Annotated in this window: 45 protein-coding genes (2 of these 45 only partly in view); 26 read left to right on the top strand and 19 right to left on the bottom strand. The window is 47.2% G+C overall.

Annotation, left to right across the window (positions count from 1 at the left end; genetic code table 11):
• Window positions 1-705, bottom strand: partial view of a radical SAM protein gene (locus tag PKOR_RS03750; RefSeq protein ID WP_046309197.1) — the 5' portion only. It extends 273 nt beyond the left edge of the window; 705 of the gene's 978 nt are visible here — the first part of the coding sequence; the start codon lies at window positions 703-705; the stop codon falls past the left edge of the window.
• A gap of 401 nt (window positions 706-1,106) precedes the next feature.
• Between PKOR_RS03750 and PKOR_RS03755 the strand changes: the two genes are divergently transcribed.
• Entirely contained in the window at window positions 1,107-1,715 is a 609-nt protein-coding gene (locus PKOR_RS03755) for a porin family protein (RefSeq protein ID WP_046309198.1), read from the top strand.
• Between the two features lie 76 nt (window positions 1,716-1,791).
• Here the strand turns inward: PKOR_RS03755 and PKOR_RS03760 are convergent, their stop codons facing one another.
• On the bottom strand, window positions 1,792-3,318 hold the full coding sequence (locus tag PKOR_RS03760; protein ID WP_046309199.1) for an AbgT family transporter: 1,527 nt from the start codon (window positions 3,316-3,318) through the stop codon (window positions 1,792-1,794).
• Window positions 3,319-3,502: 184 nt separating this feature from the next.
• Between PKOR_RS03760 and PKOR_RS03765 the strand changes: the two genes are divergently transcribed.
• Complete coding sequence (locus PKOR_RS03765; protein WP_046309201.1) at window positions 3,503-4,396, top strand: S66 peptidase family protein; 894 nt, start codon at window positions 3,503-3,505, stop codon at window positions 4,394-4,396.
• 684 nt (window positions 4,397-5,080) lie between these two features.
• Here the strand turns inward: PKOR_RS03765 and PKOR_RS03780 are convergent.
• On the bottom strand, window positions 5,081-5,788 hold the full coding sequence (locus tag PKOR_RS03780) for an endonuclease III domain-containing protein (RefSeq protein WP_046309205.1): 708 nt from the start codon (window positions 5,786-5,788) through the stop codon (window positions 5,081-5,083).
• Window positions 5,789-5,999: 211 nt separating this feature from the next.
• On the opposite strand from PKOR_RS03780, the gene PKOR_RS03785 reads away from it, so the two are divergent.
• Window positions 6,000-6,692: an MBL fold metallo-hydrolase gene (locus PKOR_RS03785; RefSeq protein WP_046309206.1), complete on the top strand. Its 693-nt coding sequence runs from the start codon at window positions 6,000-6,002 to the stop codon at window positions 6,690-6,692.
• A 115-nt stretch (window positions 6,693-6,807) separates the two neighbouring features.
• A complete protein-coding gene (locus PKOR_RS03790) occupies window positions 6,808-7,464 on the top strand; it encodes a DUF2238 domain-containing protein (RefSeq protein ID WP_046309208.1) in 657 nt (218 codons plus the stop codon).
• Window positions 7,465-7,706: 242 nt separating this feature from the next.
• On the opposite strand, the gene PKOR_RS03795 is transcribed toward PKOR_RS03790, so the two are convergent.
• The 6 genes from PKOR_RS03795 to PKOR_RS03820 form a co-directional block, all read right to left on the bottom strand.
• Entirely contained in the window at window positions 7,707-8,390 is a 684-nt protein-coding gene (locus PKOR_RS03795; RefSeq protein ID WP_200897423.1) for a YiaD family glycine zipper/OmpA-like lipoprotein, read from the bottom strand.
• 287 nt (window positions 8,391-8,677) lie between these two features.
• Window positions 8,678-9,388, bottom strand: a complete 711-nt coding sequence (locus tag PKOR_RS03800; protein ID WP_046314054.1) for a YiaD family glycine zipper/OmpA-like lipoprotein — start codon at window positions 9,386-9,388, stop codon at window positions 8,678-8,680.
• A gap of 252 nt (window positions 9,389-9,640) precedes the next feature.
• Window positions 9,641-10,537 carry an acetyl-CoA carboxylase, carboxyltransferase subunit beta gene (gene accD / locus PKOR_RS03805; protein ID WP_046314055.1) on the bottom strand — a complete coding sequence of 299 codons (897 nt, stop codon included), beginning with the start codon at window positions 10,535-10,537 and terminating at the stop codon, window positions 9,641-9,643.
• Window positions 10,538-10,691: 154 nt separating this feature from the next.
• Window positions 10,692-11,750, bottom strand: coding sequence for a class I fructose-bisphosphate aldolase (locus tag PKOR_RS03810; protein WP_046309212.1), 1,059 nt, complete (start codon window positions 11,748-11,750; stop codon window positions 10,692-10,694).
• Window positions 11,751-12,095: 345 nt separating this feature from the next.
• Complete coding sequence (locus PKOR_RS03815) at window positions 12,096-13,307, bottom strand: amidohydrolase family protein (protein ID WP_148561628.1); 1,212 nt, start codon at window positions 13,305-13,307, stop codon at window positions 12,096-12,098.
• A gap of 119 nt (window positions 13,308-13,426) precedes the next feature.
• Entirely contained in the window at window positions 13,427-14,728 is a 1,302-nt protein-coding gene (locus PKOR_RS03820; protein WP_046309215.1) for an amidohydrolase family protein, read from the bottom strand.
• A gap of 166 nt (window positions 14,729-14,894) precedes the next feature.
• On the opposite strand from PKOR_RS03820, the gene PKOR_RS03825 reads away from it, so the two are divergent.
• On the top strand, window positions 14,895-15,560 hold the full coding sequence (locus tag PKOR_RS03825) for a DUF4136 domain-containing protein (protein ID WP_046309217.1): 666 nt from the start codon (window positions 14,895-14,897) through the stop codon (window positions 15,558-15,560).
• A gap of 71 nt (window positions 15,561-15,631) precedes the next feature.
• Here PKOR_RS03825 and PKOR_RS03830 read toward each other — a convergent pair whose 3' ends face one another.
• From PKOR_RS03830 to PKOR_RS03840, 3 genes are all read right to left on the bottom strand, one after another.
• On the bottom strand, window positions 15,632-16,645 hold the full coding sequence (locus tag PKOR_RS03830) for a M28 family peptidase (protein WP_046309218.1): 1,014 nt from the start codon (window positions 16,643-16,645) through the stop codon (window positions 15,632-15,634).
• Window positions 16,635-18,131 (bottom strand): cysteine--tRNA ligase, encoded by a 1,497-nt coding sequence (cysS, locus tag PKOR_RS03835; RefSeq protein WP_046309220.1) that lies wholly within the window; start codon window positions 18,129-18,131, stop codon window positions 16,635-16,637. Before cysS ends, PKOR_RS03830 begins: the two co-directional genes overlap by 11 nt.
• 110 nt (window positions 18,132-18,241) lie before the next feature.
• A complete protein-coding gene (locus tag PKOR_RS03840) occupies window positions 18,242-19,375 on the bottom strand; it encodes an endonuclease/exonuclease/phosphatase family protein (protein WP_046309222.1) in 1,134 nt (377 codons plus the stop codon).
• A gap of 345 nt (window positions 19,376-19,720) precedes the next feature.
• Here PKOR_RS03840 and PKOR_RS03845 point away from each other — a divergent pair, with 345 nt between their 5' ends.
• From PKOR_RS03845 to infB, 3 genes are all read left to right on the top strand, one after another.
• Entirely contained in the window at window positions 19,721-20,194 is a 474-nt protein-coding gene (locus PKOR_RS03845) for a ribosome maturation factor RimP (protein WP_235337223.1), read from the top strand.
• Window positions 20,195-20,201: 7 nt separating this feature from the next.
• Window positions 20,202-21,455, top strand: a complete 1,254-nt coding sequence (gene nusA, locus PKOR_RS03850) for a transcription termination factor NusA (protein WP_046309224.1) — start codon at window positions 20,202-20,204, stop codon at window positions 21,453-21,455.
• A gap of 119 nt (window positions 21,456-21,574) precedes the next feature.
• Window positions 21,575-24,673, top strand: a complete 3,099-nt coding sequence (infB, locus tag PKOR_RS03855; RefSeq protein WP_046309225.1) for a translation initiation factor IF-2 — start codon at window positions 21,575-21,577, stop codon at window positions 24,671-24,673.
• Between the two features lie 364 nt (window positions 24,674-25,037).
• Here the strand turns inward: infB and PKOR_RS03860 are convergent, their stop codons facing one another.
• The 3 genes from PKOR_RS03860 to mscL form a co-directional block, all read right to left on the bottom strand.
• Window positions 25,038-25,388, bottom strand: coding sequence for a hypothetical protein (locus tag PKOR_RS03860; protein ID WP_046309227.1), 351 nt, complete (start codon window positions 25,386-25,388; stop codon window positions 25,038-25,040).
• A gap of 92 nt (window positions 25,389-25,480) precedes the next feature.
• Window positions 25,481-26,440: a DUF3078 domain-containing protein gene (locus tag PKOR_RS03865; RefSeq protein WP_046309228.1), complete on the bottom strand. Its 960-nt coding sequence runs from the start codon at window positions 26,438-26,440 to the stop codon at window positions 25,481-25,483.
• Window positions 26,441-26,455: 15 nt separating this feature from the next.
• Entirely contained in the window at window positions 26,456-26,905 is a 450-nt protein-coding gene (gene mscL, locus PKOR_RS03870; RefSeq protein ID WP_046309230.1) for a large-conductance mechanosensitive channel protein MscL, read from the bottom strand.
• Window positions 26,906-27,079: 174 nt separating this feature from the next.
• Here mscL and PKOR_RS03875 point away from each other — a divergent pair, with 174 nt between their 5' ends.
• The 17 genes from PKOR_RS03875 (at window position 27,080) to PKOR_RS03955 (ending at window position 51,546) form a co-directional block, all read left to right on the top strand.
• Window positions 27,080-27,862, top strand: a complete 783-nt coding sequence (locus PKOR_RS03875) for an enoyl-CoA hydratase/isomerase family protein (RefSeq protein WP_046309231.1) — start codon at window positions 27,080-27,082, stop codon at window positions 27,860-27,862.
• 34 nt (window positions 27,863-27,896) lie between these two features.
• Window positions 27,897-29,390, top strand: a complete 1,494-nt coding sequence (locus tag PKOR_RS03880) for an oligosaccharide flippase family protein (protein WP_046309232.1) — start codon at window positions 27,897-27,899, stop codon at window positions 29,388-29,390.
• A gap of 18 nt (window positions 29,391-29,408) precedes the next feature.
• The gene (gene dut / locus PKOR_RS03885; RefSeq protein ID WP_046314060.1) at window positions 29,409-29,858 is read left to right on the top strand and encodes a dUTP diphosphatase; all 450 of its coding nucleotides are present in this window, start codon (window positions 29,409-29,411) and stop codon (window positions 29,856-29,858) included.
• Window positions 29,859-29,986: 128 nt separating this feature from the next.
• The gene (locus tag PKOR_RS03890) at window positions 29,987-30,994 is read left to right on the top strand and encodes a sugar phosphate nucleotidyltransferase (RefSeq protein WP_046309233.1); all 1,008 of its coding nucleotides are present in this window, start codon (window positions 29,987-29,989) and stop codon (window positions 30,992-30,994) included.
• A 3-nt stretch (window positions 30,995-30,997) separates the two neighbouring features.
• On the top strand, window positions 30,998-32,755 hold the full coding sequence (locus tag PKOR_RS03895) for a tetratricopeptide repeat protein (protein ID WP_046309234.1): 1,758 nt from the start codon (window positions 30,998-31,000) through the stop codon (window positions 32,753-32,755).
• Window positions 32,748-33,500 carry a lipoprotein insertase outer membrane protein LolB1 gene (gene lolB1, locus PKOR_RS03900; protein ID WP_046309235.1) on the top strand — a complete coding sequence of 251 codons (753 nt, stop codon included), beginning with the start codon at window positions 32,748-32,750 and terminating at the stop codon, window positions 33,498-33,500. Before PKOR_RS03895 ends, lolB1 begins: the two co-directional genes overlap by 8 nt.
• A 76-nt stretch (window positions 33,501-33,576) precedes the next feature.
• Complete coding sequence (locus PKOR_RS03905) at window positions 33,577-34,809, top strand: murein hydrolase activator EnvC family protein (RefSeq protein WP_046309236.1); 1,233 nt, start codon at window positions 33,577-33,579, stop codon at window positions 34,807-34,809.
• A 792-nt stretch (window positions 34,810-35,601) separates the two neighbouring features.
• Complete coding sequence (locus PKOR_RS03910) at window positions 35,602-35,817, top strand: Sec-independent protein translocase subunit TatA/TatB (RefSeq protein ID WP_046309237.1); 216 nt, start codon at window positions 35,602-35,604, stop codon at window positions 35,815-35,817.
• Window positions 35,818-35,854: 37 nt separating this feature from the next.
• A complete protein-coding gene (locus PKOR_RS03915; protein ID WP_046309239.1) occupies window positions 35,855-36,073 on the top strand; it encodes a Sec-independent protein translocase subunit TatA/TatB in 219 nt (72 codons plus the stop codon).
• Window positions 36,070-37,506: an Asp-tRNA(Asn)/Glu-tRNA(Gln) amidotransferase subunit GatA gene (gene gatA, locus PKOR_RS03920; protein WP_046309241.1), complete on the top strand. Its 1,437-nt coding sequence runs from the start codon at window positions 36,070-36,072 to the stop codon at window positions 37,504-37,506. Before PKOR_RS03915 ends, gatA begins: the two co-directional genes overlap by 4 nt.
• A gap of 8 nt (window positions 37,507-37,514) precedes the next feature.
• Window positions 37,515-39,038, top strand: a complete 1,524-nt coding sequence (locus PKOR_RS03925; protein WP_046309243.1) for a lytic transglycosylase domain-containing protein — start codon at window positions 37,515-37,517, stop codon at window positions 39,036-39,038.
• A 255-nt stretch (window positions 39,039-39,293) separates the two neighbouring features.
• Window positions 39,294-41,567 (top strand): NADP-dependent malic enzyme, encoded by a 2,274-nt coding sequence (locus PKOR_RS03930; RefSeq protein WP_200897424.1) that lies wholly within the window; start codon window positions 39,294-39,296, stop codon window positions 41,565-41,567.
• The gene (gene ruvA, locus PKOR_RS03935) at window positions 41,568-42,158 is read left to right on the top strand and encodes a Holliday junction branch migration protein RuvA (RefSeq protein ID WP_046309244.1); all 591 of its coding nucleotides are present in this window, start codon (window positions 41,568-41,570) and stop codon (window positions 42,156-42,158) included.
• Window positions 42,159-42,174: 16 nt separating this feature from the next.
• A complete protein-coding gene (gene sov / locus PKOR_RS03940; protein ID WP_235337231.1) occupies window positions 42,175-49,353 on the top strand; it encodes a T9SS outer membrane translocon Sov/SprA in 7,179 nt (2,392 codons plus the stop codon).
• 59 nt (window positions 49,354-49,412) lie between these two features.
• A complete protein-coding gene (gene gcvH, locus PKOR_RS03945; protein WP_046309246.1) occupies window positions 49,413-49,793 on the top strand; it encodes a glycine cleavage system protein GcvH in 381 nt (126 codons plus the stop codon).
• A 25-nt stretch (window positions 49,794-49,818) separates the two neighbouring features.
• The gene (locus PKOR_RS03950) at window positions 49,819-50,196 is read left to right on the top strand and encodes a VanZ family protein (RefSeq protein WP_046309247.1); all 378 of its coding nucleotides are present in this window, start codon (window positions 49,819-49,821) and stop codon (window positions 50,194-50,196) included.
• A gap of 60 nt (window positions 50,197-50,256) precedes the next feature.
• Window positions 50,257-51,546, top strand: a complete 1,290-nt coding sequence (locus PKOR_RS03955) for a M28 family metallopeptidase (protein ID WP_084694720.1) — start codon at window positions 50,257-50,259, stop codon at window positions 51,544-51,546.
• Between the two features lie 73 nt (window positions 51,547-51,619).
• Here PKOR_RS03955 and PKOR_RS03960 read toward each other — a convergent pair whose 3' ends face one another.
• Window positions 51,620-52,501 (bottom strand): YicC/YloC family endoribonuclease, encoded by an 882-nt coding sequence (locus tag PKOR_RS03960; RefSeq protein WP_046309250.1) that lies wholly within the window; start codon window positions 52,499-52,501, stop codon window positions 51,620-51,622.
• 715 nt (window positions 52,502-53,216) lie between these two features.
• On the opposite strand from PKOR_RS03960, the gene PKOR_RS03965 reads away from it, so the two are divergent.
• Window positions 53,217-54,758: a SulP family inorganic anion transporter gene (locus PKOR_RS03965; RefSeq protein WP_046309252.1), complete on the top strand. Its 1,542-nt coding sequence runs from the start codon at window positions 53,217-53,219 to the stop codon at window positions 54,756-54,758.
• 125 nt (window positions 54,759-54,883) lie between these two features.
• Here the strand turns inward: PKOR_RS03965 and PKOR_RS03970 are convergent, their stop codons facing one another.
• The 3 genes from PKOR_RS03970 to PKOR_RS03980 all read right to left on the bottom strand — a co-directional run.
• Window positions 54,884-55,297, bottom strand: a complete 414-nt coding sequence (locus PKOR_RS03970) for a hypothetical protein (RefSeq protein WP_046309253.1) — start codon at window positions 55,295-55,297, stop codon at window positions 54,884-54,886.
• 76 nt (window positions 55,298-55,373) lie between these two features.
• Window positions 55,374-56,525: a serine hydrolase domain-containing protein gene (locus tag PKOR_RS03975; protein ID WP_046309254.1), complete on the bottom strand. Its 1,152-nt coding sequence runs from the start codon at window positions 56,523-56,525 to the stop codon at window positions 55,374-55,376.
• Window positions 56,526-56,538: 13 nt separating this feature from the next.
• Window positions 56,539-57,671: the 3' end of a PD40 domain-containing protein gene (locus tag PKOR_RS03980; RefSeq protein WP_046309256.1), read on the bottom strand. Its footprint extends 2,071 nt past the window's final position; only the last 1,133 of its 3,204 coding nucleotides appear in the window; its start codon lies off the right edge, out of view; its stop codon occupies window positions 56,539-56,541.

Consider the following 57,671-nt stretch of genomic DNA (forward strand, 5'->3'; position numbering starts at 1 on the left):
CAACGTAGTGCTGGCGGCCTTACATACCGGCTTTTGAGTTTTATTGCCTCCATCCAAGCGCAACTGTACAAAGCCCTCGTTTAGGTATACTTGCTTGCGCTTTCCGAACTCGCTCAGGTAGCGAAGCTCCTCCTCTGTCAGTTGCTTGCCTGTTTCTACATTGTTGTACTCAAAGGCCGGGTTCAGTATCAGTACCAGCTTGTTTGGCAGGATAACTTTCTCGTACACTTCCTCTAGTTGGTCCAGGTTATGCCTGAACACTGTAAATAGTATATCAGGCCGCTCACCCAAGCTCCGTGCTATCTTGATTGAGTCCATTACAAAGTCATAACAGGCTACGCCCCGGCCTCTGTCATGCTCCTCTTTATGGGCGGAGTCGAGAGAGAAGTGCAGCATGTCTACTTTACCTTTCAGCCTTTCGGCTAGCTTGGGGTAAAGCATGGCATTGGTGGTAAGCGTTGTTATAAAGCCCATATCATGAGCCATACCCAACATCTGGTCTATTTGCCGGTGCAGCAGCGGCTCGCCTCCTGTAAAGTCTACCACCTCCACCCCCAGTCGCTTCAGGTCGTGTAGGTTTCGGGCCACATCTTCCATCGTAATGTATGGCGATGGTCGCTCCCAAATATCACAGAACGAACACTTTGCGTTACATCGGTATGTAACGTAGTAATTGCAAAGTACTGGTTTTGACCTTAGGCGCATGGGGTTCTTCGGTTTAGTTGTACAAAAGTAGGAATATTGCGGCAAGTATATACCCCTTACCATTGCCGTAATTTGGCTAACGGTTTCCATAGCGGTGGGTAAGCATTTTGTCAGCACTTCGTGGGCATTTGTCTAGAAAATACCGCGGATTACATAATAATGATAAGTGTTGGTATAAATTAACTTAAGGGTATGTTTATTGTTAGTAACTTTGAAGCATAAAGCCAATGGGAATATTTGTTTAAGGTGAGATGTAAATAAAGTTCCGAAACTATTTCTTGATAGTAAAGATATTGGCAAAAGCCGCTCTCTTCGGGGAGTGGCTTTTTTTATGCACTAACGTATACTAATCGTTCGTTAGAACATTCGTCAGCACTCCAACCCTAACACTTTATTTTGCGATGAAAAAACTGATTTTAACTCTTATGACCGTGCTGGCTATAAACGTAGCTGTCCAGTCACAAACTTTTCAGGCCGGGGTAAAAGCCGGCGTCAGCTCTTCTAATGTAAGATTGAGTGACATACAGAACGACCCAATGCAGTACGCTAAGGCCGATAATATAACGGGTTACCATGTAGGTGCTTTTACACGGCTTCAGATACTGGGGCTACTGCTGCAGCCAGAGGCTATACTTTCCACCTCCGGAGGAAAGGTAGAGGTAACAGACAATTCCAGCAGCACTAGTGTACATGTTGAAAAATTCCGTTTTAACCGGCTCGACGTACCACTACTGGTAGGTTTAAACTTTCTAAAAGTAGCCAGGGTACAGGCCGGACCAGTTGCCTCCACTCTTCTCACAGCTAAGCAGGAAGGGCGTAGCATAAAGGATTATTATGATAGCTCCGATTGGGGTTACCAGGCTGGCTTAGGCGTAGATATTGGCACCCTGACACTGGATGTACGCTATGAGCGCATTAACCGCGATTTTACCAACACCTCGCAGCAGACCAGCGGCAAGGTAAAAAACGAACAGTTTCTGGTAAGCCTTGGTCTGAAACTGATTAAATAGTTTAATACTAAAAGAGAAGCCTCAGCAACACAAGTTGCTAAGGCTTCTCTTTTTTGACCAATCGGCTTTTATAGCATTATGGCATATACATTTGTGCTCCTGGCCCAATTGGCAGGTCCAGCAGAATCCAGATTATGAGCAGAAGTACCCACCCTACAAAGAAAGCCACAGTATAAGGCAGCATGGTAGAGATAACCGTACCTATACCCGCTTTCTTGTCATAGCGTTGGATAAAGGCCACGATCAAGGCAAAGTATGACATCATAGGCGAAATAATGTTTGTTACGCTGTCGCCAACGCGGTAAGCTACCTGCGTAAACTCCGGTGTATAGCCCAATAACATAAACATTGGGATAAAAACAGGTGCCATAATAGCCCACTTGGCCGAGGCTGAACCCATTACCAAGTTAATCAATGCAGCTACGACGATAAAAGTGATCATGAGCGGAATATCGCTCAGGCCAAGCGTCTTCAGTAAATCAGCACCATTGATAGCAAGTATAAGCCCAAGGTTAGTCCAGTTAAAGTACGCTACAAATTGCGCCGCAAAGAATACCAGCACAATGTAAGAGCCCAGCGTTTCCATTGATTTAGACATGCCGCGCATTACATCGCTGTCGTTTTTGATGGTTTTAGCTCCTATACCGTAAGCAATGCCTGCTATACCTGCCAGCAAGAAGATAAAGGCCACAATACCCGACATAAATGGCGAGTGTAGGATCTCATTTGTCTCCGGGTCGCGCAGGTATCCGTAGTCCGGTATAAGGCCGCCAAGTATAAAAGCTATCATCAGCAGTATAGCAATGGTAGCATATAACAAGCCCCGCTTTTCCTGCAAGTTCAGTCGATCTATACTTTGCGGCTTCTCGTCTCCCTCATACTCTCCAAGGCGCGGTATCACCACTTTTTCTGTCACCCAGGTACCAAGTGCCGCAATCAGGAAAGTAGAAACAAACATGAAGTAGTAATTGGCAGCCGGGTTTACTGCATAGTTAGGATCAATGATATTGGCTGCCTCAGTAGATAAACCAGCCAATAGTGGATCCACCGTACCCAGTAGTAAGTTTGCACTGTAGCCCCCAGACACACCAGCAAAGGCAGCCGCCAAACCAGCCAACGGATGACGACCCGCCGCCAGGAAGATTACCGCCGCCAGTGGCACAAGTAGTACATATCCAACCTCCGAGGCGGTGTTGGAAATAACTCCCGCAAACACAATAACAAAAGTTAGCAGGCGCTTCGGTGATGACAGCACCACCAGACGCAGCACCGCACCTATTAACCCTGTTCCCTCGGCTATACCTATACCCAGCAAAGACACCAGCACTGTACCCAAAGGGGCAAAGTCGGTAAAGTTGGTAACCATGCGGGTAAGGATCATGTGGAGCCCTTCGGTAGAGAGCAGGTTAAACGGTGTTACTGTTTGACCTGTACCGGGGTGCACCACTGCCAATTCAAACTGGCTGGCCACCCACGACAGGATAACTACCAGCAGAGCGAAGCCGGCAAAAAGTGTTGCAGGGTGAGGCAGGGCATTACCAATGCGCTCTACCACCGACAGAAACCTGTCTACACCGGACTTTTTCTTTTGTATTTGTGTCATAAAAGGTTGAGTTGATTAGCTGTACACAGCTCCAGCTGCGCTTCCCGGCCTGACAGGCATCTGCATCATGAGATGCTTGAGTTTAATCCTACCAAACCGTGTCCGAATTTGGCTAAAAATAGGCGTGTTCGCAAATCTTGGCTAAAAGCCCTAACTTAGCCCAAAGCCAAAGCAAGTATAAAGTATGATTCCAAGCCTGCGACCTGGCGATAAAATCGCCATTATTGCTACTGCCCGTAAAATTTCATTACCAGAAATAGAATTGGCTATCCAGACCTTTGAGGGTTGGGGGCTGCAGGTAGTAGTAGGGAAAACCATAGGCGCCAGCTACAACTACTTTGCCGGCGATGATGCCCTGCGCCTGCAGGAACTACAGCAGATGCTGGATGATGAAAGTATAAAAGCCATTATCTGCGCACGCGGTGGTTACGGTACTACACGCATCATAGACCAGGTAGATTTTACCAAATTCCAGCAGCAACCTAAGTGGCTCGTAGGTTTCAGCGATGTAACCGCGCTGCATAGCCACATTCATACCCTTGGCTTAGAAAGCTTACATGCCATTATGCCGCTCCTCTTCCCGAAAGAAGGAGCTAAAGATTCTATTGAGACATTGCGCCGTGCACTGTTTGGAGAGGAGCTACAGTATACAGCTGCTCCTCATGCTTTTAATCGCACAGGTTCTGCCACAGGACAACTTGTGGGTGGCAACTTGTCGATGCTGCACACGCTTACCGGCACCCGCTCCGACATCAGCACCGAAGGCAAGATTTTATTCCTGGAAGACCTGTGTGAGTACCTTTACCATCTGGACCGTATGATGGTGCACCTCGACCGTAGCGGCAAGCTGGCTAAACTCTCTGGGTTAATTATCGGCGATATGAGCGATATGAATGATACACCTGTGTCATTCAACAAGTCAGCTTACGAGATCATACTAGAGCACACGGGCAAGTATAACTATCCTGTTTGCTATGGTTTTCCGGTGGGCCATGAGCCGCTGAACCTCGCAATGATATGTGGCCGCCAGGCAAAACTGGAGGTCAATGAGGCTGGAACTACGCTGGTATACTGCTAAAAACTGGCACTTACGTAAGTATGAGAACAGGAAAGCTAAGCAGTTATGATAAGAGTAAAGTAAAGCAGGAGATAAAACAGGTTGTTGTCGGTTACTTAACGGTAAGTATGATAGCACTAATAGCCACTTCTGCCTTACTCGTTTTCCTGCAAAAAAAGAAGCGGTTTCTGAAAGAAACGAAATTGTTACTTTCACCATACTTGCTATAGTTACCGCTGCATTAATTGTATCCTTTTACTTCTCAATTAAAGATTATTTGTATGATCTGAGAAGCGATTCTAAAGCAATCTATTCAGGACAAATTACAACTAAAGTCAAAAGCACAAACTGGGGGTGGCACTTAAATCCAGCAGCAGCCTCTGCTTCGCAGCCGAAGCTTGACGAATATCTGATAACTATAAATGAGCGTCAAGTAGTCATTAGAGAGGATGATAATAAATATGAGATTGGCGACGAAGTTTGTCTACACTTTTCACCCAAAAGCAACCTTCTCTTATCAATAGCAAAGGAGTAACTCCTGCTTTAGCTATACAACACAAAAAGTAATTTACATTCACATTCTGGAAGTACCCTTCTATGCATACTTTGGATGAAATAGTTGCGTAGGGTGAGGAGGTGAATACAAAAGCAATACGAGCAGGCATATGTACTAGTTCTGATCCATAGCACCGCTATTACTCGTTTCTATGCTGCCTTGTCTATACCTTTCTCACGCACATCCTGGTAATAGTTGCAGATGCCGTTTAGCACACATTTCTCGCATTTAGGGCTGTAGAAAGTACAGATGCGCTGGCCGTGGCGCAGCATGTGTATGTGAAAATTATATAGCTCCACAGGCTCTGATGGCAGCATTTTAAGGAGCAGGTCATGTGCTTTGTTAGCTGTTACTTTGGCTCCAATCAGCCCCACCCGCTGGCTTATCCGGAACACATGCGTGTCTACGGGCATAACAGGTTTCTTAAAATTAAAGAGCAGCAGCAGGGTAGCTGTTTTCAAGCCTACACCGGGCAGCTTCGTCAGCCAGTTCATTGCCTCTTCTACAGGCATATCAGCCAGAAAATCAATGTTAATCTTGCCCCGCTCCTCCTTTATCATGCGCAATGTTTGCTGTATCTGAGGCGCCTTCTGCTCTGGATACCGAGTAGTTTTTATGGCGTCTGCCAACTCCTCAAGCGGCGCATTCATCACCCCTTCCCAATCCCCGAAACGCTCCAGCATAGTATAAAATGCTGTCTCCTCATCCTTATGGGTGGTCCTATGAGAGAGCATAGTAGATATGAGCTCGTGCATAGGCGTTCTTCGGCTCTCTAACTTAAGGCGTTTATATTCCTGGTTCAGCAGTTCATGTGCTAGCAAGGTTTTCTCATCTGCGGGAAGTTCGTGGGCATCCATAAGTTAAAGTTCGTTTTCAGCAACCTTCTTTACGAATCCAGCTAAGCTTCCGTTAAGGCTGCTGTCTTACTACCTTTGTACCTTAACTACTCTTGATTAACACATCATACAGCTAAAGACATAGCAGTATGGCTTTTCTCACAACTATTTTTTCTGCTTAACGCTATACTTGTTGGCAATTAGCTCCACATTACCACTGCTACACAAATTTATGGATATCAAGTTTTTAGGAACAGGAGGCGCCTTCGACACCGACTACCTTAATTCTGCTGCCTTACTAGAGTTCAGAGGTATGAACTTACTTATTGATTGCGGCTTTACAGTTTTTCCGGCACTTGTTCGGAAAAACCTGATACAAAAAGTCAATCATATCATACTCACCCATCTGCACAATGACCACTGTGGCAGCCTGGCAAACTTACTGCTGTACAAGAGCATAGTAGAGAAGTCACCTAAACCTGTTATTATTTATCCTTCGGAGCAGTTTAAGCAGCAGCTGTGCGTTTTTTTGGAGATACAGGTAAAAGATCCTGATAAGTATGCAGACTTTGTACCCCTGGAGCAGTTTGATGGTATTACCTGTGTAGATACGTACGGTAAGCATTCGGAGGGAATGCAGACTTATTCTTATATTTTTGAGGATGAGGAAAAGCGTATTGCCTACTCCGGCGACCTTTCCCGGCCAGAAGTGCTTTTTGATAGGCTACATAAAATGCCTGATATAAAAACCTGTGTGTTCCATGATATAACGTTCACCCCAGACAATGTGGGCCACACTTACTATAAGAAGCTGCTTCCTTACATGAATGGTGTAGAGATGTATGGCTACCACTGCGACCCTACCAAGAACCCCTCTGATAACCCTATCCGCCTGGTGTTTTACCAACAGGAGCTAATGGCTTAACAGTTAATACCCCAGAAGTACAAGCAATTGTAAGTTTCCTCCGAAACACAAGCACTGGTTTGGGAGTTAAATGGCAGACAATTAACGCTCTACCCTGAGCACCTCAAATGTAACTATGTCTGCCACACTTACCCCCACCTTACGCTACAAGCAGCAGCCTCTCCATATTATACTTACACTGCTGTTTCTTGCATTCTGGATTTATACTGGCATTACCACTGTAGACTTGAAGAACTGGATACTGGAGAACACCCTCACGATGTCCCTTATTATCTTTCTAGTAGCCTTCTACAACATCTTCCGTTTCTCTGATACCAGCTACGTTTTACTGTTCCTGTTTTTGCTGCTGCACGTGTATGGTAGCCAATACCAATATGCTGATAATCCTTTTGGAGAGTGGCTAAAGGGACAGTACAATTTCAGCCGCAACCACTACGACCGCCTAGTGCATCTGGGCTATGGACTCTTGCTAACCTTTCCGATATATGAGGTGCTGGCTTACGGCTTTAAGGTAAGGCGCTGGGTGAGCTATCTTTTACCCTTAGACCTTATTCTTTCTAGCAGCATGGTGTATGAACTAGTAGAGTGGATGGTAGCTGATTGGGTGTATGGCGGTGGCGACCAGGGTATGGACTTTCTGGGCATGCAAGGCGATATATGGGATGCGCAGAAGGATGTAGGCATGGCTTTTTCCGGCAGCCTGGTTGCCATGGCTCTGACATTTATCTTTGCCCCAAGAAAAAGAAAAGGCAATAACAGCAGTCAAAATTAAGAGGTTGTTACAAAACAGCAGAGGGCGAAGAGAAGAATAAAGCGACGGGATACGCCCTTGACCCTTTCCTGTTCCAACCCGCTTTTCTAATGTCCACAAAAGGGCAATTATAGACTTCTATATAGATAGGACATAACAGCTAGGCTTCATCAACTTTAAGATCAGGCATAAAAAAAACCAGCCGCACCCCCGTGCGGCTGGTAATCACCAATTATCCAATCAATCTACTACTACTTAATTTCTTATAGCTCTCCGCGCTCAGCGGCCTTTTTCATTTTCTCGTTGGCGTAGATGGCAATCTCTACGCGGCGGTTCTGTCTGCGGCCAGCTTCTGTGCTGTTATCAGCAACTGGCTGATCGTCTGCATAACCTGTTGTTGTCATACGGCTGCGATCTACACCCATTGATGCCAGATAATTAGCCACAGACTGTGCACGACGCTCTGAAAGAGGCTGGTTGATCTGACGAGTACCGGTATTATCTGTATGCCCCTCGATCAGGATGTTTGTATCCGGATACTTCTTTAGAGTCTCAGCAAGTTGTGCGATCTCTGTTTTAGCACCAGGCTGCAGCTCAGCAGAGTTTACAGGGTAAAGAATACCAGATTCAAACGTAATCTTAATACCTTCTCCTACACGCTCTACATTAGCGCCCTCAAGGTCACGACGCAGCTCTTCTGCCTGCTTGTCCATTCTTCTACCGATCAAGGCACCAGCTGTACCCCCCACGGCTGCACCAATAATAGCACCAGCTGCTGTGTTACCAGCCACTTTACCAACCACACCACCTACTACTGCACCAGAACCAGCACCAATAATGCCGCCCTTGGTTGTTTTGTTCATTCCGCCGCCACCAGAAGAGGCACACGACGAAAGTATGATAGCTATAATAGCTAGTATGGATAAGTTTATTCTAAAGTTTTTCATAGTTCTCATTTTATTCACTTATTCTCAGAATCCGAAGATCCTGCCTGTTTTACTTCATATATACTCAAAATGTTATATAAACTTATATAAAACATTTTGTACTAACTTTACTAAAACAGTTGCCTCAGACAAACTGCTCAGGAAGCAGCATTCAGGTATAAACTTATAACGTCTTTCAAACTAGGGAGTTTTGGAAACAGCTATAAGACGCCATGTGGTACATAAAACGACAATGCCTGCCTCTTTACAGGGGCAGGCATTGTTTTATACTAATAAAGATATGCAGCTTATTTTACATCACCGCTCTCTGCAGCTTTCTTCAGCTCCTCATTTGCCACAATGATGATCTCTACGCGGCGGTTCTGCTGGCGTCCTTCTGCAGTGGTGTTCTCAGCAATCGGTTGATCATAGCTATATCCTTTCGCCTGCAGTCGCTTACCATCTACACCCAGGCTACGGGCATATGCAGCCACAGCCTCAGCACGTCTCTCGGACAGGCGCTGGTTCAGTTCATAAGAACCAGTATTGTCGGTGTGACCTTCAATGATAACGTCGGTACCCTGATACTCCTGCAGCGTTTTAGCCAGCTTCTGAATGTCTTGCTTAGCAGTGGCACTTAGTTCGGCAGAGTTTACCGCGAAAAGAATACCTGAATCAAAGTTAACACGGATGGCCTCACCAACACGCTCCACGTTTGCATTCTCCATGCTTTTCTCCAGCTCCTCAGCCTGCTTATCCATACGGCGACCAATAACGGCACCAGTCGCACCACCAACTGCGGCACCCACAATAGCCCCGGCAGCTGTATTTCCTAGTCTATTACCAATAAGGCCACCAATTACTGCACCGCCACCGGCACCAATGATACCGCCCTTGGTTGTTTTATTCATCCCCTGCTTTTCTTCTGTTTTAGCCTGGGTAGTGGTCTCTGTATTTTCTGAGCCAGCCACAGGAGCAGTAGATTTGCATGAAGAAAACAGCAACGTTACAGCGAGCATAGAGCTCAGGGATAATTTTACAAATCTCATAGTAGTAGAATTTGGTAAATGTTTGTTGTCTAAAAGTTAAAGTACCGTTGAAATGTTTAAGTTGTACTTACCCCTGCAAACGCAAGTCCTGTGCCAAAACGTATTTTGCACATCGTAAAATATTTTGCCAAACATATATTTACACGGGCTTTATCTTCTAAGTTGCTATAAAAAAACCTGTTAGCTTTTGACTAACAGGTTTTTTTATAGCTTATTTTTTGCTTAGGATGCCTTTGCAGCTTTCTTGGTTTTGCTTGCCGTAGTTACATCCTCTGGCAGCAACACCATGCTGAGCAGTTCGCTCAACCTGTTCTTTAGCTCCTTACGGTCAATAATGAAGTCCAGGAAGCCGTGCTCCAGCACAAACTCTGCACTCTGGAAGCCTTTAGGCAAATCCTTACCGATTGTTTCTTTGATTACTCTTGGGCCGGCAAAACCGATTAAGGCGCCTGGCTCAGCAATGTTGAAGTCTCCCAGCATAGCGTAAGAGGCTGTTACACCACCCGTAGTTGGGTCCGTTAGCAGCGATATGTAAGGCAGCTTTTCTTCTGACAACAGCGCCAGCTTAGCTGAGGTTTTGGCCATCTGCATCAGCGAGAAGCCAGCTTCCATCATACGTGCACCACCTGACTTAGAAATCATCAGGAAAGGAGAACGTGTTTTACGGGCATGGTCTATGGCACGGGCAATCTTCTCACCTACCACAGATCCCATTGACCCGCCGATAAAAGCGAAGTCCATACAGGCGATGGTGATGTTCTGACTGTTTACTTTACCATAAGCTGTGCGTACAGCATCCTTCAGGCCGGTAGACTTTTGCGTGGAGGCAATACGCTGCGGGTAAGGCTTTGAGTCAACAAAGCTAAGCGGGTCACCTGAAGTCAGGTTCTCGTCCAGCTCTGTGAACTCGTTATCATCAAATAAGATGGCGAAGTACTCTTTAGAACCGATGCGGTCGTGGTGGCTGCACTGCACGCAAGTGTTCAGATTCTTGCGGTGCTCGGCCATACTTGTCACGGTTTTGCAGTTCGGGCACTTGTACCACAATCCGTCCGGAGTTTCCTTCTTCTGCTCTGTTGGCGTCTGGATTCCTTTATCTGCTCTTTTAAACCAAGGCATCATAGTTAACAGCGTGCGTTCTGCACATTAAAGTTATGGGTATACTTTACAGCAAAGTATAAAATCAAAAGTGGCCTGCCCCAGCGCACCTTTTGCACAGGTACCGCAATGGCAGGCCACAAAAATATGTAATAATCAGCAGTTCTGCTACAAATTACGCTAGTGTAATCTCATTTGCCAGGTACACGTCCTGAATAGCATGCAGCAGCTCTACTCCTACCTTCATGTCTTTCTGGAAAGCTTTACGCCCGGAAATCAATCCCATACCTCCTGCGCGTTTGTTGATAACGGCTGTACGAACCGCATCCACCAAGTCAGATTCGCCTTTGGACTCACCTCCGGAGTTGATCAGGCCGGCACGACCCATATAGCAGTTTGCCACTTGGTAGCGGCACAGGTCTATTGGATTGTCCGAGGAAAGTTCAGAGTACATCTTATCGTGCGTTTTACCAAACCCGATAGCTTTGAAGCCACCGTTGTTTACTGGCAACTTCTGCTTGATAATATCGGCTTGGATGGTTACACCCAGGTGGTTTGCCTGGCCAGTAAGGTCAGCAGCTACGTGGTAGTCGGTGCCATCTTTCTTGAAGCCGTTGTTGCGGGTATAGCACCACAGGATGGTTGCCATGCCCAACTGGTGTGCTCTCTCAAAAGCTTCCGCCACCTCAATTATCTGTCGGTTCGATTCTTCTGAGCCAAAGTATACTGTGGCTCCTACTGCTGTAGCGCCCAGGTTCCAAGCCTCATCCACAGAGCCAAACATGATCTGGTCATACTTATTCGGGTAGGTCATCAGCTCGTTATGGTTAATCTTTACTACAAACGGAATCTTGTGCGCATACTTGCGCGACATCATCGCCAGGTTACCAAAGGTAGTAGCCACTGCATTGCAGCCACCTTCTATGGCTAGCTTTATAATATTCTCAGGATCGAAGTATAGCGGGTTTGGTGCAAAAGAGGCTCCGGCTGTATGCTCAATGCCCTGGTCTACCGGCAGGATTGACAAATAACCTGTGCCACCCAAGCGGCCGTGGTTAAATAACTGCTGCAGGCTACGTAGTACCTGCGTGGAGCGGTTAGACTTAGCAAAAATCCTGTCTACAAAATCAGGGCCTGGTATGTGTAACTGATCTTTGGAAATGGTTTGGCTCTGGTACTGCAGCAGGCCCTCTGCTTCGGCGCCAAGCAAGGAAACGATGTTGTCGTAAGTCATTAGTTTTGACAGTTTTTAGGTAGAAGGCAAAATGAAGTAACTTATAATGATCGAAGCTTTAACTCAGATTATAGTTATCTACCAAAGCGGCCAAGCCTGGAACAGGCTCATAGCCGCGGTGTTTTCTATAGCATGGCAGGCACCTGTATTAGGTGATGCAAGCTTTTGGCTTGCCCCAAACTATACTTTAACTACCTGAAAAGGTTGTGCCGATAATTGGGAATTCTCCTCCTACCGCGCTTCCATGCTTCTTCAATCATCAACAGCTACTTCATACACATTCCTGCCAAAACAAAAGCGCCTAAAGTATACTACCTATACTTTAGGCGCTCTAATACCTGCCAGTTATTTACACTCTTCGCTCACTATTTTGCCATCTATCACCACTGCGCATACATGAGAGGTATACTCAAAGGGATCTCCATCAAACAGAACCAAGTCGGCATCTTTGCCTTTTTCCAGAGTACCCACCCGGTCGTCCAGCCCTATGATTTTTGCAGGCGTGGAGGTGATGGCAGCTAGTGCCTGATCGGTGGTCATGCCATTGGCAACAGCCACGCTTGCTTCAAAAAGAATTACACGCGCACGTGGTACATACTGCTCAAAGCCGCTTTGTATGGCCACCGGCACACCAGCCCGGGCAAGCGCACCTGCCGTTTCAAAAGACATGTTCTTGCTGTCTCCGGTGGCTCGTGCCATGGTAGGATGCACTATTACAGGCACACCGGCAGCTTTGATCTCATCTATCAGCAGGTATGCCTCAGCGGCACCATCCAGCACCAGGTCCAGGTTAAACTCCTTTGCCAGGCGTAGTGCCGCCATAATATCCTGCGATTGGTTAGCTGTTATCAGTGCCTTATACTTTCTGTTCAGCGCATCCACCAGGTAGTCCATCTTCAGATTGCGGTCAGGGCGTTTACTGGCATCAGTGTTCGCCATTTTTTTTGCGTAGGCCTGTGCAGCCTGCAGCTCTGCCCGAAGCATGGCCATGCCTTTAGCTGATGTCTTAGGAGAGTTGTAGTTCTGCCCTACTGTTGCGCCCATCGTAAAGGCCACCATGTTGGTGGTATCCATAAGAGTAGCAAAGCCTTCCGGAGCCGTTTTAATGGTCATGGTCTGGCCACTGATTAGGGCGCCGGGGCCATGACCAGTGTTGATAGTAGTTACACCATAGCTACGCACCCACTCAATAAGTTCTTCGTTGGGGTTGTAAGAATCCAGTGCGCGCAGCTCTGGTTGTATAGGAGCCGTTGTTTCGAGTTGCTGTTGATCGAAAGGCACATTGTAAACACCTGCCAACCCTACAGAAGTATGGGCGTCTACCAAGCCCGGCGTTACTACTTTGGCTGAGTATACTTGGTAGTGCTGCGGCACCTGCAGGTTGGTACCTACAGCCTCAATTTTACCATCCTTCAGCAGCACCACACCATTTTTTATTGGCTCCCCAGCCATGGTATAAACTGTTTCCCCCTTTACGGCTATTTGTGCCACAGCCTGCTGCACGCTAAGTAAGGCAGCACCTGCAAGTATGGCGGCTAATTGTATATGTCTTTTCATGTTGTTATTTATTCGGGACTCAAGACACAGGATATAAGGTTTTTTTATTGAGTGAAATGTATTGTTCTCCCAGATGTGCTGAAAGAGTCCTGTGTCTTATGTATATAACCTTGTGTCTCTTAATGTGCGTGGTAGTGTAGCACACCATCATAGGCCCTGAAGCCGCCAGTGGCATACGCTTTATCCTCAGGATTGCTTAAGTCAAAGCGCTTCTGCCCCTCTACCCAAGTTTGCTCAACTTTGGTATGCACGCTAAAAGGCTCTCCGCTCAGCACAATAAAGTCTGCATCTTTGCCCTTCTCTAAGGAGCCCACGCGGTTGTCCAGCTCCAGCATTTTGGCACCGGCAATCGTAATGCCTTCAATAGCCTTTTCGCGGCTCATGCCCGCCCGCACTGCCAGTGACACATTGCGCATAAACAAGCGTGAGTCGGTGATGCCATCGTCAGTATGAAAGGCGGTGAGCACACCTGCTTCTTCCAGCACTGCACCATTGGCATTGCTTACTTCTACTGCTTCGGCTTTGCCACCTGGAGAATCCAGGGTAATGATAGAGGCTGGCACCCCTGCTTTGGCAATTTCATCGGCGGCTTTCCATGCCTCACTCACGTGGTGCAGCACCAGTTTAAAACCAAACTCTTTCTGCAGGCGCAGTGCCGTTAGTACATCGTCGTAGCGGTGTGTATGGAAGTGCACAATGCGCTTCCCGTCCAATATCTCTACCAGCGGCTCCAGGTTAGGCTTGCGCTCCGGCATTTTATCAGCTTTTCCTTTGGCCGCCTGTACCTTTTTGTTGTAAGCCTGTGCATCCAGAAACAGCTGCCGCACCATGGCTGCCGATTTAGCACGCGTACCCGGAAATGGAGCCGACTTCATGGGATTGGTACCATTAGCCATCTTCATACCGCCGCAGATGCCGTTTACCACGTCATCACAGAAGGTAAGGTCGCCAATAGTCTTTCCCTCCCGCATCTTCAAGTATACCGTCTGCCCACTCATCAGGTGGCCAGAGCCAGGCATCACGTTAACAGTTGTTATGCCTCCCGCCAAAGCACGTTTAAAGGTATCGCTAAGCGGGTTAATGGCATCAACAATACGTACGTCAGGGTGCAATGGGGCAGAGCTATCGCCACCAGAGCCCTCTCCAATGTGCGAGTGCGTATCTACTAGGCCAGGCATGAGTACTTTGCCTGTTACGTCAAACTCTTTGGCATTTTTAGGGGTGCGCACCTTATCGGCAGTGCCTACGGCAGTGATTTTGCCGTTTTGTACAACCAGCACACCATTTTCAATTGGTTGGCCTACTACCGGGATAATTTTGGCGCCTTTGAACACATGAGGCTGCTCCTGCGCCAGCAGAGAGCCAGTGCTCAGCATAAAAGCCAGTCCCAGCGAGTGCAGGAACTTTTGGTTAGAAATCATAAATGAGAGGTAAGGGTGATAATGTATAGTTAGTTTAGCCCATTAACTTAAGCATTTCTCTATATAAACAAAACCCACTACCTGCTCCGCCTCTTCGGGGCAAGTATCCTTAACGGGCAGGCAACGTTACTAATATACTGAGTATTAGCAGCAACACAGAACCACTATGAGAACAAACCTAAGCAAATCAGCATACAAGCTTTTTCACTTTCTAGCATGCTTTGCAATTGTCGTAGCTGTACATGGCTGTGCCTCCTCTACTCGCATAACGGGCACATGGAAGAACCCTGAAGTGGGCAGCCGCAACTACGAAAAAGTTGTAATAGCTGCCCTAACAGATAATGTGAGAGCCAGACAAACTGTGGAAACCGATATGCAGGCACAGCTGCAACAGAGAGGAGTAGAGGCTGTCAGGAGTATAGATATGTTTCCGCCCACCGTATCGAGTAAGGGCGGCCCTGATGTTAACCAGTTACTAGAGAAAGTGCAGAGCCAAGGCTATGACGCTATTCTAACAGTAGCCTTGTTGGACGAGGAAACTGAAACTCGGTACGTGCCGGGCAACTACGGCTATACTCCTATGACACGCTATGGTTGGTATGGCAGATTCAGGGGGTACTATAACTACTGGTACCCTACGGTGTACGACCCCGGCTACTACACTGAAGAGAAGGTATACTTTCTGGAAACAAACCTGTATGATGCCAGCTCAGAAAACCTGTTGTGGTCTGCCCAGTCTCAATCGCATAGTCCTGCCAGCATGCGCAAGGCTTCTGCAAAACTAGCAGAATTAACGGTAGCCCAGATAGCTCAGGAAAACCTGATAAAGTAAAGACACTGTAAACAGCAACGGCTTTCCAAGTTTGGAAAGCCGTTGCTGTTTAGGACATGCTTGCTTATTAACTACTCATTGTACACGACATGCAGCACTGTCTGCCCTACGGCTTTCAGTGTGTTTTTGCTGATGATATCCATTGAGTCAGTATGGCGGTGGTGGTATGGTCCAAAAATATCGCCATTGCCTGCATTCGGGTTCAGCTCTATGATATCGATCATGCGGATGTTGCCGATCGTGTTTACATAGTAATGATCATCGGTAATTGCTGGGGCATTTTTATACTTAAAGAAGTCGGAGTAACCTATACTGTTGCCTGCCTTCCATACTTTGTCTACAACCTCTTTGGCAAACTGCCTTGAATAACCTTCACGGGCAAAGCGAGCATTTTCAGCACCCACCATGTCTAGCAGTATGCCATAATTTGCTCTATAGTTAGGTACATGCTTGTTTTTGCTCCAGTACTGCGATCCCAGACACCAGGAATCTTCAACATAAGGCATTGCGCTATCGTCCGGTTGTCCATAGTCTTCTCCGTCAAAAAAGATCAGGTCTACTCCTACATTTGGCTTCTGCTGTGCTTCGTGTATGGTTCTGGCAATTTCTAATAGTACCCCTACTCCGCTGGCTCCGTCGTTGGCTCCATCTATTGGCTTGTCCGGGTTGTTTTCGTCTTTATCAGCAAGTGGGCGGGTATCCCAGTGGGCTGCTAAAAGTATACGGTTTGCTGCATCAGGATTATATGAGGCTACAACGTTGCGCAGGTTCAGCATGGTGCCATCATAGGCTTTCATCTGAAATTTCTGCTCCTGTACCTGTGCGCCATATTCCTTCAGCTTAGCCACAATCCACTCGCCTGCCTGGTAATGCGGACCAGTATTAGGAACTCGTGGGCCAAAGGCTACCTGCTTTTCTACAAAGGCATAGGCCGAGTCAGCGTTGAAATCCGGAGCCTCCACGGGTGCAGCCTCCTCTTCTACAGTAGCCACTTGATTGGCACCGCTTTTGTCCGTTGAATCACAGCTGGCAAGGCAAAGTGTACCACAAAGCAGCAGCGTCAGCATGTTCAGTTTATTCTTCATAAGCCCAGTCTACTCCGGTTTTCATGTCTTTGATAACGATGCCCTGTCGCTTCAGCTCTGCCCGAATAGTATCTACTTTATCATAAGCTTTCTGCTCTTTGGCTTCCTTGTAGAAGGACAGCACCAGGCTCAGCACTTCTTCCATGTCTCCTACTGTCTCCTCCTCTAACCCCAGCACATGCAGTACCAGCTCCTGGTAAATATTGCGTATCAGGTCGAACGTTCCTCTGGAAAGCTGCTCTATTTTGATCTGCCCTAAGTACAGGCTATTGATCTTTTTGAGCAGGTTAAACAAAGAAGCAATGGTCTTCGCTGTGTTCAGATCATCGTTCAAGCCACGGAAGCAATCTTGCGTTAGCTTCTGCAGCTCTTCGTTTAGCTTAGCATCAGGCTCCACAGCCTCTGATTCCATTGGATATTGCAACTTCTTCAGCACACGCAGGCCGTTCATCAGCTTAGTATAGCCTTTGCGCGCTGCCTGTAAGGCCTCATTGCTAAAGTCTAAAGTGCTGCGGTAATGCGCCTGCAGTATAAAGAAGCGGATGGTCATGGGTGTATAAGCCTGCTCCAGCATCTCATGGTTGCCGCTGAACAGCTCGCTCAGGTTAATAAAGTTACCTAGCGACTTGCCCATCTTCTGCCCATTTACTGTGATCATGTTGTTATGTATCCAGTACTTGGCAGCATCGGTATGGTTGCAGCTAGCCTGGCTCTGTGCAATCTCACACTCATGGTGCGGGAACATCAGGTCCAGTCCACCACCGTGAATATCAAAAGTGGTGCCGAGGTATTTGCGGCTCATAGCAGAGCACTCCAGATGCCACCCGGGGAAACCGTCGCTCCACGGAGATGGCCAGCGCATGATGTGTGTAGGCGAAGCCTTCTTCCATAGGGCAAAATCCAGGGGAGATCGCTTCTCCTCCTGCCCTTCCAGAGTACGGGTATTGTTCAGCAGGTCATCTATAATACGGCCTGAGAGCTTTCCATACTTGTATTCCTTATTGTAGGTCTCTACATCAAAGTATACAGAGCCATTCACCTCGTATGCAAAGCCATTGTCCAGAATCTCCTGTATCATCTGCACCTGCTCGATAATATGGCCCGAAGCACGTGGCTCAATATCGGGCTGCATTACGTTGAGCTTGTTCATCTCCTGGTGGTAAATGTTGGTGTAGTGGTTTACTACCTCCATTGGCTCCAGGTGCTCCAGCTTGGCTCTTTTCTCTATCTTGTCCTCCCCCTCATCGGCATCATTTTCCAGGTGCCCAACATCTGTTATATTTCGGACATAGCGTACTTTATAGCCCTGGTACTTCAGGTATCGGTACAGTACATCAAAAGTAACAGCGCTGCGGGCATGGCCCAGGTGCGGCTCTCCGTATACAGTAGGGCCGCATACATACATCCCTACAAACGGGGCGTGCAGCGGTTCAAACTCCTCTTTCTTTCGCGTTAGCGTATTGTACAGGTTCAGTTTCTGTTGCATGTTATACTAAGTATAAGCACCCTCAAGGCGCCGTACTCTTATATTTCTGGCACGTCACTTTGTGCCAATTGTGGTCCAAAACTAAAAATATTGCTCCCCTTCTCCTAATACTACTCTACGTCCTTTGGCTGTAGCACATACGTGGCTAATATGGGGAAGTGATCTGAAAGCCCCATTTCATAATGCGTTTCAAAGGTATGGGCTTCCAGCCCTGGTCCGTAAAACTGATTATCTATGCGCAGAAAAGGAAGCGGACCATTATAAGTGGCACCCACACCTTTTCCGGCCTGCACGTGAGCATTCTCAAGCACTTTCGCCAGTTCGTTATAAGTATAGCTAAACGGAATGTCATTAAAATCGCCGCACACTACCACCGGGTAAGGGGATGTCTTCACATGATCCAGCAGCTGCTGCACCTGCTCTGCCCTGGAGATAAAGCCTCTACGCAGGCGGCGTGCTAAGTTGCGGCTTTCCTTTTTGAAGCTTGATTCGTCGCCAATAGCGGAGTAAGTGTTTTCGATGTCCTCAGACTTTATGCTCATCGACTGCAAGTGTACTGCGTAAACGCGCACCGTATCACCATTCACATCAATATCGGCCCAGGCAGCTCGGTTAGCACTTCGTTCAGGTGTGTTTGAAAAACGGATGGTGCCGCCCTCTGCAATAGGATATTTAGAGAAGATAACGATACCCAGATGAGCTGCTATGCGATCGCCAACAGAGGTTGAAGCATATTTATACTTACCGTAGCGGGTACCAATGCGGTTGAAGTTGTTGTATTCTACAGAATTTACACGGCTGTAGAACTCCTGCAGGCAGAAAACGTCAGCAGGATGCTCTGCTACCCAATCTATCATGTCTGTAGATACCTGTGGCACACCCTCCACTATTTTATCATAGGCGTTGAAGATGTGGGTGTTAAAGCTCATTACCGTCAGGGTTTTTGCCTCCGCCGGCACATCAGTTGCAAAGTTAATTGCCACCAATCTGGCATAGTAGTTCCAGCTAAGTATAAGGGCAGATAGGGGCAACACCAGCAACCAGGAACGGCGTAGTATCCAGTAGATAAGGAACAGGAAGTTAAGCATCAGTGCCCCAGGCAACGAAAAAGCCACAAAACCGGCAGGCCAGAAATCACTTGGTGGCACCTGCATACAGAACACCCCTAACAGCATCCAGAGCACCACCAGGGTGTTCAGAATAAGCCATACCCGCCTGCGAATTTTTTTGAATGTTCCTGACACAAAAGCAAACTTACGAATTCTGCACCTATCTATTCCTAGCCACCCAACAGAATATCTGACAGGCTTACCAATGGCTCACTACACTTACTTTACACATTCTATCTATAGACGAACTAAAATATAGCTCTTACTGTTATGCTACAAGGTCTCGGGGCTACCGAAATGACGGCGCAACGTAAGTTTTTACCCCAACATGCTTTACCGTATGCTGACAATAATTTAAATACAGGGCATCACTGCACAATATGTTGTGTATATAATGAATTTGTAGTAAATTTGCAGCAATATTTCCAAGGAGCTGAGGGGGACACTAAAGTCCCCTTCTTTATTTCTTAACCGTTTGCTATGGCACTTACTGCGAAGAATATAAGAGAGATGGCTGAGGCGAGTCTGCCGGATAGCGACTTGTTTATTGTGGATATAGCTGTGTCGGATTCACCAGCCAGGCCTAAAATAACTGTGCTGGCCGATGGCGAGCAGGGTATCACCATAGACCAGTGTGCTACTATCAGCCGCCGCATCAATAAAAGAATTGAAGAGGTGTTTGGGCCGGACATGTCTTATGTGCTGGAGGTAAGTTCTCCCGGAGTGGACTTTCCGCTCACACAACCACAGCAGTTTAAGCGCCATACTGGTCGTAACCTGAAGGTGAAACTACAGGACGGCACTGAAAAGACAGGCAAACTGGAAGAAGTGACCGAATCGGGCTTGAACCTGATGGAGGAAGTAAAACTAAAAGGAAAAAAGGCAACGTATGTGCCTGTGCAGATACCCTTTGGGGACATTGTAAAAGCAAATGTTGTAATCTCATTTAAATGATAAGATAATGAACAGTTCAGTCCTGATCGAGTCGTTCGCCGAATTTGCGAAATTCAAGAACATAGACCGCCCGACCATGATGCGCATCCTGGAGGATGTATTCCGCACCATGATCCGCAAAAAGTGGGGCACCGATGAGAACTTCGACATCATCCTGAATGTGGAGAAGGGAGACCTGGAGATTTGGCGTAACCGCGAGATTGTGGACGACAACTCTGAGGACATCTGGGACCATGATAAGATTGCCTTATCAGATGCTCGCAAGATTGAGCCTGACTTTGAGGTAGGCGAGGAAGTATCTGAAGAGGTAAAACTGGAAGACTTTGGCCGCCGCGCCGTACTTACAGCGCGTCAGACACTGATCCAGCGTATCAAGGATATGGAGAAAGAATTGCTGTTCCAGAAGTATAAGGACCTGGTTGGCGAGATCATTTCAGGAGAAGTATACCAGGTATGGAACCGTGAGGTGTTATTGCTAGATCAGGAAGAGAACGAACTGCTAATACCTAAAGGCGAACAGATTCCAAAAGATCGTTACCGTAAAGGTGATGTAGTAAGAGCTGTAGTACAGCGTGTAGAGATTGTGAACGGTAATCCTAAGATCATTCTTTCACGTACCTCTCCTACCTTCTTGGAGCGTCTGTTTGAGAACGAAGTTCCGGAGATTTTTGATGGTCTGATTGCTATCAAGAAGATCGTACGTGAGCCGGGTGAGCGTGCAAAGGTAGCCGTAGAATCTTTCGACGACCGTATAGACCCAGTAGGTGCTTGCGTAGGTATGAAAGGTTCTCGCATCCATAGCATCGTACGTGAGCTGGAGAACGAGAATATCGACGTAATCAATTACACGGAGAACCTGGAGCTGTATATCCAGCGTGCGCTGAGCCCAGCTAAGATCAGCAGCATGAAAATCGACGAGGAAAATGGCAGAGTATCTGTATTCCTGAAGCCTGACCAGGTATCCCTGGCAATCGGTAAAGGCGGACAGAACATTAAACTTGCCAGCCGCTTGGTGGATATGGAAATTGATGTATTCCGCGAGTCCGAGACTTATGAGGAAGACATCAGCCTGGAAGAGTTCACAGACGAGATCGAAGATTGGGTAATTGCAGAACTGCGCCGTATTGGCTTAGACACCGCGAAAAGTGTGCTGGCAGTAAGCAAAGAAGATCTGCTTCGCCGCACTGAGCTGGAGGAAGAAACAATTGAAGATGTGCTTTCTGTCCTCCGCGAAGAGTTTGAATCAGAAGACAATCAATAGTTGTGAGTTGTGCTCGGTTGCGCTAATTTTGAAAAAAGTTTGCACGGGGCACAGCTTATACCTTTAGGTAAGGCAACTATACTTTTAACACAGAATAATAGACAGCATATTAGAACAAAATGGCAGAAGAAAAAACAAGGAGGCTTAAACAGGTTGCGACTACTTTAAACATTGGTACATCTACTATCGTGGATTACCTCTCTGCTAAAGGGTTTGAGGTGGAAAATAAACCAACCACCAAGATCACGGCAGAGCAGTTCAATATGCTGGCTAAAGAGTTCGCTGCGTCCATGCAGGAAAAGCAGGAGGCAGATGAGATCCATATTGGTAAAAAGCCGCAGAACAACCAGGTTATTGAGTCGGAGCATGAGCCTAAAAAGGCAAAAGAGCCAGAGGAAGAAATCCTGATTAAGAACGCTAAAACACCTGAGACGCCTGCCCCGGCCCCTAAAAAGGAAGAGGCTCCTACGGAGCCAGCATCTAAGCTTCCTGGCATTAAAGTGCTAGGCAAGATAGAGCTAGATGCAAAAGGCCGACCGGTAGCTAAGCAACCAGAACCAAAGCCTGAAGCTCCAAAGGCCGAAGCACCGAAGGCTGAAGAAAAACCAGCCCCAGCTCCTGCCCCAACGCCGGCACCTGCACCAGCAGCTCCTGCGGCCCCGAAGGCCGAAGAGCCTGCTCAGCCAGCCAAGCCAGTTGAGGCACCTAAAGCTGAGGAACCAGCTAAACAGCCAGAAGCCCCTGCAGCACCAGCCCCTGCAGCACCAGCCGCTAAAGCACCTGAGGCGCCTGCCAAGCCTCAGCAGCCAGAAGCGCCTAAGCAGCCAGAGGCACCGGCCACACCAGCAGCTGAAAAACCAGCTGCCCCAGCACCAGCACCAAAAGAGCCAACCGCAGAGAAGGAGCCACAGCAACCGGCCGCACCTGCAGAGGCGAACAAAGGCACAGAAACCAAAGAAGATATAGAAAAGATTACAGCAAAAGCAGACCAGCTAAAAGGTCTAACTGTACTAGGCAAAATTGAACTGCCAGTAGAGTCGCGCAGAAAAGGCGCTAAGCCAGTTGCATCCTCAGACGACCGCAAAGGCAAAAAGAAAAAGCGCAAGCGCATTATGGTGGCTACAGAAGGTGGCCAGCAACAACAAGGTGGCGGTGGTGGCGGCCAGCAGCAGCAAGGCGGAGGAGGCCAGGGCAACCAGCGCCCTATCCAGCCAGCTAATCAGCAAGGCGGACGCCCAGACCGTAACAACAACCAACGTCCAGGAAAACCAGGCAAAGGTAAACCAGTTAGACCTGAGAAAACTGAGGTTTCTGATAAGGAAATCCAGGAGCAGATTAAAGCTACTCTTGCCAAACTAAGTGGCGGCAAAGGAGGTGGAGGTAACCGCGCCAAGTATCGTCGTGAGAAGCGTTCAGCTATTGCAGATGCTACGGAAGAACGTCGCATGGCAGAGCAGGCAGAGTCTAAGACACTGCGCGTAACCGAATTCGTTTCGGCAAACGACTTGGCTGCTCTTATGGATGTTAGCGTGAACGAAGTTATCAAGGTGTGTATGCAGCTTGGTATGTTTGTATCTATCAACCAGCGCCTGGATGCAGAGGCCATCACCATCATTACCGATGAGTTTGGTTACTCTGTGGATTTCATCACATCCGAGGAAGAACAAGGACTGGAGGGTATTGTAGAAGAAAATGAAGAGAATCTGGTGGACCGCGCTCCGATCGTTACGATCATGGGTCACGTTGACCACGGTAAAACTTCCCTACTCGACTACATCCGAAACGCCAACGTTACAGCCGGTGAGGCCGGTGGTATTACGCAGCACATTGGTGCCTATAAGGTAAAAACAGAAAGCGGTCGTACCATTACCTTCCTGGATACACCTGGTCACGAAGCCTTTACAGCGATGCGTGCTCGTGGTGCGAAAGTAACAGACGTAGTTATTATTGTGGTAGCAGCAGACGACGCGGTGATGCCTCAGACAAAAGAGGCTATTAACCACGCACAGGCTGCGGGTGTACCAATTGTAATTGCGCTTAATAAGGTAGATAAGCCTACAGCCAACCCGGACAAGATCCGTGAGGAACTGGCAAATGTCAATATTTTGGTGGAAGAATGGGGTGGTAAATACCAGTCTCAGGAAGTATCAGCTAAGTCAGGATTAGGTGTAGAAGACCTGTTAGAGAAAGTATTGCTTGAAGCTGAATTACTTGAGCTAAAAGCTAACCCTAACAGAGCTGCTGTTGGTAGCGTAATCGAGGCCTCACTAGATAAGGGCCGTGGTTATGTAGCTACAGTAATGGTACAAACAGGTACGCTTAAAATAGGCGATGTGGTTCTAGCTGGTTCGCATTACGGTAGAGTTAAGGCTATGACCGACCACCGTGGTAAGCGAATGAAAGAGGCAGGTCCATCTACCCCAGTACAGCTACTCGGCCTGGATGGCGCGCCGCAAGCAGGTGATAAGTTCGTGGTAATGGAGTCTGAGCGTGAAGCAAGGGAAATCGCTTCTAACAGATCTCAGTTGCAGCGTGAGCAAAGCCTGCGCACACGTAAGCACATCACTCTGGATGAGATTGGTCGTCGTTTGGCAATCGGTACGTTCAAAGAGCTTAACGTAATTGTTAAAGGTGACGTGGATGGTTCAGTAGAAGCCCTTTCAGATTCATTACTGAAGCTTTCTACAAACGAGGTACAGGTAAACATCATCAACAAAGGTGTGGGTGCCATATCTGAATCTGATGTTCTGCTTGCCTCAGCCTCTGATGCAATCATTATCGGCTTCCAGGTTCGTCCGTCAGCAAACGCACGTAGGCTGGCTGAGCAAGAGCAAATTGATGTACGTCTGTATTCAATCATCTACGATGCTATCAACGAGGTAAAAGATGCCATGGAAGGTATGCTTGCTCCAACCCTGAAAGAGGAGATTACCGGTAACGTTGAGGTTCGTGAGGTGTTCAAGATCAGCAAAGTGGGTACTATTGCAGGCTGTATGGTAACAGATGGTACGGTGCAGCGTAACGCGAAGGTACGTCTGGTACGAGAAGGCATTGTAGTTCACGATGGCGAGATACTGGCTCTGAAGCGCTTCAAAGACGATGTTGCAGAAGTTAGACAAGGCTACGAGTGCGGTATCAGTTTAAAAGGATACAATGATATTCAAGTTGGAGACATCATTGAAGCCTATGTAGAGAAAGAAGTAAAGCGTACGCTATAATAAAGAACATACTTTAAAATATAATCCCCCGGTGGCCTAAAAGTTGCCGGGGGATTATATTTTACTACAAAACGAACATGTAATCACACCGCCTAAGGGTTTACAGTAGAAGCCCCCTTACAAGAATCATTACTTACAAGTATAAAAGATCTGCTTGTTGAGGGAAAAGCCTGACACACTAATAAAATTGCTTTCTCTCTTATAAAGCAGCATCAAATATTAAAACTTTAACAACAGCACAGTACTCTTTACAACAACTTGACAAGGCGGGAATCTTCAACAGCATGTACTGCCCGGCAGACAAAAAGGGAGGGCTACTCTATTGAGCAGCCCTCCTTTTGGAATTATCTAAATCTTATGATAATTAGTCATTCGGGTTCTTCAGAAGGCCTTGTCTACGAAGGCGGCGCTGGTCGCGCTTACGCTTCTTCATCATCTGGTCTTCCTTCTTCAATATTTCTTTCATGCGTTTGCTGTTGGCAATTCTGCGCTTGGCAAAGCTAGAGCGTGTTTCACCCTCATACGTGTTATAGCGCGTATCAAGGCCTGTTGCACGACGCCCTACAGCATCCACAGAAGCACCTTTAGTCTCAGCCTTGGCAGTACCCCAATATTCGTCCTTGCCACTGTCACTGCTTAAAGATGACTGGGCTTTGGCTTCTGAAACGAAAAGTACAATACCAAGAGAGAACAGCAAAAGGATCAGTTTCTTCATAACAGCTTGTTTATGTTCAGTGTATACAACGTAAACATGTTCTAAAAGTATACATTTTTTCCTAAACGAAAAGCTGCAGCAGAAAATTCCTACTATTTAAATTTGTACGAAATCCCTATTCCTAGCGTTTGTTTCACCTGAAGTCGCGGCCCTCTTCCATCAGTTTTACCATCACCATCTCTGTCCACATCAATGTTTACATCATCGTCATAGATCATGTGGGCAAAAAGACTTGCTGATATTGTCTTGTTCACTTTAAAGTTCAAAAGGTTTTCCCAGTTCACATCCACATTTTCCGGGTTGCGAAGGTAGTTAGAGAATAAATCCAGCTTAGATTGGAGAGTAATATTTTTAAAAATCTCATTCTTGTAACGCACGTTCACGTACCCACCAAACTCACGGCGCAGGTGCTTACCTGTCCCCGGTATTGGGTTACCTTCTACATCTTTTTCAGCACGCTCTACACCAAAGGCGCCTCTATCAGCTAGTCGCTGGTTTGCCACTATAGTAAACTTACCTGTGAAGGGCGATATGAACACCGACAGCTTACTATTAGGCTTATAGTCCATACCCAGGGAAGCAAGTACAGAAGCAGGCGAAAAGAAATTAGAGATAAGCGTATCGCGGGTAATAGAGTAAGTAGGTGTAAGCTGTGTCTTGATATTCAGCTGAGAAGTATAGAACCAGCGCTTTGAGGCACGGTATCCATACTTAAGGTTAAGCTCCAATTTATCATCGCTTTTTTGTACGCGCCTGCCTTCCAGCTTTACCAATCCGTAAGTCAGATCCAGAGAGTTATTCCATGTGTTTTTGCCCTGCTCGTAGTTTGCAAATAGGTTAGCATTACCCAACACAGAAACAGTATTCTGGCCACCAGCAGCCCAGTTAGAAAGACTAACCTGGCTGAAGTTGACAGTGCCTAAGCCTCCAAAGTCCCATATATTTACTGTGTCTTGCGGAGCTTTTGGGGCCTCTTGTGCTACTGCAGTAGCAGCCAGAGAAGTAAGAACTAGTAATAAGAGTAAAAAAGTACGGCTAAAAGAAGAAAACATGATTTAGAAATAGACTTAAACAACTTTGTTTTGTGGATCAGCGGAAGGATCCTGCGGTTGGTTCTTCAGCAGGTCACGGATTTCGGCTAAAAGCACCTCCTGCTTATTTACAGGCGGAGCTGGCTTGGCAGCTTCGTGCTCACGCATGCGGTTGATGGTGCGCACCAGCAGGAAAATAGCAAAAGCTATGATAAGAAAGTTCAGGACTACCTGAAGAAAGTTGCCATACCGGATTGCAACAGCCTGCGATACGACCTCTCCGTTCTCAATTACAGCCTCCTTTAACACGAGCTGTAGCGAGGAGAAGTTGATGCCGCTAATAAGAATGCCAAGTGGCGGCATAATAATGTCGTCCACCAACGACTTAGTGATCGCGCCAAAGGCGGCGCCAATAACCACACCCACTGCCAAGTCGATAACGTTACCTTTTACAGCAAACTTTTTGAACTCCGCGAAAAATCCCATACGTATATTTTAAGATTGAAAACTAATCTGCAGCTATAGGAAACATTCAGGAATACCCACTGCATCAGCTTTTGATCTCTGATTGACTGAACTGCTGATAGCTGTTCAGAATAGAACTAAATCCTTATATTTGTGACAAAGAAAACAGATTCTAACAAGAATTGACACTAAAATATGGCAATATTCGAAAACCTCCTGCTCAACCAGCAAAATGGTATCCTAACCATTACCATCAATCGCGCTGATAAGCTGAATGCCCTGAACATCGAGACAATCAGGGAGATAAGGAATGCGATGCAGCAAGTGTATGATGATGCTAGCATAAAAGGAGCCATCATTACTGGTGCCGGTGCAAAAGCCTTTGTAGCAGGTGCCGACATTACAGAGATTGCCGAGCTTAGTGAGGTAACAGCCCGTAGTTTTGCTGAAAGAGGCCAAGAAGTTTTTGCCATGATTGAGCGCAGCAATAAGCCCGTGATAGCTGCCGTAAATGGTTTTGCTTTGGGTGGCGGCTGTGAGTTAGCGATGGCCTGCCATATCCGTGTGGCCTCAGAAAGCGCACGTTTTGGCCAGCCAGAGGTAAACCTGGGCCTAATACCAGGCTATGGTGGTACGCAGCGCCTGACACAACTGGTAGGCAAAGGAAAAGCTATGGAGCTGATGATGACCGCTGATATGGTTACTGCACCGGAAGCCCTGCAACTGGGCCTGGTGAACCATGTGGTGCCACAGGAAGAGTTGATGTCTAAAAGCGTTGAGATAATGGAGAAGATCATGGGCAAAGCTCCGTTAGCCATAGGACTTGTGATTGAATGTGTGAATGCCGTATTCAACAAAGACGAGAATGGTTATCAGACAGAAGCCAATGCTTTCGCCCGTTGCTGCACCTCTGAAGACTTTGTAGAAGGAACCAGCGCCTTTATGGAGAAGCGCAAGGCTAACTTCACAGGAAACTAAGAACAAGCCCCTCCCCGACCCCTAGAAATAACGCATGAGTATAGCCAAGAAATTGGTCGGGCAGACTGCTGCCTATGGTTTGAGCAGCATTGTAGGCCGGGCACTGAACTACCTGCTCGTTCCGGTTTATACAGCCGTATTCCTGCCGGAGGAGTATGGTGTGGTGTCGTACCTCTACGCCTTTGTAGCCTTCTTCAACATCATGTACACGTATGGTATGGAGACGGCCTTTTTTCGCTTTGCAAACAAGGCTGGCGCAGACTGGCGCAAGTACTATAACCAGGTACTCAGCCTCATCATCTGCAGCAGCATTACGTTTACGGCCATCCTTATACTTGCCTCCGGTGCCATTGCCAATTACATTGGGTATCCAGAACAACGGGAGTATGTGGTATGGCTGGCGCTGGTGCTGGCCATAGATGCCATTGTGGCCATACCTTTTGCCCGCCTCCGCCTGGAGAACAAGGCCATTAAATTTGCTGGTATCAAGCTCACCAACATTCTACTTACTGTTGGCGCTAACCTGTTCTTCTTAGTACTGTGCCGCGACATTTACCAGGGAGATTACTTGCAAGGGCTACGCCCACTTGTCACAAGTATCCACAATCCTGCCTTTGGGGTAGGCTATATTTTCCTGATAAACCTGGTGGCAAATGCCCTGCTCTTACCTATGCTCTGGCGCGAATTCCGCGACTATAAGTTTCACCTCAGCAAAGAAGTAATACAACCCATGTGGCAGTATGCGTATCCGCTGCTTTTTATGGGCTTAGCCGGGATGGTAAACGAGGTAATCGATCGGATTCTGCTGGAACAGTGGTTACCCGAAAGCTTTTACCCTAACATGAGCAACATGGCTGCTGTTGGTGTTTATAGCGCCTGCTATAAGCTGTCCATCTTCATGACGCTTACCATACAGGCCTTTCGCTATGCTGCTGAGCCTTTTTTCTTTTCGCAGGCACAGGACAAGAATTCTCCTCAAACCTTTGCTTTGGTAATGAAGTGGTTTGTAATTGCCTGTGCCTTCATTTTTCTTTTCATCTCAGCTAACCTGGAAGACTTCGCTCTTCTACTGCGTAGCCAGGAGTACCGCGAAGGCATTATGGTAGTGCCAGTGCTGCTATTGGCCAACCTGTTTCTGGGCGTATACTACAACTTATCAGTGTGGTTTAAGCTGACGGATAAAACACATTTTGGCACCTACATCAGCTTTGGAGGGGCAGCTGTTACTATAATTTTTAATCTGCTGCTGATACCTGTACTTGGGTATATGGGCTCTGCCATCGCTACGCTTATTTGCTACCTGAGTATGGCTGTGGCTAGCTACCTGCTGGGCAACCGCCATTACCCTATCCCTTACCCTGTAAAAACCATACTTGCTTATGTGCTGCTGGCAACCGGGTTGGTGTGGTTGGCTTTAGAAGTTGAGATACAGGACTTTTGGCTCCGCCATGCCTACCACTTGGGCATTTGTGCCGTATTCGCCATAGTAGTATGGCTGCGGGAGCGTCCTCGCTTCCTTAAATTATAATATGTATATTTAGAGATGATGAACAACAAGAACCTGCCGGTTAACGTCATTAATCAATCAAAGCACGATTTACCGAGCTACCAAACAATACATTCTGCAGGCATGGACCTGCGGGCAAACCTGGAGGCGCCAGTTACGTTGAAGCCACTGCAGCGTGCCCTTATCCCAACCGGGCTTTTCATAGAACTCCCAGAGGGGCACGAGGCACAAATTCGCCCGAGAAGCGGCTTAGCGTACAAGCAGGGCATTTCCATTGTTAACAGCCCAGGCACGATAGACGCAGATTATCGCGGCGAGATAAAAGTGTTGCTGGTTAACCTGTCGGACCAGGACTTTGTGGTGGAAGACGGAGAGCGTGTTGCCCAGATGGTTGTTGCCAAGTATGAGCGTGTAGCGTGGCAGGAGGCAAGCAGCCTTCCCGACACCGAGCGCGGCGCAGGCGGCTACGGCAGTACCGGCACCAAATAGCCCGAAACAGGTGCATGCCAGTCTATACTTTAAGTTAAGCTAAAAGGTAGCGGACACTAATTACGGATTACTATTACTGTAGCAAAAGCTACAGCTGAAAATAAAACTTAGAACACAAAAAAACTGCTATGAGGATTATCATACCGATGGCCGGAATGGGCAAGCGTATGCGCCCCCACACACTTACAGTTCCTAAACCATTGATACCTATCGCGGGCAAGCCAATTGTACAGCGTCTGGTAGAGGACATTGCAAAAGTATGTCACGAGCCTATTGAAGAAGTAGCTTTCATTATTGGCCATTTCGGCGAGCAGGTAGAAAAAGACCTAAAGGAAATTGCCACTCAGGTAGGCGCCAAAGGTACTATTGTATACCAGGAGGAGGCACTAGGCACAGCTCATGCTATACTTTGCGCTAAAGAATCTTTAGAGGGTAAAGTGGTGGTTGCTTTTGCCGACACACTTTTCAACGCTGACTTCCAGCTCGACACAAACGCCGATGGCACTATCTGGGTACAGCGCGTAGAGGATCCACGTCCTTTTGGAGTTATCAAGCTGAATGAGAACAACGAGATTACTGATTTTGTAGAAAAGCCACAGGAATTTATTTCTGACTTGGCTATTATCGGTATCTACTACTTCCGCGATGGCGCTTACCTGCGCGACGAGCTGCAGTACCTACTCGATAACGACATCAAGGATAAAGGCGAATATCAGCTAACCAATGCCCTGGAGAACATGAAGAACAAGGGCACCAAGTTTATACCTGCCGTTATCTCAGAATGGCTTGACTGCGGAAATAAAAACGCAACAGTTTATACTAATCAACGCTATTTAGAGTATATAAAGGATGAGGAAGGCCTGGTGGCAACATCGGCGAAGCTGGAGAACGCAGTTATCATACCTCCTGTATACATTGGTGAAAACGCAAAGATCACAAATTCAGTAGTTGGTCCGCACGTTTCTATTGGTAACAACACAAGTGTGTACAACTCTGTGGTAAGCAACTCCATCATTCAGGAGAACACAAGCCTCAAAAACGGCAATGTTGCAAACTCAATGCTCGGCAACTTTGTTGTGTTTGAAGGCCGCCAGTCTGACCTCAGCCTAGGCGACTACAACACACTTGCTGAGTAATACATGACCACATACAGAAACTTCATACTTGCCACCTGCTGTCTGGCCTTTATAGCCACAGGCACTGCTGAGGCCCAAAACAACAAAAAGAAAGGCAAAGCTCCGCAACAGGAGGCCCCGGCACCACAGGTGCAAGCACCGAGCGAGCGTGACAGGCAGATAAGCGAGGCAATGTTTCTGGATGGAATGAAATATTTTATGCTGGAGGACTATCAACAAGCCCTCCAGCTTTTTCAAAAAGCCTACACTGTTACTCCCAACAACGCTGCTTTAAACTATAAGATTGGCGAAACATACCTGCACTTGCGGGAGCCAAAGTCGGCTATGCCTTTTGCCCTGGCAGCTGTTAACCTTGAGAAAACAAACGCTTATTATTACCTGCTGCTAACGCAGCTCTACGCAGAGCAACAGCAGTATGATGCCGCTGCACAGGCCTTTAATGACCTGCTGCGCAACGTGCCTAACTCCAACGAATACCTCTTCAACCTTGCAGACCTGTACTTGTCTCAGTCTCGCTACGACGATGCGCTGCGCACCTATGATCGCATAGAAAAAGAGTTTGGCGAGATGGAACAGCTCCTGGTAAACCGCCAGCAGATATACCTGCGCCAGAAAAATGTAGACAAGGCAATTGCTGAAGGAGAAAAGCTACTGAAGGCGTACCCAACTGAGATGCAGTACTTCCTCTCTCAGGCGGAGCTGTATAATGCAGCCAGACGCACTGACGACGCTATCGCAACGCTTAACAAGGCACTGCGCCTGGACCCGAACAACCCCTTTGCTCATCTTATGCTGTCAGACCTGAGCCGCCAGAAAGGCGAGTTTACGGAGTCGGAGCGTCAGGTGAAATTAGCTTTTGCCAGTGCAGAGCTTGATATAGACACTAAAGTTCGAATACTAGTAGATTTCATACGGCAGCTGCCAAACCCACAGATAGAGGAAGTGGCTTTGGAGCTGGTAGATCTCACTATAGAGAAACACCCAGATGAAGCCAAAGCCTATGCCGTAGCTGCTGACCTGCAGACAATAGTGGGTCGGAAGGAAGTTGCGCGCAACAACTATCTGAAAGCAGTTAAGCTGGATGATTCCCATTTTAAGATTTGGCAGCAAATAGTGTTGCTAGATGCTGAACTGGAGGAACCTGCAGCCATGGTTAAGCATGCAGAGCAGGCGCTGGAGTTGTTCCCGAACCAGGCTGTGTTTTGGTTCTACAGCGGCACAGGCCATTTGATTGAAAAGAATTATGAAAAGGCCGTAAAGGCGCTGGAGTATGGCAAGCGCTTGTCTATTGGGGAACCAGAACTGGTTCTACAGTTTAACATGCAGCTGGGTGATGGTTATAACTCCCTGAAAGATTACCAAAAGTCTGACGCGGCTTATGAAGCTGTGCTGGCGCAGGACGCTAACAACGAGCACGTGCTAAACAACTATAGCTATTTCCTCTCTCTAAGAGGTGAGAACTTACCCCGTGCCAAGCAAATGTCAGAGCAGCTTATAAAGCTGCACCCTAATAACCCTACCTATTTAGATACCCATGCCTGGGTGCTTTACAAGATGGGCGAGTACACAACAGCCCGTAAGTACCTAGAGCAAGCAGTGGCTATCTCCGATGATGCCACCATTGTAGAGCATTATGGCGACGTGCTCTTTAAATTAGGCAAGCAAGAAGAAGCTGTAAGCCAATGGCAAAAAGCCAAATTAAAAGGAGAAGCCTCCGCATTTATCGATAGAAAGATAAAAGAGAAGAAACTGTATGAGTAAGCACATGCTGCTTTTCCTGTTCGGCCTGCTGTTACTGGCAGGCTGCAAGAAGGAAACTGCACCTACCACAGCCTCCACCACCACTACCACTGTTGGAGAGGTAAAAGTTAATAACCTCGACTTTACTTACCTAAGCACCAAAGGGCAGATTACCCTGAACGACAAGAACGACAACCTGTCCTCAGGTGTAAGCATCCGTATGCAGAAGGATAGTGTAATTTGGGTGTCAGTACTTCCTGGCTTGGGAATTGAGGCTGCCCGCATGATGCTAACACAGGACTCGGTATACTTTATGAACCGCCTGAAGAAGGAATATGCCGCAACAGACTATGGTTTTCTGCGAAACAAGCTGCAGGTAGATGTAAACTTTGATGTGCTACAGGCTATACTTCTAGGTAATTATCAATCGGTAGGTGCCGAAAAGGTAATGAGCGTTGAAGGGCAGCAGTACATACAGCAACAGCGCCACAACCTCACGTTCGATTATTACATCAGCAACCAGAATAGTAAGCTACAGCAGCTAAACGCAAAAGACATCAATACAGGCAATACAATTACAGTAAAGTATAACAGCTTCGAACCTATAGGCCAGGTGCCGTTTGCTTATGAGCTGATAGCACAAATACTACAAAAAGGGCAAGTTTCAGATTTCACCCTGAAGCATAGCCGTGTCACCATTTCAGATGAGCCTCTCTCGTTTCCATTCGGAGTACCAGGCGACTATAAGCACCTCACTTTTAATTAAATCTCAGGGCCTGTTGGTTCTTCCGTTATAGATTTACCATATTTGTAGACTGAGAGAAGAAGAACTACCCGTTTTGATGAAGGCCCTTTACAGAATAGCCTTTTTTCTACTTCTGCTGAGCCTACCGATGGCCACTATGGCCCAGAAAAAGTCTAAGGCGCAGCTGGAGAAAGAAAAAAAGGAAAACCTCACCCGAATAAAAGAAGCTAACCAGATTCTGCAACAGACCAAAAAGCAGAAGCAGGCTTCTATTGGCCAGCTCAATGCCATCAAGGAGAAAATTACAGTTCAGAAAGGTGTTATCGACAACATCTCACGAGAAATTAATTTTATAGAATCTGACGTAAAGGAGACAGAAGGTATTGTTGGCTCCTTACAAAGAGATCTCGACAAGCTAAAGGAAGAGTATGCCACGATGGTTTACGCTGCCTCAAAAACAGCGAACAGCTATAATAAACTCATGTTCCTGTTTGCCTCCGACTCTTTTAACCAGTTTGTGATGCGCCTGCGCTACCTGCAGCAGTATTCAGAAGCACGCAAAAAACAGGCTGAGCAGATTAATAAAGTACAGGCAGTGCTTAGCGGGCAATTAACCATACTTGAATCGAAGAAACAGCAGAAAAAAAGCCTATTGGGCAAACAGGTAGCTGAAAGTAAAAACCTGCAAAGCCTGAAACAGCAGCAGGATAGTGTTATTACACGACTTAGCCAACAGGAAAGCAACCTGAAGAAAGAGGTAGCACAGCGCCAGCAGGCAGTTAAAAAGCTAGACAACCTTATTGCTGACATTGTGCGGGAAGAAATTGCCCGTGCCGCCCGTGCCGCCCGTGCGGCAGGTAAGGAAACTAGCGGTAGTCCGAACAAGATTACACTTACACCAGAGGCAGCCCTCATATCTTCATCGTTTGCCGGCAACAAAGGCAGGCTGTCCTGGCCGGTAGAAAGAGGCTTTATCTCGCAGAAATTCGGACGCCACAATCACCCTGTGCTGAAAGGCGTTGTAGTCGAGAACCGAGGTGTAGATATTCAGACGGCACAAGGCGCCACGGCTCGAGCTATATTTGAAGGAAAAGTACTAACGGTGGCGTCGGTACCCGGCATGAATAATATTGTAATGGTACAACATGGTGAGTACTTTACGGTATACGCCAAACTTAAAACTGTAAGTGTAAAACCAGGGCAGACCGTTAAGCTAAAAGATAACATCGGTACTGTGTATACAGACAGTGACGGCACCACTGAACTTCAGTTTCAGATCTGGAAGAACAGCTCCAACATGAACCCTGAAAGCTGGATAGTGAAACAGTAGAAGGGCGAACAGCTATAAAGCAGAAAAGCCACGGCAAATGCCGTGGCTTTCTCTTTTGGATCTACCTCCCCCAGGCAAACCCAGTAAAATAACTAAAGGCCGTTTGTGTTAAAACTGAACAGCACTAAAATAAAAAAACACCCCACAGTGCAGGGTGCCTTTCCAAGCTATGAAAACAAACTTAATATTTATATCTAAAGCAGGTACAAAAGCCCTGCAGTGATTTCACGACACTAAATTACAACCTCATTCATAAAGATGCAACTTTGAGGCAAAAACAAATAGCTTTTCAAGCATTCCTGTATAGCTATACTACTATTTTAGAATAAGGTTTCGGTTTTACCTGACCTCATTAAAAAAATTTTACCATCGTTAAATTGCGGTGAGGCAACCCATTAACAGCAGCTCCGTTAATAAGAAGCTACTTGCACAGGTACAGTTTCTGGCTTTCGCTCATACCCAGTTTGTCAATCTCTGTGCCAAATTCCCACCTTTGCCATAAGGTACTAGTTATCAACAAATAAAACAATAGCCAAAAAATTAAAAGTCCCAATTTGGGATAGAATTCACACCAAATAACCCATATTTGGAAAACCTGCCAAAGTTATATAGCCTTGGGGCTTCTCCTTTGATTATACATACTTGATAAAGTATGCTGGTTATTTCCCACAACTTCTGGGCCAAGCACTCTTATTTTACATACTTTTGGCTATTTTAAACTTATCGCTTCTGATGTGGGTTTATTTAAAATATTAACCCTAATTTTGTAGCACACATTTAAACATTAAAGACATGGGTATCACCAACATTTTCTTATTTATTGGAGGCCTAGGCGGTACAGAAGTAGTTCTGATTCTGTTTGCCATTCTGTTACTGTTCGGCGCTAAGCGTATTCCTGAACTGGCTAAAGGTCTTGGACGTGGCATCCGCGAGTTCAAAGATGCTACCAAAGAAATTAAGAGCGACATCGAGAGCTCAGTAAAAGACGACAACAGCACCACGAAGTAATCCCTTCCTGCTTATTATAGCTTTTTAAGGTAGCAAAATGTGCCTTAATGTTGTTTTCCTCTTCCTGGGGGACCTGGGTGGAGGTGAGATGATGGTTATTCTAACCGCCATCCTTTTGCTGTTTGGCGCAGATAAGATTCCAAATATTGCCCGCTCTTTTGGCAGAGGCATGAGGGAATTCAAAGACGCAACAAACGAAATCAAAAATGAACTAGAGCAGTCCATTAAAGACGATCCTAAGTCCAAAAAAGGTTGAGACAGTATAATTCGCTACGAGACATCCGCACAGACATTGCCAATGGCCAGGTCTCGTGCAGGCAATTGGTAGAGCAGTACCTCCAGAACATTAAGGAGAAGGCTGAGCTGAATGCTTTCCTTGAGATTTTTGAAGATGAGGCATTGGCACAGGCCGAAGCCGTTGATAAGAAGTTAGCCGACGGCACGGCAGGTAAGCTGGCAGGTATGGTGATAGGCATAAAGGACGTGCTGGCCTATGAGGGGCACAGTCTGCAAGCCTCCAGCAAAATCCTGAACGGCTTTAAGTCGCTTTATACTGCCTCCGCAGTTAAACGATTACTTGATGAGGATGCTGTTATCATAGGCCGCCAAAACTGCGATGAATTTGCCATGGGCGCTTCTAATGAAAACTCCGCCTTTGGGAATGTCCTAAATGCTGACGACCCTAACCGTGTACCAGGTGGTTCTTCGGGAGGTTCGGCAGTAGCTGTGCAAGCAGATTTGTGCCTTGCCTCTATAGGCTCTGACACAGGTGGCTCAGTACGTCAACCTGCCTCGTTCTGTGGTGTTGTAGGTTTCAAGCCTACATACTCACGTATTTCCCGTTATGGGCTTATTGCTTATGCTTCTTCGTTCGACCAAATTGGCCTGATCACGAAAAATGTTGAAGATGCGGCCCTGCTACTGGAAGTAATAGCCGGACAGGATGGTATGGACAGCACTGCTAGCCAGCGTGAGGTGCCAGCTTACAGCGAGCTATTACAGACTGATAAAAAGTATAAAATTGGTTACATCCGCGACTGCTTCGAGCGTGAAGGCTTGGAGACAGAAGTTAAGGATGCCATACTTGGCGTAAAGGACATGCTGCGTGATGCAGGCCATGAGGTAGAGGCTGTGGATTTCCCCTACTTGGACTTTATGGTGCCTACTTACTACATCCTGACCACTGCAGAGGCCAGCTCTAACTTGGGCCGCTACGATGGTGTAAAATATGGCTTCCGCTCAGAAAATGTAACCGACCTTACATCGTTGTACAAAAAGACTAGAGCCGAGGGCTTTGGCGAGGAAGTACAGCGACGTATTATGCTAGGTACCTTCGTACTTAGCGCAGACTATTACGACGCTTATTATACTAAGGCACAAAAAGTTAGGCGCCTTATAAAAGAGAAGACCGACGAGTTGCTTCAGGCATATGATTTTCTTATCTTGCCTACAGCTCCTACTACAGCTTTTAAGATAGGAGAAAATACAGCGAACCCGTTGGCCATGTATCTGGCTGATATCTTTACGGTTCAGGCCTCGCTTGCAGGCGTACCAGCCATCTCTATTCCGGTTGGGCGAGATGCCAACGGCCTGTCCATCGGGTTGCAATTAATGACCCGCTCATTTGAGGAGCCGCAACTGCTTGCTTTCTCAAATTACATCCTGGACAAGATAACCGTTGAAGCATAAACCTTGACATGACTTACAGCAAATTCTTTACATTGCTTGCGGCTATGGCTGGCAGCATCTGTGCGTTTAGCGCCAGTGCTCTCGGCCATAGCCGTTTGCTTGAGACACCGTCTTATTCACTAGATTCACTTACGGTTCCGACAGACTCTCTTAGCCTACTGCTTACTGTCGAAAAGGATACCACCATACTTATGCTGTCGCCGGAGGAACTGGCGTTGCTGGTGGAGATAATTCCGAACGAGCCCAACGATGTGATAGCAGACAGGCTAAGCTGTATGGAGTCTGAGATACCATTGGTGTTTAACGACTATGTAAGGAATTTCATCGACTACTTTACCATCCGTAATCGCAAGTATACGCGCACGATGCTCACGCGCGAAAACGTATACTTCCCGCTCTTTGAGAAGTACCTCAAAAAGCACAACATGCCGGATGAACTGAAGTACCTGGCTATCGTAGAGTCAGGCCTTAACCCCAAGGCGCAAAGTCCTGTTGGGGCCGCGGGCCTGTGGCAGTTCATGAAGCCAACCGGCCGCGAGTATGGCCTAGACCAGAACCAGTATATAGATGAGCGCCTGGACCCTGAGAAGTCTACTGAGGCCGCTATGCAATTTCTGCGACGCCTGTACAAGTACTACGGCGATTGGGAACTGGCACTGGCAGCCTATAACTGCGGTCAAGGTAACGTAAACAAAGCTATTCGCAGAGCTGGTGGCAAAAAATCATTTTGGGATATATTTCCATACCTGCCGCGCGAAACCAGAGGATACGTACCAAGTATGACTGCTGTACGCTATGCTATGAGATATGCTGGTGAGCACCACATCTTCTCAGACTCTATACTTTACCAGCCGGAGGTGGCACACCTGGAGGTAACGCATGAACTGGACCTGGAAAAGTTAGCAGAGCAGCTTCACCTTAATGTGGAGGAACTCACTTATTTAAATCCGGAGCTAAAAAAGCATACAGTACCTGGCCGAAACTACAAACTGCGCATACCTTCTGAAAAGGCTAGCCTGTTTGCCACTAACGACGACAAGAACTGTATACTTTTAGCTGCCGCTCCTGCCTCACATCAGCCAAGAGAGCCAGAGCACACACCAGTACTGCTCGCTTCTGCTAAAACAGAAGAGACTACTGGAAGTAAAGAACCTGCTAAAACTGAGAAAGTGGCTTATAAAGTGCAGCCGGGCGATAACCTGATACAAATTGCAAAGCGCCACGACGTAACGGTAGACCAGCTAAAAGAGTGGAACAACCTCAACAACACCAACATTAAGGTTGACCAAACCCTGGTAATTATGCAGCAGGGCCAGGCTACTACAGGTACTGTACTGGCTTCAAACAACAATGGAAAGCAAGAAACAAAATCAGTAGTAGAGAAGAAAGAGCTGATCTACCACGTTCAGCCCGGAGATACGCTTTGGCAAATTTCCCGCAAGTACGACGGCATTAGCGTTGAGCAAATCAAGAAGCTGAACAAGCTGAAGTCTAATAACCTGAAGCCGGGCCAGAAACTGATCTTAAGCTAAGCAATTTGATACCACTATACCAGGAGCACCTTCTTTGCGGGAGGTGCTCTTTGTTTATACCTTCCTAAAAGAGGCTATAGTGTTAAAAAAGCAACATTTTCTGCTCTCATAACTTTTGCACCACTTATCTTTGAAGGCTCAGCTTTGGATTAACGGTAAATTCTTATAAAATTGGTATTTAACCAGATATACCAGGGGAAATATTAAAGAATTGTAAGCCGAGCTGAGCAAGCATACCACTTACAACAACACAACATGATCAAAGTAAACAAAGAGGACGCCCTTAACTACCACATGGACGGCAAGCCCGGGAAAATTGAGGTGGTGCCTACTAAAATGGTAAGCACACAGCACGATTTAGCATTAGCTTATTCTCCGGGTGTTGCAGAACCTTGCAAAGAAATTCACGCTGACAAAGACAATGCTTATAAATATACCGCCAAGGGTAACCTGGTAGGTGTAATTTCCAATGGCACCGCTGTTTTGGGCCTTGGAAATATCGGGCCAGACGCCTCAAAGCCTGTGATGGAAGGAAAAGGTGTACTCTTTAAGAAGTTCGCCGGCATTGATGTGTTCGACATTGAGATCGACAGCACAGATCCAGAAGAATTTGTCCGCATTGTAAAGTCGCTGGAGCCAACATTCGGAGGCATCAACCTAGAGGATATCAAGGCGCCTGAGAGCTTTAAGATTGAAAACGCCCTGAAGACGCAGATGAACATTCCGCTGATGCACGACGATCAGCACGGAACAGCTATCATCTCGTCGGCAGCCCTGCTGAACGGACTGGAGCTGGTAGATAAGAAGATAGACGAAATCAAGATGGTGATCAACGGTGCTGGTGCCGCAGCCATTGCCTGTGCCAAGCTTTATGTAGCACTAGGTGTTAAACTGGATAACATCGTGATGTTCGATAAAGATGGCATCATCCGTCCAGAGCGTGATGACCTTGACATCTACCGTGCACAGTTTGTAACTACACGTAAGATAACTACGCTTGAAGAAGCCATGGTAGGCGCCGACGTGTTCGTAGGTCTTTCCGCCGGAAACGTGCTTGCACCAGAGTATGTGAAACTGATGGCTAACGACCCGATCATCTTTGCACTAGCCAACCCAGACCCGGAAATCGCTTACGATGTGGCCATGGCTACACGCGAAGACCTGATCATGGCTACCGGTCGTTCTGACCATCCTAACCAGGTAAATAACGTACTAGGCTTCCCATACATTTTCAGAGGAGCACTGGATGTGCGTGCCACTGAGATAAACGAGGAGATGAAATTGGCAGCCGTACATGCCTTGGCTGACCTGGCAAAGGAGCCTGTTCCGGAGATTGTACACAAAGCCTATGGTGATAACACGATCAACTTCGGTCGCTTTTACCTTATCCCGAAACCGCTGGACCCTCGCCTGATTACCACTGTGTCGCCGGCGGTTGCAAAAGCTGCTATGGACAGTGGCGTGGCTCGCATTCCGATTACTGATTGGGAAGCTTACGAGCAGGAGCTGCAGGAGCGTATTGGTATCGATCAGAAGCTGATGTCTCGTATTACTACGCAGGCTAAGAAAGATCCGAAGACCGTAGTATTTGCAGAGGCTGATAACTACAAGATCCTGAAGGCCGCCCAAATTGTACAGGAGCAGCGCATTGCTAAGCCTATACTTTTGGGTAACCCGGAGCGCATCCATGCCATCATCGCTGAGAACAACATGGACCTACATGATGCCATCATCATTGATCCGGTGGCTGAAGAAGAGAAGAAGGAAGAGTACGCACATATACTTTACCAAAAGCGCCAGCGCAAGGGTGTTACCTTGTTTGATGCCCGCCGCCTGATGCGCGACCGTAACTACTTTGGCAGTATGATGCTGCACACAGGAGAGGCTGATGCCCTTATCTCCGGCCTTACCCGCGACTACTCTAAAACTATATCACCTGCACTGCAGGTAATAGGTGTAGAAGAAGGCGTGAACAAGGTGGCAGGTATGTATATTGTGCTTGGCCAGAAAGAACCATACTTCTTTGCCGACACCACTGTAAACGTAAACCCAACTGCCGACGAATTAGTTGATATCATCGGTTTAACGGCACGTACTGTCCGTTTCTTTGATACAGAGCCACGCGTGGCGATGCTGTCGTTCTCTAACTTCGGCTCTGTTCGCGGCGATATTCCTGATAAAGGCGCTGAGGCAGTTCGTAAAGCGAAACAGCGTTACCCGGAGTTGCTCATTGACGGCGAGATGCAGGCAAACACAGCCTTAAACCGCAACCTGCTGCGTGAGCACTACCCGTTCAGCGAACTAGCAGAAAAAGGTGCCAATACATTGGTTTTCCCAACACTTACAGCCGGCAATATTGCTTATAAACTGCTGCAGGAAATTGGTGGTGTTGAGGTAATTGGCCCTGTACTTATGGGTATGCGCAAACCAGTACATATTCTTCAGCTTGGTTCATCTGTCCGCGACATCGTGAACATGATAGCCATTGCTGTCGTAGATGCACAGAACTATAACAATCAGCATATATAGATGATAGCCTATATTGATGGCAAGTTAACTCATAAAGATCCAACCTACGTCATTATCGAAGCTAATGGCGTAGGTTATCAGATCAAGATTTCACTTAGTACGTACTCTTCGCTGCCTGGTAGCGAGCGCTGTAAGCTGCACACCTACCTGCATATTAAGGAGGATGCCCATACCTTGTATGGCTTTGCCACAGTAGCAGAGAAGGATGCGTTTCTACACCTCATTTCCATATCAGGCGTGGGCCCTAATACAGGGCTCATGATCCTGTCTTCCCTCTCGGTGGAGGAGATACAGCAGGCCATTGTGCGCGAAGATGTGCGCACCATTCAGCATGTGAAAGGCATAGGCGCTAAAACTGCTCAGCGTATCATCCTGGAACTGAAGGATAAGATGAAAAAGGAGGTGATGCTGACGGATGCTCCTGTATCTGCTGCTGCATACAATACAAATCGTGCCGAGGCGTTATCAGCATTAGTAACATTGGGCTTTGCCAAGAATGTTGCCGAAAAAACGCTGGACGCAATCATAAAACGCGAAGGGGGAAGCCTGAGTGTAGAGGAGTTGATAAAGTTTGCGTTGAAGTCTTCATAAGAGAGAATATCCTATTTTGATCTGGAAAAGTAAAAAGCACAACCTGCTGCTTGCCACGGTTGCTACTGTATCTTTGTTGGCCTGGTGGTCGCGGGCGGAAGGGCTTCGTGCGCCAGATCAATATAGTTCTTCTGTGCTCCAGAGTATCATTTCCTGGCAGGATACCACCCGCCGAGACACTAGCAAGTATATTCCGAGCCGTAGGCCTACCTTTACTCCTTCCGACCGCTATGGCAGCCCATTTGGCACCCGTAGCAGTACCTCTCCCCTGTTGCTGGGCCAGCCAAACAACCTGCAGCTGAATGTAGAGCTGGATGATAGCCTGCAGCAGTATAATATTACGGAGACCATTGGCGATAGCGTTATGTACCGCCCACCGTCTTCTATGTCGATGCGGGAGTATTCTGAATGGCAGCAACGCGAGGCTATCCGTAATTACTGGCGTGCAAAATCTGCCGGACTTGATGGGGAGAGTGTGGTCAGCAGCAACCGTCTTATCCCTAAGCTGTACATCAGCCCTGTTTTTGACCGCATCTTTGGCGGCAACTATGTAGACATACAACCTAACGGTAACGTGTCGCTTAAATTTGGCGCGCGCTTTAACCGCAACGAGAACCCAACTATTCCGCTCAGCCAGCAGCGCACCGGCGACTTCGACTTTGAGCAGAACATCTCCCTGAACCTGGTGGGCAAGATAGGCGAAAAGATGCGCCTTAACTTTAACTGGGACAACAACGCCAACTTCGACTTTGAGAATAACATGAAGTTGGACTATACTGGCTATGAAGAAGAGATCATACGTAAAGTAGAGGCCGGTAACGTAAGCCTTCCGCTAAACAACTCATTGATTACAGGTGCCCAGAACCTGTTTGGCGTAAAAGCGCAGCTGCAGTTCGGTAGACTGGGTGTAACAACCATCGCCTCCAGCGTGCGTGGCACCAACGACGAGGTAGTGATACAGAACGGCGGGCAGAACAGGCCTTTCGAGATCCGGGTAGATGCCTACGACCGTGACCGCCATTTCTATTTATCCCAGTTCTTCCGGAACCGGTATAACGAGGCTCTCAAGAACCTGCCGCTGGTAAACTCTGGTATTGTGATTCGTCGCGTGGAACTGTACGTAACTAACAACAACCGCTCTACGGAGAACCTGCGTAACGTAGTTGCTTATATGGACTTGGGTGAAGCCGATCCATACCGCGAAGCATTTGAGAATGGCAGACCAGCGACAGCTCCTGCCGATAACGCTGCAAACTCGCTTTACAGCAGAATTTCTCCACGCAACAGCAATGCCCGTAATAACTCCAGCGTTGATTCCTACCTGCAATCGCTGGGATTGGAGAAAGGTATAGACTTTGAGCACGTGCGTGCCAGAAGGCTGGAGCCTAACGAGTATAAGTTTAACCCGCAATTAGGTTATATCTCCCTTAACTCCGCTTTGCTACCCGACCAAGTATTGGGTATTGCTTTCGAGTATACTTACAATGGCAAAACTTACCAGGTAGGTGAACTGATGGATGATTACCAAAACCTCGACTCGGAGAAGGTCATCCATATGAAATTGCTGCGTGCTACAAGTCCATCATTAAACTACCCAACCTGGGACCTGATGATGAAAAACGTGTATGCGTTGGACGCCACACAGATAAACAGGGAGGACTTTAAGCTGCAGGTCATCTATAAAGATGACGAAACAGGTGTAGACCTGACAAGTATAAAGGAGCCAAGCCCAATTCAGAACATCCCGCTGGTAGAGGTACTAAACCTGGACAACGTAAACTCGAACAACGACAAGCCAAGCGATGGTAACTTTGACTTTCTGCCGGGTATAACTATTGATACAGAAAGTGGCCGCGTATACTTCCCGCAAGTAGAGCCATTTGGCGACTACCTGGCCGGCAAATTGCAAGGCTACCCGAACCTGATAGACCAGTATGTATTCCAGGAGCTATATGAGCAGACACAGACGGATGTACAGCAAAACAACGTAAAGGCTAAATTCTACCTTAAGGGCAGGGTAAGATCAACCTCCACTGATGAAATTATGCTACCGGGCTTCCAGATTGCAGAAGGCTCCGTGGTAGTATACTCTGGCGGCACAAGGCTAGTAGAAGGTACCGATTACCAGGTGTTCTATGACTTGGGCCGTATCAAAATACTGAACCCAAGCTACCTGAACTCGGCTAACGACCTTCGCGTGACTTATGAGAAGGCTGAACTGCTGAACATACAGCCACGCACTATGCTGGGTGCCCGCTTCGATTACCGCCTGAACGACGATGTAAACTTGGGTGCCACAGTACTGCACCTGAACGAGCAGACTTTTATCAACCGTGTAAGTATAGGCGACGAACCTACAAACAACACCATTTATGGCTTTGATGTGAATGTGCAAAAAGAGTCGCGAATGTTGACACGTTTCGTAGATGCGATCCCGCTGATACAGACAAAGGCTCCGTCGCTGATTACATTTAACAGTGAGTTTGCACAGCTAATCCCAGCCAAGTCTAAGTCTAACGCTAACGAAGATGGAGCTTCTTACCTCGATGACTTTGAAGGAGCCGAAACACCGTACAGTCTGGGCGGATTTAACAACAGCACCTGGCGTGTGGCTGCTACTCCTGCCCCACTTGTACCTGGCCAAGGACTGACATACTCGTACAACCGCGCGAAGTTAGCCTGGTATACTATCGACCAGATTTTCTATCGTAACTCTGATAACCTGAGGCCGGATAACATTACAGAGGAGGCACTAAGAAACCATTACGTGCGTGGTGTAAGACGAACAGAGATATTCCAGAATCGCGATGCAGAAGTAACCAACAACTACGAGTATACTTTTGACTTAGCGTACTACCCACGCGAGCGGGGCCAGTACAACTATAACCCAGACCTTACACAGCAGGGTTTGCTGGCCGGAGACCCGCGCAATAACTGGGGCGGTATCAGCCGTGAAATTTCTTTTGATACCGACTTTGACAACGCCAACATCGAGTATGTAGAGTTCTGGATGATGGATCCTTTTATTGCAGGAGCTAATGGTAGAGACGGAGCTTTCGGCGGCAACGTCAACAGCAAAGACCCAGGCCAGCTGGTACTGAACTTGGGCAACGTGTCTGAGGATATCCTGAAGGATAACGAGTACTCCTTCGAGAATGGCTTGCCGGCCTCTGACAATGATGTGCAAGACCTGGAGGAGACTATATGGGGCCGCGTAACGCAGCAGCAGTTCCTGACCGATGCCTTTACAGGTATACCGGGCGGCCGCCAGCGGCAGGACATTGGCTTAGATGGCTTGAATGATGCAGATGAGCAAACACACTTCCAAGACTTATTTTTAAGTCGTATACAAGGCTCACCGCCACAAATGGTTCTGGATGACCCATCTGCAGATAATTTTCTGCACCACCTGGACCCGGTGTATGACCAGATGAACGCAGGTATACTACAGCGCTACAAGAACTTTAACGGCATGGAGAACAATTCTCCTGAAAACAGCCGTTTCGCTAACTATGCTTACCCTGATAAAGAGGACCTGAACGGCGACAACGTTATCAGCGATCTGGAACAATATTACGAGTACAAAATTAACCTGAACCCTAGCCAAATGAATATAGGCCAGAACTATATTGTGGATAAGGTTGAACAGGAATTGCATGGAGACAATGTAACTTGGTATCAGTTCCGGGTGCCAGTACGCCAGCCAACAGGCTCAGTAGGTAATATCAACGGCTTTAAGTCTATCCGCTTCATGCGTATGTACATGACTGGTTTCTCGGACCCAGTGGTACTGCGTATGGCACAGTTTCAGTTCGTGGCAAACCAGTGGCGCAAGTTTGAGCAACCGATTACAGAAGGAACCCCATGCCTTACCTGTACCGACGATGCGCGCAGCTTTACTGTATCTACTGTTAACATTGAGGAAAACGGATCGCAAACTCAGGCTTCCGAGACAAACATTCCTTATGTAGTGCCTCCAGGAATCAACCGCCTGCGTGACTATGCTTCAACCAACAACCGCCGCCAGAATGAGCAGTCGCTGCAACTATGTGCTGAGGACCTAAGAGACTCTTTCTCAAAGGCTGTATTTAAAAACATCGCTCTTGACCTGCTCGCTTATAAGCAGCTGAAGATGTTTATACATGCCCAGTCCAATGAGTCAGGAATACGCGACGGGGAGATGCAGGCATTTATCCGTATTGGTACAGACTTTACGCAAAATTATTACGAGTACGTAGTGCCTCTGAAGTTTACTCCGAATGGCAGCAGAACGGCAGAGGCAATCTGGCCAACCGAAAACGAGGTTAATATTCCGTTACAGCAGTTGGTAGACGCCAAGGCTGAGCGTAACAGAAATGCCCCGGGCAACATCTTTGTGCCTTACACGGTGAATACGGAAGATGGCAAGATGATTCGTGTGGTAGGTAACCCTGACTTCAGCGAGGTAGAAGGTATTATGATTGGTATCCGTAACCCTTCTGATGTTAATGCAGATTCTCGCCCACACTCAGCTTGTATCTGGGTAAACGAGCTGCGCGTAACTGACTTTGTAAACCGTACCGGATGGGCTTCTACTGCACGCTTGAACGCTAAGCTAGCCGACTTTGCCAACGTAACAGCTACGGGTGGTTATACTACTGTAGGTTTTGGCGGACTGCAGCAGCCGCTCTCCCTTCGCTCTCGCGAAGACATAGCACAGTTTGACGTAAGCGCAAACATGGTGCTGGATAAGTTTCTGCCAGAGCAGTGGGGTGTAAAGGTGCCTATGACAGTACAGTATGGCGTAACCACTGCTGAGCCACAGTACGACCCACTGGACAAAGATATGCCGCTGGAGCAATCGCTTACCAAGTTCAATGACGATGAAGCCCGGGATGAGTACAAGAAGGAGGTTGTCACCAGGGAAACTCGTAAAAGTATAAGCCTGCTGAACGTGCGTAAAGAGCGCACAAACCCTGAAGACAAAGTCCGGATTTATGATATTGAGAACTTTGCCTTCTCCTACTCTTATTCTGAGCGCTTGTTCTCCGACATTGAAACTGACCGAGACTATACCAAAACTTACACCGGGGGTATAGCTTATACTTATGACAACACGCCAAGAAACTATCAGCCGTTTGCAAAGAGCGAGAAACTGAACTCGCCGTACCTGCGCCTGATAAAAGACTTTAACTTTTCGCTGTTGCCGAGCCGCTTCTCCTTCCGTGCTGATTTAAATCGTTTCTACAATGAGACGTACCTGCAGCGCCCAGACCCGGAGACTCGCTTTGTAACTACCCGAGGCATTGAACCGGTGTTCCAGAAGTCGTTCTACTTTAACCGTATTTACGATATGCGCTGGGATCTTACCAAGAGCCTCTCGCTAGACTATACCGCCACCAACCGCTCAGTAATTGACGAGCCGGATGGCCGCATTAATAATGAAGTAGACTCACTTCAATACAAAAACAAGACGATCCGGGAGAACCTGTTAAGCGGCGGCCGCAATACTAACTTCAACCAGTTAGTCGCGCTGAATTATAAACTGCCATTCGACAAGTTCCCGCTTACGGACTGGCTAAGTGCTGATACCCGCTATGCCACCACCTACATCTGGACGGCAGGCTCTACGGCCCTAAACCAGGACACGACGTTCAGGCTGGGTAATACCGCTGAGAACAATGTGGAGCTCAGCGTAAATGGCCGTGTTGACCTGGTGAAGCTTTACAATAAAGTGAAGTTCCTGAAAGACGTGAACTCTCCGGCTCCAGCCAGGACAGCTCAGGCTGTTGCCAACGACTCCACAGCCAAGCCATCTAGGGACATGAAGTTCCTGAAGTCGCTGGCACGTGTGCTAATGATGACACGCTCCTTGAACGTGACATACCTGGAAAACCGTGGCTCCATGCTGCCAGGCTATTTACCAGACACCAAGTTCTTCGGTTTTGATGATGCTTTTGAAGCACCAGGATTGCCGTTTATACTTGGCAAACAGTATGACTTGCACGAGCTGTATAACCGCATGAACAACAATGGCTGGTATACCGATAGCAGCCAATACTTGAACACTCCGTTTAGTGGGATAAACACCGAGACCTTTACTGGCCGGGCTAACCTGGAGCCGTTCCGCAACTTCAATGTAACGGTAGATGTGCGCCGTGCTAAGTCAGTTATAGAGGAAGTGTTCTACAGAAAAGAGTTTGATGATTTCGGAGATGTAGGCACAGGGGATATCCGTCAGAACCCGTTTACCTCCGGCTCATTCAGCACATCATTCTTAGCGCTGGGAACACTGTTTGAGTCTACACAGGACGGTTTGTCAGAGGCATTCGAGCAGTTCGTCCGCAACCGCCATGTGGTGCGCGACAGGCTGACTGTTGCCAACCCTGCTGCAGGTGACTCAGGTTATAGCCTGAATTCGCAGGAAGTATTGCTTAAATCATTCTTGTATGCCTACCAGGGCCGGGAGATAAATGGCTACGAGGCAAAAGCGGAGAATCCGTTCAGCCGACTGCCTATCCCGAACTGGAGCGTTACATATAATGGTTTGGAACGCCTGCCGATCTTCCAGAAGTGGTTCAGCCAGATTAGCTTGTTGCATGCGTATAACTCCAGCTACAATATTACCAGCTTCTCCACTTCACTGGCATATCAGCAGGAGCCGGAGGGCTTCCCGACACAGAAAAACGAGTTCGGTCAGATTGAGCCATACTTTATCGTAAACCAACTAACAGTAGTTGAGCGCCTTGCGCCACTACTAGGAGTCAATTTCAGGACCAAAACTAACCTTACCGGCCGACTTGAGTATAAGATGGAGCGTAACCTGTCGCTGAACCTAACGAACGCGCAGATTACGGAAACGAACGTGAAGGATTACGTTGTTGGCTTTGGCTACAGCACTACCAGCTTTAAAATACCATTTACCCGTACCACGCTTGACAATGAGTTGACCATGCGCTTAGACCTGCAGGTACGTGATAACCAGACGGTGCAGCGGGCCATTTCGACCGATAACAGTGGTGTAGAGCGCAGCCAGAACCAAATTACAAATGGTACACGCCAGTTGCAGTTGCGCCCAACTATTGACTATGTGCTGAGCCAGCGTCTGAACTTACAGTTCTATGTGCTACGCACTGTGTCAGATCCTAAGATATCTACGTCGTTCCGTAATAGCGTAACCGAGGGTGGCGTTCAGCTGCGGGTAAGTCTGCAATAAAGTTTTGGCATTGCAAAAAAGGCTGTATTTTTGAGAAAGAATCTAAAAATACATAACAAATGAACCTACCTGAAAACTTAAAGTATACCAAAGACCACGAGTGGGTGCGCGTTGAAGGCGACGTAGCATACGTTGGCATCACTGACTTTGCTCAAAGCGAACTTGGCGACATCGTATATGTTGACATCGACACTGTAGACAAGCAGATTAACCAGGATGATGTTTTTGGTACAGTAGAAGCGGTAAAAACTGTTTCTGACCTGTTCAGCCCTCTTGCTGGTACCGTATTGGAGTTTAACGAGCAACTGGAAAACAACCCAGAACTTGTAAACTCAGATCCTTATGGCGAAGGCTGGATCATTAAAATGTCTATCGACGATGCAAGCCAAATAGAAGGCCTACTAACGGCTGATGGTTATCGTGAGGTAATCGGCCAATAATTTTACCATAAACAAGAGAGTAGAGTTGATACTACGCTACAACCTATTCACTTTTATTTGGGCAGCAGTGATTTTGTTAACTACACTGCTGCCCTCTACCTCCCTACCTTCTACCCTGTCTATCTGGGAAATTCTCTCCTTCGATTCTTTTGCACACGCCTTCATGTTCTGCGTGCTATGCTTCCTGATGATCGTAGGCTTAACAAAGCAGTTTACTTACCCGCACCTGCACCACTACGCCATCAGAGCCAGTCTGGTAATAAGTACCTCTTTCGGCATTGCCATCGAGTTAATGCAGCACTTTTTTATTTATGGCCGGCAAGGAGATATTGTCGATATAATGGCCAACACAATAGGTTGCCTGCTGGGTATTGTGCTCTTCAAGTGGATCTATATCTGGTAGCTATACTTCTCTGTAGCTTCTAGGGTAGAAGTAGTGGTTCTGCTTTATTATATTAGAAGTATGAACAAACGCCACCTTCTCCTCCTATCCCTATACTTCTTATTACCTGTTGCCCTAGTAGCGCAGGACCACATGGCACGTGTGCGGCAAACGATGGACACGCTAACCTCTAAAATTATGTATGGCCGTGGCTATACTTTCGGTGGCGATCGCAAAGCAGCAGAGTATATCAGGAACAGGTTTCAGCAGATGGGTTTGCACCCTATAGGCAATTCATACTTTCAGGAGTTTAGCTTTTCGGTGAACCGCATAGTAGAAACGCCACAACTACAGGTGGATGGGCAGCAGCTCACACCCGGACAGGATTTTGCAGCCCGCTCCTCCTCTACCTCTGGCGCTGGCAAAGCCATGGTACTTCCGCTAGATACACTCATCTTTACCAGTGCTAAAGCAGCTAAAAAGTTCTTCAAGCAAAGCTTTACTGATAAAGCCCTGGTGTATCCGCAAAAGGAACAGAAGCGGTTGGCACAATTACCTGTGCAATACCAACAAAAACTGCAACAGGCAGCCTTACACATTGTGCTTCAGCCAACAGCTTTATTAACCACTGTGGCCAGAGAACAAGATGCCGTACCGGTGTTGGAGGTGCGCCAAGACGTGTGGCCCCGGCAGGCAAAGCAGGTTACTTTTAGCATCAAAGCTGATTTAAACCCGCAACACCAGACCCGAAATGTAATAGGTTTTATCCGAGGGAGTCAACAGCCGGACTCCGTGCTGGTTTTCACGGCACACTACGACCACCTGGGCAGCCAAGGAGAAGAAGTGTACTTTCCGGGAGCCAACGACAACGCCAGTGGCACCACCATGTTACTGGAGCTGGCACAGCATTATAGCTGCCCAGAAAACAAACCTAAGTATAGTATGGCTTTCATAGCTTTTGCTGCCGAAGAGGCTGGTTTGCTTGGCTCATTTTATTACGTTAAGCTACCTCTCTTCCCGCTGCAACACATCTCTTTCCTGATTAACATGGACCTGTTAGGTACCGGAGACGATGGCTTGATGGTGGTGAATGGCAAAGTACACGAGCAGGAGCTTAACCTGCTACAGCGCTTAAACGAACAGCACCAGTACCTGCCACAGATCAAGAGCAGGGGAAAAGCAGCAAACTCCGACCACTACCCATTTTCAGAGGCAGGTGTGCCCGCTTTCTTCTTTTACACCTTAGGAGGAACAGCAGCTTACCATAACACGCAGGACCACGCAAAGCAGCTGCCACTTACTAAATTTCCAGAGGTATTCAGGTTAATTACCAGCTTTGCAGAGGCACTAATGAGAGACAAAGCAAACTAATTCTATACAACAAAAGGAAGGGCCGCTGCAAGTATAAATTGCAGCGGCCCTTCCTTTTTAACTCAACTTGTACTTACAAGATATTGTTGATCTGTTCTTTTATCTTCTCTAACTCTTCCTTCATCTCTACTACGTAGTGCTGAATGGTAGCATCGTTGGCTTTGGAACCGATGGTGTTAATCTCACGGCCAATTTCCTGGGAGATAAAGCCTAGCTTCTTACCTGTCGGCTCTGGCAAGTATACCGTTTCGGTAAAGTAGTGCAGGTGGTTTACCAAACGCACTTTTTCCTCGGCAATGTCCAACTTCTCCATGTAGTAAATCATCTCCTGCTCAAAACGGTTCTGGTCAAAGTGCTCAGAAGAAGAGAGTTCGCCTATGTGGCCACGAATACGAGCACGGATATTCTCGACGCGCACCGGGTCCTGCTTCTCTATCTCGGCTAACAGGATTCTAATTCGGTCTATATAGGACACAATCTCTGTTGTAAGCGCTTTACCTTCGTCAGCCCGGAAAGTATTTATATTTTGAAGTGCCTCCTGGATAAGCGGCTGCACAAGCTCCCAATCAGCCTCGGCTGTTTCTTCGTCCTGCTCCTCTTGCTGTAGTACTTCTGGCATATGCAGGGCCAACCTAAAAATCTCTCCTTTTTCTGCCCCTACCTGGTCTGCCACATCGCTAAGCTCAGTAAAGTATGCTTTCAGCAGGTCTTTGTTTACAGTGTTACGTGCCTTCTGCGACTTGTTCTTTGTGAATTCCACAGTTACACTCACCTTGCCACGCACCAGCGCCTTCTGCACCATGTTCCGGATCTCATACTCTTTATCAGACAAGAATTTAGGCGTACGCACGCTCAGGTCCATACTTTTAGAGTTGAGCGAGCGGATTTCTACGGAGATGGAATACTGGTCGGCGTCGAGGCGGGCACTGCCAAAGCCTGTCATTGACTGCAACATAAGCTCTTTATAAAATGATACTTTGGCAAATTAGGTATAAATATTCAAATTTGTGCAGCTAGTGCCGCTAAAGCTGTGAAAAGCCGCTGTTAAAGTGCGCAGCTCAAGTATAACTTGCTTGATGCTGAATTAAAAAGTAGTTGCTATGGTCGGTTATCTTTGACACTAATCTGGGCAATTTATAGCCTAAGCTATACTTCATTTCTCAAAGTAGAGCATCAATCCAGTATCAATAACGACAGTTACCACCTGTTTTTAGGCCCTAACCTGCAGCTTAATCATCTTTTAACAGGCTGTTTCAGCACCAGCTTCTGACTTTAAAATAAAAAGCGTTACCTTTGCAGCTGCAATGAGAAAAGCAACGCCATTCATATCGCTTACTCCACCGTGATTCTATAACAAGCAGGTACATCACTCCTGACTTGTTAAGACTACCCCATCGGTACAATTCCATTGTGCGCTTGCTCCAGTACGCTTTATTTTTTCCTGCTGTACTGCCCAAGCACTAACTATACAACATATACATTTTAATGTAAGGCCACCACTGCTATCAGTGCACAGGTGTAGTGTATCCGTAGCTGTTATAGCTATCGTAACGTAGGTGTGCCTTTAACAGAGTGTTGCTGCATATGATGATTGTGTGGTTAACACCATGGCTACTTACTTAACAACTAAGTTGCTATAACACTGTAAATATATTATTCCTTTTATATTAATGAAACAATATCTAAGACTCTTCGACTTTAGCCAAAAAGTCGACTATAAAGTAGAGATACTGGCTGGCCTAACGGTAGCCATGACAATGATTCCTGAATCACTCTCTTTTGCCATACTGGCTGGCTTCCCTCCTTTAGTGGGCCTTTATGCCGCTTTTATCATGGGTTTGGTTACAGCCGTACTTGGTGGCAGGCCTGGTATGGTATCAGGTGGAGCGGGTGCAACTGCAGTAGTGCTTATCGCCCTGATGCAATCGCACGGACTGGAATACGTATTTGCAGCAGTAGCATTGGCAGGTATTATACAAATACTAGTGGGTGTGTTTAAGTTGGGCAAGTTCATCCGTCTCGTACCGCAGCCGGTTATGTATGGCTTCGTGAACGGCCTGGCAGTAATCATTTTTATGTCTCAGGTAGAGCAATTTAAAGCTGTGGAAGACGGAACAGTTTCATGGTTATCAGGTTCGGCCTTATACATCATGGCTGGCTTAGTTGCTCTAACCATAGCTATTATCGTATTGCTGCCAAGAGTTACCAAAGCCGTACCTCCTTCATTGGTGGCAATCATAGTTGTTTTCTTGGTTGTTCTGGGCTTTGGCATAGACACTAAATTGGTGGCAGATATAGCTGGAGTTAGCGGTGCGCTTCCTCCTTTCCACATTCCGAGTGTACCATTTACACTTGAAACACTACAGGTAATATTCCCTTACGCCCTGATTATGGCAGGTGTAGGTCTAACAGAAAGCTTGCTAACTCTAAACCTTGTAGATGAAATTACAGGCACCAGAGGCCAGGGTAACAGAGAATGTGTGGCTCAGGGTAGTGCCAATCTTTTGAATGGCTTTTTCTATGGCATGGGTGGCTGCGCCATGATTGCCCAAACACTGGTAAACCTTTCTGCCGGTGCAAGAGCCCGACTTGCAGGCATAGTATCAGCTACCACCATCTTGGTTATTATACTTGTAGGTGCTCCTGTTATTGAGCGAGTGCCAATGGCCGCACTGGTAGGTGTTATGATTATGGTAGCTGTTGGCACGTTCGAGTGGATCAGCTTCAGGATCATTAACAAAATGCCAAAGCAGGATGTGTTTGTAGGCATTTTGGTGGCAGTAATTACTATATGGCTGCACAACCTTGCCCTGGCTGTACTAATTGGTGTGATTATCTCTGCCCTGGTTTTTGCCTGGGAGAGTGCCAAACGCATCAGAGCCAGAAAATACGTTGATGAGAATGGTGTAAAGCACTATGAAATATTCGGACCGTTATTCTTTGGCTCAGTTACGGCTTTCTCAGAGAAGTTTGATGTCCTTAACGACCCTGATGAGGTAATCGTTGATTTCAGGGAGAGCCGCGTTGCTGATATGTCAGGGATCGATGCCCTGAGCAAGCTAACAGAGCGCTACCAAAAAGCAGGCAAGAAGCTTCATCTAAGGCACCTGAGCGAAGACTGCAGGCGTTTGCTTAAGAATGCGGAGCAGGTAATTGAGGTGAACATTATGGAAGACCCTAATTACTCTGTAGCAACAGACAGATTAGCTTAATAAAAGAACCCCGCTACTTGCTCATACTTGAACGGTAGCGGGGTTTATACTTTGTTAACTGTTTTCTAAAATACAAAGCTCCGTTGCTTCCTTAAGCTTATCGGCCCTAACACTGTTGAGAAAGCCTAGTGAGCGCTTTCAGCATCCCTACTTACTGCTAAACGCAGGCAGAATAAGGAAAGCAGGATAGTTAGAGGTGTAAAGATCAGCTTCTCTGTTTCGTTGTTCGAGAACAGGTTGCCTACAGTATTCAGCAGGAAGAGAGCGAACATCACCCAAAGTGCCGACTTAACAACTTTCCTGTTGACCCTTACATTCAGGACACCTGCATGTACTCCTACAACTGTAAGCATGGTCAGGTTTATGATGATCGAAGTTATCTCGAACATCAACATTTGTGATGAGCTTTTAAGCCTGCCTCCCCACACAATCCCGAACGGAATAATGCCAAGCATTACCAGAACATGAAACAGCACAATACAACTCAGGATGACGATTATTCCACTGGTTGCAATACTCTTTGTAACAGCCTTATTCATTTGCTGAATTTTGTGTACTTACCATAAATGTTATTGGGGACTAACAGTAACAAATCTTAAACCTTTAGCTTCGGTCCTACTCTACCATCTCATTCACAGCGTCTATCATAGCCATTACCTCACTAGGGTGTTCCCCCAAGCGTTCGCCGCGCTGCTTTCCTAACCGCACTATTACGATATTCTTCTCCGGCATTACTACAATGTATTGCCCTAATATACCTCGGGCATAGAAGATGTTCGGCCCTTTATAATCAGGCATTAACCACCATTGGTAGCCGTAGAAATCTACCTTCTCTCCATCAGAAGCTTTGGTAAGGCCATTAGGAGTAAGTGAGGCTTGTACATAAGCAGATGGGACAATGGTATCGCCGTCCCAAACGCCGTTGTGCAGGTAAAGTTTTCCGAGGCGGGCAAAGTCGCGGGCGTTAGAGAAAAAACAGCAATACGCTTTCTCTACGCCATCAGGCTGATCGATGCTCCACTCTGCATCCTGAGCGGCTCCCAAAGGCTTCCACAGCTTCTCTTCGGCATACTTACTCAGGCTTTTGCCGGTGGCTTTCTGCAGCACAAACGCCAATACCTGTGTGTCGCCGCTCTTGTAAATCCACTTCTGGCCAGGCTCTTCTAAAGCTTCTAACCTGTCTATTATCTCCTTTAGGTTAGAGCCATAGTATGCCTCTGTTGTCATGGAAAGAGGATTGCTGTACGACTCGTCCCAGTTAAGGCCGGAACTCATCCAGAGCAGGTGCTTGATCTTTATTTTTGCCTTATCGCCCTCTTTAAACTCCGGCAGAAAATCCGCCACTGGCTGCTCTACACTCTGAATTTTCCCCTCTTTTATGGCCACCCCTATCAGCATACTTACAATGCTCTTAGCCATTGAGAACGAATTACTCAGCGACTCATCTGAATAACCATCCCAGTACTGCTCATAAAGTATAGAATCATCCTTAACTACCAGAAAGGCTACCGACTCCAGCTCCTGGTGCAACTGCTCTAGTTCCTGCGGTAGTTGTATGCGGTTGTACATCCTGGCTAATGGCCAAGGCTGAGGGGTAGCCGGAGCGTCAATCTCCCGCTGGTCAAATATGATGTTGTCGTCTATATCAGCGAAGTTGTACACAAGGGCCTTGTACACGTAGTTTTTGTCGGCCATGTGTATCCAAGCTGCTAGCAAGCCTAACAATAATAGTGTGCCCAGCCCGAAGCGTTTGGCTTTGCGGTTCATGCGGTAGGGTCTTTTAGAAGTCGTAGCCCAGTGTTACATAAAACTTAGGACCTACGCGATTGTCTTCTTCCTCTCCCCAAGCTACATCCAACTTACCGTATACACCCAACAGCGTAGTGCGGGCACCAAAGCCATAGCCTACAAGGAATGGGTTACGGTAGTTGATAACCGTAATATCGAACTTGTCAACGCTTAGGGGATCAGTAGTACCGCCAGTGATGCGTGTGTTAATGGAGTTGTTGCCCGAGAATGGGTTGGCTCCACTATAGGCAGAACCTGCATCAGCAAAGGCAGTTAACTGCAGGTTACGAAAAAAACCAGAGGCAATTGGTCCGTTGTAAAGGTACTGTACAATCGGAATGCGTAGCTCAGCATTAGCCAGCAAGTGGTTGCTACCGCTGCGCACGTTAAAGTTAAAGCCTCTAAGAGGTGTAATATACTCCAGGTAGAACAGGTCTGCCGGAGAGTTTACCTGCACATCGTTTAGCTCGGCCTCCTCATCCTCATCGGCCAACAGCCAGTTGTTCATACCGCCAATCAGGAACTTCTTGGTTGAGTTACCGAAGAACCTGCCGTAACTTAGGTGCGTGGCAAGCACAATTTGTCTGTGTATTTTAAGATAATGCCTGAAGTCTGCATAGAACTTGCTAAAGTTGCCCCGTGAACTCTCAAAACCTTTCAGCGACAGTAAGCCTACTTTAAAGCGGGTACCCTCGCGCTGGTTTACACCTGTAACAACGCTGTTGTCATACACTAACTCTGCATTACCGCCCCAGAACATTTCCACTGTATCCGGTATAGAGAAATCGTTTTTATAAGTGAAGCGGGTGCTAACAAACTTCGGTTTCAGGTGCAGGCTAGTACTGTGGCTGAATGGATACTTTAGTACAGGCGTCAGCTCATTCTTTGTGAAGTTAACTATAGAGCCAGGAGCATTCAATAAACTACCTCTAAGCGTTGACCGGGCGAACTGCACGCCAAGGTCTACCCGGTTAGACAGGTTCATATATTCGGCAAAAAAATTGTTCGTCTCAAAGTCGGTGCGCATGAAGGCTGTACCCCGAATGCGGTGGTTCTCGAACAGATCTGACATTTCTACGCCTGCCACTATACCGAAGCCCAGCAGCGGGTCAGCATTTACAGAGG

The organism is Pontibacter korlensis (assembly GCF_000973725.1).
In the GTDB taxonomy this organism is placed as follows: Bacteria; Bacteroidota; Bacteroidia; order Cytophagales; family Hymenobacteraceae; genus Pontibacter; species Pontibacter korlensis.

Coding starts and splice junctions, on each gene's coding strand:
- PKOR_RS03975 (WP_046309254.1), bottom strand. CDS start 56,525: ATGAACCGCAAAGCCAAACGCTTCGGGCTGGGCACACTATTATTGTTA.
- PKOR_RS03825 (WP_046309217.1), top strand. CDS start 14,895: ATGAGAACAAACCTAAGCAAATCAGCATACAAGCTTTTTCACTTTCTA.
- PKOR_RS03930 (WP_200897424.1), top strand. CDS start 39,294: ATGATCAAAGTAAACAAAGAGGACGCCCTTAACTACCACATGGACGGC.
- PKOR_RS03865 (WP_046309228.1), bottom strand. CDS start 26,440: ATGTTTTCTTCTTTTAGCCGTACTTTTTTACTCTTATTACTAGTTCTT.
- gcvH (WP_046309246.1), top strand. CDS start 49,413: ATGAACCTACCTGAAAACTTAAAGTATACCAAAGACCACGAGTGGGTG.
- dut (WP_046314060.1), top strand. CDS start 29,409: ATGAACAACAAGAACCTGCCGGTTAACGTCATTAATCAATCAAAGCAC.
- infB (WP_046309225.1), top strand. CDS start 21,575: ATGGCAGAAGAAAAAACAAGGAGGCTTAAACAGGTTGCGACTACTTTA.
- PKOR_RS03860 (WP_046309227.1), bottom strand. CDS start 25,388: ATGAAGAAACTGATCCTTTTGCTGTTCTCTCTTGGTATTGTACTTTTC.
- mscL (WP_046309230.1), bottom strand. CDS start 26,905: ATGGGATTTTTCGCGGAGTTCAAAAAGTTTGCTGTAAAAGGTAACGTT.
- nusA (WP_046309224.1), top strand. CDS start 20,202: ATGAACAGTTCAGTCCTGATCGAGTCGTTCGCCGAATTTGCGAAATTC.
- PKOR_RS03845 (WP_235337223.1), top strand. CDS start 19,721: ATGGCACTTACTGCGAAGAATATAAGAGAGATGGCTGAGGCGAGTCTG.
- PKOR_RS03915 (WP_046309239.1), top strand. CDS start 35,855: ATGTGCCTTAATGTTGTTTTCCTCTTCCTGGGGGACCTGGGTGGAGGT.
- PKOR_RS03955 (WP_084694720.1), top strand. CDS start 50,257: ATGAACAAACGCCACCTTCTCCTCCTATCCCTATACTTCTTATTACCT.
- PKOR_RS03965 (WP_046309252.1), top strand. CDS start 53,217: ATGAAACAATATCTAAGACTCTTCGACTTTAGCCAAAAAGTCGACTAT.
- PKOR_RS03785 (WP_046309206.1), top strand. CDS start 6,000: ATGGATATCAAGTTTTTAGGAACAGGAGGCGCCTTCGACACCGACTAC.
- PKOR_RS03760 (WP_046309199.1), bottom strand. CDS start 3,318: ATGACACAAATACAAAAGAAAAAGTCCGGTGTAGACAGGTTTCTGTCG.
- PKOR_RS03925 (WP_046309243.1), top strand. CDS start 37,515: ATGACTTACAGCAAATTCTTTACATTGCTTGCGGCTATGGCTGGCAGC.
- PKOR_RS03800 (WP_046314054.1), bottom strand. CDS start 9,388: ATGCTCGCTGTAACGTTGCTGTTTTCTTCATGCAAATCTACTGCTCCT.
- PKOR_RS03970 (WP_046309253.1), bottom strand. CDS start 55,297: ATGAATAAGGCTGTTACAAAGAGTATTGCAACCAGTGGAATAATCGTC.
- PKOR_RS03905 (WP_046309236.1), top strand. CDS start 33,577: ATGAAGGCCCTTTACAGAATAGCCTTTTTTCTACTTCTGCTGAGCCTA.
- PKOR_RS03755 (WP_046309198.1), top strand. CDS start 1,107: ATGAAAAAACTGATTTTAACTCTTATGACCGTGCTGGCTATAAACGTA.
- PKOR_RS03820 (WP_046309215.1), bottom strand. CDS start 14,728: ATGATTTCTAACCAAAAGTTCCTGCACTCGCTGGGACTGGCTTTTATG.
- PKOR_RS03960 (WP_046309250.1), bottom strand. CDS start 52,501: ATGTTGCAGTCAATGACAGGCTTTGGCAGTGCCCGCCTCGACGCCGAC.
- PKOR_RS03790 (WP_046309208.1), top strand. CDS start 6,808: ATGTCTGCCACACTTACCCCCACCTTACGCTACAAGCAGCAGCCTCTC.
- PKOR_RS03795 (WP_200897423.1), bottom strand. CDS start 8,390: ATGAAAAACTTTAGAATAAACTTATCCATACTAGCTATTATAGCTATC.
- PKOR_RS03815 (WP_148561628.1), bottom strand. CDS start 13,307: ATGAAAAGACATATACAATTAGCCGCCATACTTGCAGGTGCTGCCTTA.
- cysS (WP_046309220.1), bottom strand. CDS start 18,131: ATGCAACAGAAACTGAACCTGTACAATACGCTAACGCGAAAGAAAGAG.
- ruvA (WP_046309244.1), top strand. CDS start 41,568: ATGATAGCCTATATTGATGGCAAGTTAACTCATAAAGATCCAACCTAC.
- lolB1 (WP_046309235.1), top strand. CDS start 32,748: ATGAGTAAGCACATGCTGCTTTTCCTGTTCGGCCTGCTGTTACTGGCA.
- PKOR_RS03765 (WP_046309201.1), top strand. CDS start 3,503: ATGATTCCAAGCCTGCGACCTGGCGATAAAATCGCCATTATTGCTACT.
- PKOR_RS03880 (WP_046309232.1), top strand. CDS start 27,897: ATGAGTATAGCCAAGAAATTGGTCGGGCAGACTGCTGCCTATGGTTTG.
- PKOR_RS03810 (WP_046309212.1), bottom strand. CDS start 11,750: ATGACTTACGACAACATCGTTTCCTTGCTTGGCGCCGAAGCAGAGGGC.
- PKOR_RS03875 (WP_046309231.1), top strand. CDS start 27,080: ATGGCAATATTCGAAAACCTCCTGCTCAACCAGCAAAATGGTATCCTA.
- PKOR_RS03780 (WP_046309205.1), bottom strand. CDS start 5,788: ATGGATGCCCACGAACTTCCCGCAGATGAGAAAACCTTGCTAGCACAT.
- accD (WP_046314055.1), bottom strand. CDS start 10,537: ATGCCTTGGTTTAAAAGAGCAGATAAAGGAATCCAGACGCCAACAGAG.
- PKOR_RS03830 (WP_046309218.1), bottom strand. CDS start 16,645: ATGAAGAATAAACTGAACATGCTGACGCTGCTGCTTTGTGGTACACTT.
- PKOR_RS03890 (WP_046309233.1), top strand. CDS start 29,987: ATGAGGATTATCATACCGATGGCCGGAATGGGCAAGCGTATGCGCCCC.
- PKOR_RS03895 (WP_046309234.1), top strand. CDS start 30,998: ATGACCACATACAGAAACTTCATACTTGCCACCTGCTGTCTGGCCTTT.
- PKOR_RS03910 (WP_046309237.1), top strand. CDS start 35,602: ATGGGTATCACCAACATTTTCTTATTTATTGGAGGCCTAGGCGGTACA.